Annotated in this window: 51 protein-coding genes (1 of these 51 running past the window's edge); 21 read left to right on the top strand and 30 right to left on the bottom strand. The window is 54.5% G+C overall.

Translation table 11 applies throughout. The annotated features are described in order from the left end of the window. Nucleotides 1-198, top strand: the 3' portion of a protein-coding gene (locus EQG79_RS29885) for a DUF6582 domain-containing protein (protein ID WP_077919835.1). 60 nt of this gene lie to the left of the window's left edge; the window shows 198 of its 258 coding nt (coding positions 61-258); the start codon falls outside the window, past its left edge; the stop codon is at nt 196-198. Nucleotides 199-230: 32 nt separating this feature from the next. Here EQG79_RS29885 and EQG79_RS29880 read toward each other — a convergent pair whose 3' ends face one another. Continuing rightward, nucleotides 231-1,709 (bottom strand): capsule assembly Wzi family protein, encoded by a 1,479-nt coding sequence (locus EQG79_RS29880; RefSeq protein WP_077919836.1) that lies wholly within the window; start codon nt 1,707-1,709, stop codon nt 231-233. Between the two features lie 186 nt (nt 1,710-1,895). On the opposite strand from EQG79_RS29880, the gene EQG79_RS29875 reads away from it, so the two are divergent. After that, on the top strand, nt 1,896-2,552 hold the full coding sequence (locus EQG79_RS29875; RefSeq protein WP_129606796.1) for a hypothetical protein: 657 nt from the start codon (nt 1,896-1,898) through the stop codon (nt 2,550-2,552). A gap of 82 nt (nt 2,553-2,634) precedes the next feature. Here the strand turns inward: EQG79_RS29875 and EQG79_RS29870 are convergent, their stop codons facing one another. The 6 genes from EQG79_RS29870 to EQG79_RS29845 form a co-directional block, all read right to left on the bottom strand. Next, entirely contained in the window at nt 2,635-3,204 is a 570-nt protein-coding gene (locus EQG79_RS29870) for a hypothetical protein (RefSeq protein WP_077919838.1), read from the bottom strand. Between the two features lie 61 nt (nt 3,205-3,265). Continuing rightward, entirely contained in the window at nt 3,266-5,671 is a 2,406-nt protein-coding gene (locus EQG79_RS29865; RefSeq protein ID WP_240699522.1) for a TonB-dependent receptor, read from the bottom strand. Nucleotides 5,672-5,790: 119 nt separating this feature from the next. Continuing rightward, a complete protein-coding gene (gene holA / locus EQG79_RS29860; protein WP_129606792.1) occupies nt 5,791-6,825 on the bottom strand; it encodes a DNA polymerase III subunit delta in 1,035 nt (344 codons plus the stop codon). A gap of 148 nt (nt 6,826-6,973) precedes the next feature. Then, nucleotides 6,974-7,579, bottom strand: coding sequence for an acyl carrier protein phosphodiesterase (locus EQG79_RS29855; RefSeq protein ID WP_129606790.1), 606 nt, complete (start codon nt 7,577-7,579; stop codon nt 6,974-6,976). Further along, nucleotides 7,576-8,097 (bottom strand): deoxycytidylate deaminase, encoded by a 522-nt coding sequence (locus EQG79_RS29850; RefSeq protein ID WP_129606789.1) that lies wholly within the window; start codon nt 8,095-8,097, stop codon nt 7,576-7,578. Before EQG79_RS29850 ends, EQG79_RS29855 begins: the two co-directional genes overlap by 4 nt. A 382-nt stretch (nt 8,098-8,479) precedes the next feature. Then, nucleotides 8,480-10,462, bottom strand: coding sequence for a KUP/HAK/KT family potassium transporter (locus EQG79_RS29845; protein ID WP_129606787.1), 1,983 nt, complete (start codon nt 10,460-10,462; stop codon nt 8,480-8,482). Between the two features lie 447 nt (nt 10,463-10,909). Here EQG79_RS29845 and EQG79_RS29840 point away from each other — a divergent pair, with 447 nt between their 5' ends. Both EQG79_RS29840 and EQG79_RS29835 read left to right on the top strand, forming a co-directional pair. Next, nucleotides 10,910-14,113, top strand: coding sequence for a TonB-dependent receptor (locus tag EQG79_RS29840; protein ID WP_129606784.1), 3,204 nt, complete (start codon nt 10,910-10,912; stop codon nt 14,111-14,113). A gap of 147 nt (nt 14,114-14,260) precedes the next feature. Then, nucleotides 14,261-15,118, top strand: coding sequence for a glycerophosphodiester phosphodiesterase family protein (locus tag EQG79_RS29835; RefSeq protein WP_129606782.1), 858 nt, complete (start codon nt 14,261-14,263; stop codon nt 15,116-15,118). A gap of 289 nt (nt 15,119-15,407) precedes the next feature. Here the strand turns inward: EQG79_RS29835 and EQG79_RS29830 are convergent, their stop codons facing one another. Beyond that, nucleotides 15,408-16,736, bottom strand: a complete 1,329-nt coding sequence (locus tag EQG79_RS29830) for an ABC1 kinase family protein (protein ID WP_129606780.1) — start codon at nt 16,734-16,736, stop codon at nt 15,408-15,410. A gap of 78 nt (nt 16,737-16,814) precedes the next feature. Continuing rightward, nucleotides 16,815-17,495 (bottom strand): TetR/AcrR family transcriptional regulator, encoded by a 681-nt coding sequence (locus tag EQG79_RS29825; protein ID WP_129606778.1) that lies wholly within the window; start codon nt 17,493-17,495, stop codon nt 16,815-16,817. Between the two features lie 148 nt (nt 17,496-17,643). On the opposite strand from EQG79_RS29825, the gene EQG79_RS29820 reads away from it, so the two are divergent. Next, a complete protein-coding gene (locus EQG79_RS29820) occupies nt 17,644-18,180 on the top strand; it encodes a hypothetical protein (RefSeq protein ID WP_077919847.1) in 537 nt (178 codons plus the stop codon). A gap of 2 nt (nt 18,181-18,182) precedes the next feature. Here EQG79_RS29820 and EQG79_RS29815 read toward each other — a convergent pair whose 3' ends face one another. The 4 genes from EQG79_RS29815 to EQG79_RS29800 are packed head-to-tail and all read right to left on the bottom strand — an operon-like array spanning nt 18,183 to nt 23,136. After that, on the bottom strand, nt 18,183-20,327 hold the full coding sequence (locus EQG79_RS29815; RefSeq protein WP_129606776.1) for a ComEC/Rec2 family competence protein: 2,145 nt from the start codon (nt 20,325-20,327) through the stop codon (nt 18,183-18,185). Beyond that, nucleotides 20,324-20,776: a GNAT family N-acetyltransferase gene (locus EQG79_RS29810; protein WP_077919849.1), complete on the bottom strand. Its 453-nt coding sequence runs from the start codon at nt 20,774-20,776 to the stop codon at nt 20,324-20,326. The genes EQG79_RS29815 and EQG79_RS29810 overlap by 4 nt, the downstream gene beginning before the upstream one ends. A gap of 43 nt (nt 20,777-20,819) precedes the next feature. Continuing rightward, nucleotides 20,820-22,163, bottom strand: coding sequence for a M43 family zinc metalloprotease (locus tag EQG79_RS29805; protein ID WP_240699520.1), 1,344 nt, complete (start codon nt 22,161-22,163; stop codon nt 20,820-20,822). Between the two features lie 13 nt (nt 22,164-22,176). Further along, nucleotides 22,177-23,136, bottom strand: a complete 960-nt coding sequence (locus EQG79_RS29800) for a PhoH family protein (protein WP_077919851.1) — start codon at nt 23,134-23,136, stop codon at nt 22,177-22,179. Between the two features lie 360 nt (nt 23,137-23,496). Between EQG79_RS29800 and dnaB the strand changes: the two genes are divergently transcribed. The 4 genes from dnaB (at nt 23,497) to EQG79_RS29780 (ending at nt 27,403) form a co-directional block, all read left to right on the top strand. Next, nucleotides 23,497-25,092, top strand: a complete 1,596-nt coding sequence (dnaB, locus tag EQG79_RS29795; RefSeq protein WP_077919852.1) for a replicative DNA helicase — start codon at nt 23,497-23,499, stop codon at nt 25,090-25,092. 257 nt (nt 25,093-25,349) lie between these two features. Further along, nucleotides 25,350-26,132 carry an SDR family oxidoreductase gene (locus EQG79_RS29790; RefSeq protein ID WP_129606772.1) on the top strand — a complete coding sequence of 261 codons (783 nt, stop codon included), beginning with the start codon at nt 25,350-25,352 and terminating at the stop codon, nt 26,130-26,132. Next, a complete protein-coding gene (locus EQG79_RS29785; protein WP_077919854.1) occupies nt 26,129-26,479 on the top strand; it encodes a hypothetical protein in 351 nt (116 codons plus the stop codon). Before EQG79_RS29790 ends, EQG79_RS29785 begins: the two co-directional genes overlap by 4 nt. A 15-nt stretch (nt 26,480-26,494) precedes the next feature. After that, nucleotides 26,495-27,403, top strand: coding sequence for a helix-turn-helix domain-containing protein (locus EQG79_RS29780; RefSeq protein ID WP_129606770.1), 909 nt, complete (start codon nt 26,495-26,497; stop codon nt 27,401-27,403). A gap of 296 nt (nt 27,404-27,699) precedes the next feature. Here the strand turns inward: EQG79_RS29780 and EQG79_RS29775 are convergent, their stop codons facing one another. The 6 genes from EQG79_RS29775 to EQG79_RS29750 all read right to left on the bottom strand — a co-directional run bounded on the left by EQG79_RS29775 (nt 27,700) and on the right by EQG79_RS29750 (nt 35,150). Further along, nucleotides 27,700-28,500 carry an LOG family protein gene (locus EQG79_RS29775; RefSeq protein ID WP_077920089.1) on the bottom strand — a complete coding sequence of 267 codons (801 nt, stop codon included), beginning with the start codon at nt 28,498-28,500 and terminating at the stop codon, nt 27,700-27,702. A 169-nt stretch (nt 28,501-28,669) separates the two neighbouring features. Then, nucleotides 28,670-29,881, bottom strand: coding sequence for a pyridoxal phosphate-dependent aminotransferase (locus EQG79_RS29770; RefSeq protein WP_129606815.1), 1,212 nt, complete (start codon nt 29,879-29,881; stop codon nt 28,670-28,672). 161 nt (nt 29,882-30,042) lie between these two features. Next, nucleotides 30,043-31,095 (bottom strand): MBL fold metallo-hydrolase, encoded by a 1,053-nt coding sequence (locus tag EQG79_RS29765; RefSeq protein ID WP_129606768.1) that lies wholly within the window; start codon nt 31,093-31,095, stop codon nt 30,043-30,045. A gap of 11 nt (nt 31,096-31,106) precedes the next feature. After that, a complete protein-coding gene (locus tag EQG79_RS29760) occupies nt 31,107-31,610 on the bottom strand; it encodes a methylated-DNA--[protein]-cysteine S-methyltransferase (protein WP_129606766.1) in 504 nt (167 codons plus the stop codon). Further along, complete coding sequence (locus EQG79_RS29755) at nt 31,607-33,805, bottom strand: S9 family peptidase (protein WP_129606764.1); 2,199 nt, start codon at nt 33,803-33,805, stop codon at nt 31,607-31,609. Before EQG79_RS29755 ends, EQG79_RS29760 begins: the two co-directional genes overlap by 4 nt. A gap of 121 nt (nt 33,806-33,926) precedes the next feature. Continuing rightward, nucleotides 33,927-35,150, bottom strand: coding sequence for a PQQ-dependent sugar dehydrogenase (locus tag EQG79_RS29750; RefSeq protein WP_240699519.1), 1,224 nt, complete (start codon nt 35,148-35,150; stop codon nt 33,927-33,929). A gap of 250 nt (nt 35,151-35,400) precedes the next feature. On the opposite strand from EQG79_RS29750, the gene epsC reads away from it, so the two are divergent. Together epsC and cysK are read left to right on the top strand one after the other, a co-directional pair. Further along, the gene (gene epsC / locus EQG79_RS29745; protein ID WP_129606760.1) at nt 35,401-36,246 is read left to right on the top strand and encodes a serine O-acetyltransferase EpsC; all 846 of its coding nucleotides are present in this window, start codon (nt 35,401-35,403) and stop codon (nt 36,244-36,246) included. Then, on the top strand, nt 36,243-37,151 hold the full coding sequence (cysK, locus tag EQG79_RS29740) for a cysteine synthase A (protein WP_077919861.1): 909 nt from the start codon (nt 36,243-36,245) through the stop codon (nt 37,149-37,151). Before epsC ends, cysK begins: the two co-directional genes overlap by 4 nt. Nucleotides 37,152-37,236: 85 nt before the next feature. Here cysK and EQG79_RS29735 read toward each other — a convergent pair whose 3' ends face one another. The 4 genes from EQG79_RS29735 to EQG79_RS29720 form a co-directional block, all read right to left on the bottom strand. Then, a complete protein-coding gene (locus EQG79_RS29735; RefSeq protein ID WP_077919862.1) occupies nt 37,237-38,091 on the bottom strand; it encodes an SDR family oxidoreductase in 855 nt (284 codons plus the stop codon). Nucleotides 38,092-38,093: 2 nt separating this feature from the next. Beyond that, the gene (locus EQG79_RS29730; protein WP_077919863.1) at nt 38,094-38,687 is read right to left on the bottom strand and encodes a TetR/AcrR family transcriptional regulator; all 594 of its coding nucleotides are present in this window, start codon (nt 38,685-38,687) and stop codon (nt 38,094-38,096) included. A 402-nt stretch (nt 38,688-39,089) separates the two neighbouring features. Further along, a complete protein-coding gene (locus EQG79_RS29725; RefSeq protein WP_077919864.1) occupies nt 39,090-39,494 on the bottom strand; it encodes a hypothetical protein in 405 nt (134 codons plus the stop codon). 84 nt (nt 39,495-39,578) lie between these two features. Beyond that, complete coding sequence (locus EQG79_RS29720) at nt 39,579-40,151, bottom strand: NUDIX hydrolase (protein ID WP_077920091.1); 573 nt, start codon at nt 40,149-40,151, stop codon at nt 39,579-39,581. A 70-nt stretch (nt 40,152-40,221) separates the two neighbouring features. On the opposite strand from EQG79_RS29720, the gene EQG79_RS29715 reads away from it, so the two are divergent. Next, complete coding sequence (locus tag EQG79_RS29715) at nt 40,222-41,121, top strand: DUF2911 domain-containing protein (RefSeq protein WP_077919865.1); 900 nt, start codon at nt 40,222-40,224, stop codon at nt 41,119-41,121. Nucleotides 41,122-41,192: 71 nt separating this feature from the next. Here the strand turns inward: EQG79_RS29715 and EQG79_RS29710 are convergent, their stop codons facing one another. The 3 genes from EQG79_RS29710 to EQG79_RS29705 form a co-directional block, all read right to left on the bottom strand. After that, complete coding sequence (locus EQG79_RS29710) at nt 41,193-42,890, bottom strand: sodium:solute symporter (RefSeq protein ID WP_077919866.1); 1,698 nt, start codon at nt 42,888-42,890, stop codon at nt 41,193-41,195. Further along, a complete protein-coding gene (locus EQG79_RS31520; protein WP_255376557.1) occupies nt 42,887-43,012 on the bottom strand; it encodes a hypothetical protein in 126 nt (41 codons plus the stop codon). The genes EQG79_RS29710 and EQG79_RS31520 overlap by 4 nt, the downstream gene beginning before the upstream one ends. Before the next feature lie 133 nt (nt 43,013-43,145). Continuing rightward, nucleotides 43,146-44,039, bottom strand: a complete 894-nt coding sequence (locus tag EQG79_RS29705) for a hypothetical protein (protein WP_165358987.1) — start codon at nt 44,037-44,039, stop codon at nt 43,146-43,148. Nucleotides 44,040-44,211: 172 nt separating this feature from the next. On the opposite strand from EQG79_RS29705, the gene EQG79_RS29700 reads away from it, so the two are divergent. Continuing rightward, on the top strand, nt 44,212-45,444 hold the full coding sequence (locus tag EQG79_RS29700; protein ID WP_129606758.1) for an aspartate aminotransferase family protein: 1,233 nt from the start codon (nt 44,212-44,214) through the stop codon (nt 45,442-45,444). Nucleotides 45,445-45,647: 203 nt separating this feature from the next. Here EQG79_RS29700 and EQG79_RS29695 read toward each other — a convergent pair whose 3' ends face one another. Continuing rightward, nucleotides 45,648-47,237: an acyl-CoA carboxylase subunit beta gene (locus EQG79_RS29695; protein ID WP_129606756.1), complete on the bottom strand. Its 1,590-nt coding sequence runs from the start codon at nt 47,235-47,237 to the stop codon at nt 45,648-45,650. Between the two features lie 135 nt (nt 47,238-47,372). On the opposite strand from EQG79_RS29695, the gene porQ reads away from it, so the two are divergent. Continuing rightward, nucleotides 47,373-48,398 (top strand): type IX secretion system protein PorQ, encoded by a 1,026-nt coding sequence (gene porQ, locus EQG79_RS29690; protein ID WP_129606754.1) that lies wholly within the window; start codon nt 47,373-47,375, stop codon nt 48,396-48,398. Nucleotides 48,399-48,425: 27 nt separating this feature from the next. On the opposite strand, the gene gloA2 is transcribed toward porQ, so the two are convergent. From gloA2 to EQG79_RS29675, 3 genes are all read right to left on the bottom strand, one after another. After that, nucleotides 48,426-48,815 carry an SMU1112c/YaeR family gloxylase I-like metalloprotein gene (gloA2, locus tag EQG79_RS29685; protein ID WP_129606752.1) on the bottom strand — a complete coding sequence of 130 codons (390 nt, stop codon included), beginning with the start codon at nt 48,813-48,815 and terminating at the stop codon, nt 48,426-48,428. A gap of 4 nt (nt 48,816-48,819) precedes the next feature. Beyond that, entirely contained in the window at nt 48,820-49,008 is a 189-nt protein-coding gene (locus EQG79_RS29680; protein WP_077919872.1) for a hypothetical protein, read from the bottom strand. A gap of 63 nt (nt 49,009-49,071) precedes the next feature. Beyond that, complete coding sequence (locus EQG79_RS29675) at nt 49,072-49,575, bottom strand: SixA phosphatase family protein (protein ID WP_077920092.1); 504 nt, start codon at nt 49,573-49,575, stop codon at nt 49,072-49,074. 170 nt (nt 49,576-49,745) lie between these two features. Here EQG79_RS29675 and EQG79_RS29670 point away from each other — a divergent pair, with 170 nt between their 5' ends. From EQG79_RS29670 to EQG79_RS29640, 7 genes are all read left to right on the top strand, one after another. After that, nucleotides 49,746-50,171, top strand: coding sequence for a hypothetical protein (locus EQG79_RS29670; protein WP_077919873.1), 426 nt, complete (start codon nt 49,746-49,748; stop codon nt 50,169-50,171). 217 nt (nt 50,172-50,388) lie between these two features. Next, nucleotides 50,389-51,858, top strand: coding sequence for an asparagine--tRNA ligase (gene asnS / locus EQG79_RS29665; RefSeq protein WP_077919874.1), 1,470 nt, complete (start codon nt 50,389-50,391; stop codon nt 51,856-51,858). Nucleotides 51,859-51,930: 72 nt separating this feature from the next. Further along, nucleotides 51,931-53,013 carry a complex I subunit 1/NuoH family protein gene (locus EQG79_RS29660; protein ID WP_129606750.1) on the top strand — a complete coding sequence of 361 codons (1,083 nt, stop codon included), beginning with the start codon at nt 51,931-51,933 and terminating at the stop codon, nt 53,011-53,013. Between the two features lie 53 nt (nt 53,014-53,066). Further along, complete coding sequence (locus tag EQG79_RS29655; RefSeq protein WP_077919875.1) at nt 53,067-53,750, top strand: phosphatase PAP2-related protein; 684 nt, start codon at nt 53,067-53,069, stop codon at nt 53,748-53,750. A 504-nt stretch (nt 53,751-54,254) separates the two neighbouring features. Continuing rightward, nucleotides 54,255-55,070, top strand: a complete 816-nt coding sequence (locus EQG79_RS29650) for a phytanoyl-CoA dioxygenase family protein (RefSeq protein WP_077919876.1) — start codon at nt 54,255-54,257, stop codon at nt 55,068-55,070. A gap of 73 nt (nt 55,071-55,143) precedes the next feature. After that, entirely contained in the window at nt 55,144-55,917 is a 774-nt protein-coding gene (locus EQG79_RS29645; protein ID WP_077919877.1) for an SDR family NAD(P)-dependent oxidoreductase, read from the top strand. A gap of 139 nt (nt 55,918-56,056) precedes the next feature. Continuing rightward, nucleotides 56,057-57,520 carry a DEAD/DEAH box helicase gene (locus EQG79_RS29640; RefSeq protein ID WP_077919878.1) on the top strand — a complete coding sequence of 488 codons (1,464 nt, stop codon included), beginning with the start codon at nt 56,057-56,059 and terminating at the stop codon, nt 57,518-57,520. Nucleotides 57,521-57,671: the final 151 nt, after the last annotated feature.

Below are 57,671 nucleotides of genomic sequence, written 5' to 3'. Positions count from 1 at the left end.
AAATACGGGGATGTACCGTTTGCCGATCCGGTCAACAAGAAATACCCCATCGACACTCCCGATCACGTTCGGGCTGCCTGGTCTTACATCAACCATAAAGACAATGCGGCCAGGTACGATGCCGACGACCTACAGATTATTAAGGATCGTATTAAACAGGCTGCCCACCAACAGGGGGTTCAGATTCAGTCTGACTGATTCCAGTCAGCAGTTGCTGTCAGACTGCGGTTTTACTTTTGCCAGACCGTTTTTCGAAGGCCAACAGACCCGCCTATCGAATTGGTGTATAGCTCGCCTATGTCGGCAGCCACAGCCGCGGTCAGCGTCATCCCACCCATCCAGGAAACCGGGGTTTGGAGCTGCAGCAGCGACGACCACTGGGAAGGCGTACCAGGAAGAGGCTCACCAGGTACACCGTAGTTCTGGCTATACGACACCTTGGCCAGACAGCTTATGCGCTGCGCCAGGGTAGCGCTCAGGCCAACGTGTGCCATCTGCAGGCGGTTGTTGTTTATGGTCCACTGTGTGTTGTTCTGCAGGTCTGGACTGAGATCCTGTTTGCGGGTAATGAACGGCGTACCAATTACCCGGTCGTTATACGTCCAGCCCTCGGCATACTGTCCATTATTGAAGTAGTTATCCGCTCCCTTCGTATGGGTATTGGCCTGGTAAAAACTGGGACCACTCTGATGCAGGGTAGACAGAAATTCAACCAGCACCGCATCAATATGAAAGTCGGCCGACCCATGCTTCTGCGGGCGGATACGCAATCCGCTCAACCCATCTGGAACGTTCTGGAGAAGCATACCCGATGCGTCGTCGAAACTGTGCTGGTGATAGAGCATCAGGTGAACCGAGGCCAGCCTAAGTTCCATGCCCAGATCGATGCTGCCGACATGGTTACCATACAGATTGACATAGTCGAAGGAAGTAACCCGAGGGTTGTTTAACCCGCCCGTGCGAATGGCAAAAAGTACGTTTGGAAAGTCGCGCAACTGTCCGGGCAACTGCCCATTCACCGCATAATGGTAGTCGAGATAATCAGAATGCCCGCCCCACTGAACGCTGTGATTTATGCCCCCGTACACCCGTATGGCCGATGTCGGTTTACCAACTCGCAAAATGATCGATTTCTGATGGAGAAATGAATGTTGCATGTAGTCGGTATTGGCAAATAGCCCGTGGGCTATGAACGCATTGATGGCCAGCCATTGCCGCCGACCCAGCGGGGCAAACCCCCGGGTTCCGAACTGGATTTTTGGCAGCGGCAAGGCGTTTCCTGACCAGGCGTACGATCCGGAAGACAGCGTTGTATCTACTAACCCGATCACCTCACGCCGACGACCTGCGGTAAGCTGGATCTGACGGTGGGTCAGACTCACGAAGTATTCAGGCGCCAGTAGTTGATTGTCCCGACCGGCATTCCCAACCAGTTCGGCTCCATAACTCACCGTCCAGGGCTTTCGGGCCGTTTGTTTCGTCGTATCCGTCAGCAGTATGCGTCCGCGAATACCTGCCCGCCCGGTTACTGCCGGTGCCGACAGCGGTATAGTGCCAAACTGGTTGGCCCGAAGCCAAAAAGGTGTTCGCGCGCTCGACGCTGCCATACCGCCGACTTCCACATACCCCTCATGCGGGGCTGGAAGCTGGGCGTAAGCCGTCAAGCCTGTCAGAAATAAGATAATATTTACGTAGTACAAGTGTTTCATATCTACAAAATAATCACTTATCCTGTAGACTATACCTAGATATTTATTAAAAGTAGATACTACCGATTCAGGGCCCGATTTTGTCAGTTCATCCTTATTTATCTACTGATTAACATCGCCCTGGTTGAGGGGCCATTTAGTCACGTTTAGCTTTGTTCTACTTCCTATTGGTTGAATTGCTTTCTCATGAAAAAAATAGTCTTCGGGCTCCTCCTGCTAGGGAGCCATATAAGCAATGCCCAGTATGATCCGCTGGGTGCGATAACGAGCTGGGCCGACGGATACGTCGTCAGCCATCAGAGCGATACACTGGCCGGTCAGGTTCGCGTTGGGTCAGTCGTCAACGACTCGCCAACGGGTATAGTCATTCGGCTTGCCGGCGACAAAAGAGTAAAAATGAGCGGGGATGAACTCCGTACACTGGTTCAGCAGATTCCTGACTTCGCCTATGTGACGGGGAGTATTCCGCGAGACCGGAAAACGATTGTGTTTGAGCGTGTGCCGAATCCTCGTCGTGGTGGCAAGTCCATGTTACTGGAAAGACTAACGCCAGCGGGCGGACCACTGGCGCTTTACTTCGACGTATCGGGCTGGAAGCGGACCATCGAGTATTCGTTTGGCAACTTTACCCTCAGCCACCGCCGGGATCTTAGCTATGTTGTCGTGAAAAACGGACAGTCCCCCCTGATTGCCCGGCCAGGCAGTCTGGAAGCGGTACATGACGCTATTTTCGGTGATTGTTCTGAGTTCATCCGAAATTACCCCGTAGCGAACCGCCGGGATTGGGATCGGTTTGGTGAGATGGTGGTCGCGTATAACCAGCTTTGTGCACTCCCTTATTAACAGACCCAAGTCCTGTTAACAGCAGCAGGCCACTACCCTGGGGTAGTGGCCTGCTGCTGTTAACGCGAGTCGTCCATTCGGCTTACTGGATGGTGACCGAGAAGTCGGTATCCAGATCAGACGAACCTGGCTGGGGGGTGCCGTTCTTTACGTTAGGCTGGTGCCGCAACACGACCTTCAGTTTTCCACTGCCGGCAGCCCCGGTTCGTATCTGCGTGGCTAACCCAATAGGATAAGGTCCCGGCGCGGGGTTGGTATCCCGATCGGTAGCCGTTACGGTCACGGATGCGGGCGAGCCCGTAGTTGGTGTGAACGTATACACCACGAGGTGTTCATTGGCCTCTTCGGCCACTTCGGCCGATACGTCGAGCGTGGGCGTTTTTGTTTTATCCAGCAGGGATAAAACCCCCGTATAGGTTGTATTGGGCCGAAGCGTCAGGGTAGCCCGGCTGAAATCAGCGTTCGTGTTCAGGTTCTCGACCGTTGCAGTCACGGTTTGAACGGGAGTAGTCTGGCTGGTAAGCGTCAGCGTAGCCGTGGTGATCGCTTCGTTATCGTCGGTTGGGGTCGGGTTTTCTTCATCGTTGTTACAGGCAGCAACCAGCAGAGCCATGGGTAACAGGAAGAGGAGCGATTGACGGAACATGTTCATTGGTAGTTAACGATTTATGTGAAACATCAGGTTGAAAAAGCAGACCATAAAGCCGAAGCGACTAACTACGACCAAAGGCTAAAGGCAGTCTAAGCTTAAGCCAGATGGCCCGGCCCGGCTCGTCGGTGAAGTAGCGAAACCGGTCCAGGTAGTCGCGGTAAGCCCGGTTCAGCAGATTGGTTCCGGTTAAAATGACACCCAGTGGTTGAGTGCCTATCCGATACGTGAAGCCCATTTCCGCCCCGAACAGGGTATAGGCGGGCGGGGGCGGAGCAAAATCGCCGGTAAAAATGAGCTGCCCTCCCTCCTGCCGCTGCGATACCGCCGGCGCTCGGTTTTGCCGGGCTACATACTGGCTGCTGACACTGACGTACATACTTGAGAACCGGTTGGCATCCTTTAGCTCGTAGCGCAGGCTATTGTCGGTTCGGTTCGGTGGAATGTACACCAGATACTCATGTGCCCCCCGGGTAGCCGGGTCCGTCGAACGGGCGTAGGCCAGCAGCAACGACGTTTTCGACGTAAGCGTCAGACGGTCAACGATTTTGTAGCGAATCGTAGCGTCTACCCCCCGAAAGGTTGCCTGAACGGCTGTGTAGGTATACGCCGGAAAGGCCCCCCGCTGCCGGACAATAGGAACGGAATCCGGCTTCAAATAAATGAAGTTGTCGATCCGGTTGTTGTACAGGCCCAGATCCAGGTAAAGTCGTTTGCCGGTATATTCCAGCGAGAACGTAGCGTTATAGGCCTGCTCGGCCCGAAGGTTGGGGTTACCCCGCTCGTAGGCCACGGCGCTCTGGTGCAAGCCGTTCGAGTACAGATCGTTGACGTTGGGAGCCCGCCAGGCCGTGCTGAGATTACCTGCCAGCGATAGCCGCTGGTTCAGCTGGTAGGTGGCGCCAACCGAGCCGCTACCGTTCTGCCACTGACGGGTTGTGTTGGTAACGGTACTGGTTTGCTCGTTGAGGAAGAAGGCACGCAACCAGCGGTAGTCGTACCTGACGCCGGCCTCCAGGGTCCAGCGGTCGTTTGCGTAGCGCTCAATGGCGAACAGACCGGCACCGTAGTTTCGGTAGTTCGGGATCAGAAACAGAAACTGCCGAACGTTGCCTTGCGTGATCCCGTTAAAACCGGCACTCCCCGACAGGGTACCTCCGTTGGCCAGCTTAACTGGCTTCTGCTCCCAGATCAGATCGGCGGTCTGGCTAACCAGCTTCAGGTATAGTTCGGGGTCGGTAGCCCGGCTGAAGGACAAAAAATCGTATTCGCGTCGTATGTTCTGCTGCCGGGCGTAGGTAAATGTCAGCATGCCCCATCGGTCGGACCGCACAAACGTCCGAAACTTCAGCAGTTCGTGCTGGACCTGCTGGTAGGGTCGGCTCAGGTCGTACGAAAAACCAGGCTGGCGTAAGGGTTCGGGGCGGGCTATAGCCGCGTAAAAATCGGCCAGACTGCCCACCTGTGCGCCCGTAAACAAGCCTACTTTGGTAGTAAAAAGACTGTAATACAGGTCAGTCCCAACGGTACTCCCGCTCGGGAGATTCCGGCTATAGCTTAGCTGCCCGGAGCCGTTGGTCTCGTGGTAACTGCTGTTGTCGAGGTAATAGTTGGGGGTCCGGGCGTAGCCTACCCGTTTTATGGTTCCCTGTAACCGCCAGCTCAACCCATTGAGTTTGCCCCCAAAGGCCTGCTCAACAAACCCCGACAGGGTACCCTGCCGACCATTTGTACCGCCAACGGCATTCAGTTCAGCCCCAAAACCAGGCTTGACGGGCATGGGCCGGGGCTCGACCAAAATGACCCCACCAATGGCGTCGGAGCCATACCGTATACTGGCCGCTCCTTTAATGACCGTTATGCGGGATGCCAGAAACGGGTCGATCTGCGGAGCGTGTTCACTACCCCACTGCTGATCTTCCTGACGAATACCGTTATTCAGGGTTATGATCCGGTTGCTGTATAAACCATGAATAACCGGCTTTGCAATGGAGGGGCCTGTCTGCACCGTATACAAACCCGGCAACGTTTTGAGGCTCTCGCCCAACGACTGACCGCGGGTGGCTTCCAGCGCGTTTCCGCTCAACGAAGTTTGGACCTGAAGCAACTGCTGCGCTTCGGATCGGTACTCGGTCACAACAACTTCCTGTAATGTGCGGCTATCCGGAGCGAGCTGTACCGTAGGGAGCGTTGTAAGCGTATCCGCCCCGATCGTTATCCGCTGCTCCAGCTTCTGGTAGCTGACAAACTGGTAGTCGATCGTATACTGACCAGCACAGACGGCGGCCACCCGAAACATTCCGTTTGTATCGGCTACGGCACCAGTGCCCAGCTCACGAATGTAGACCGTAGCCCCCGGAAGCGGCTGGTGGCTGGCCTGGTCCAGAATCCGCCCACTCAATACAGCCGTGCAGGACGTCTGTGCCTGAGCCAGAGATACTGTACATATCCCCATCAGCACACTTACCATTCGACTTACTGTCCGCCCTGCACTCATCTGTTATTGAAACTGGCAGGCGCAAGGCTGAGTACAACTCACCTCTATTCCTGCAACATAGTTGCAAATATAACAGATAAAGCGAGTGATTGTTAGTGCAGCACCGTAAATACGAGTTCCCGGAGAATATCGCCTTCGGTAAGGGTGGGCGCGTCGATCCCTTTACTCTGCGCATCGGCTCGTCGGATGGCGTGTATAATGTCTGCCACTTTAGTCAGCGGGAACGTACGGGCGGCCGACAGATAATCTTTGACGAAGAACGGGTTAACGCCCAGCACCGAGGCCAGTCCTTTCTCGGACTGGTCGGGTGAGGCCTGCACCAGTACTACCTTGCTGAAATAGCCAAACAGCTGCGCCAGAATAACAACCAGTGGATTATCTTTCGGGTTACGGGCAAAGTAATCGACAATCCGGTTGGCTTTTACGACGTCGCGCTGCACGAGGGCCTTCTGCAGTTCGAAAACATTGTATTCTTTGCTGATTCCGACCAGCCGCTCTACCGTTGCCGCTGAGATCTCCTCGCCAACGTGCAGATTGATGAGTATTTTATCGATTTCGCTGGCGAGTCGCTTGAGGTCGTTACCAATGTGATCGGCCAGTAACTGACAGGCTTTCGGGCTTACTTTCGTACCCTGCTCCCGGCAATACTCCCCAATCCAGTCAGGCACTTTGTTATCATACAGCTTCTTGACACCCAGCAGCTTTCCCTTGGTCCCGAACGCTTTCACCCACGACTTCCGCTCGTCGAGCCCTGGTTTACCGTCCTCTTTGGTATAGCAGAGCATCAGAATCGTACTGGCCAGCGGATTGAGCGCGTAATCTTCGAGCAGGGTCTGCGCCGATTTATCGCCGATACCGGCCATCTGCTGGGCTTCTTTGACAAGTACCAGCTGGCGTTCGGCCATGAAGGGGTAACGCCGGGCGTAGTTGAGCACAGCGCCCACATCGGTATCCTTCCCAAAAAGCACGAACTGATTGAAACCGCGTTCCGCTACCGGTACGGCTACTTTTTCGAGCTCCTCAGCAATTCGGTCGATATAATAGGGCTCGTCGCCATGAACGAGGTAAACAGGAGCAATTCGCTTGTTGCGAATATCTTTCAGGAGGGTATCAACTGCAGCAATCAAGACGTACCAGGAGATTATACAGGCGGGGTCGCGGGCAGAACGAAGGCCAGCCTCCCCTACGGCATATGCCGATGGTGAACAACAAAAGTAACGATTTTCGGCCTTGGCCAGCCCGCGACACCGTTTGGACTACGAACGCCAGGTCGGCTCAGGTCGTTTCGGCCAGCTGCCTTTTAACCCGCCCGACCTCGGCCGTCAGCTGTGGCCAGTAGTGCAGGAACCGGGTTTCGATCTCAACGTAATACGTTTGCAGGTCTTCGACAGCCGTCTCGAGGCCCGACGGAAACGCCGTTCGGCGCGAAATACCCGTTAGCGACCGGTTGATGCCGTCGAGCGTCTGGTAATGCGTCAGCCAGTCGTATCGAATCATGGCGTCGAGCATCCGCAGAGCGGTAGCCGGGAAATTGGTCGTGTGCCGAAGCAGCGTCTGGTAAAAATCGGTCGTGAAGGCGGACAGCGACTGACCCGTAAGTTCCTGGAAGCGCACCGCCAGAAAATGATCAAAAAAAACGTCGACAGCCGCCCCGGCGTATTTGTGACAGCGTGGATGCAGGATATCGCGCACGGCGGCTACGTCGGCATGGGTATCCGTAAACAGGTCGATGGCCCGATGCAGCCGCACCCCCGCTATCTCGCCCGGCAGCAGATGATGGCGGAGCCCGGCCGGATCACCCTTGATAAAATCGCCAATAAAGTTACCAACGATGAGTCCTGTGTCCTGACCCGACAGGTAGGCATGTGCCAGAATATTCATAATACGGGCGCCGAGACCGCTTTTTTAGGAATGGGCGGCTCAGACTGAAGGTCAAACCCCGGACTCGGTACGTAGCGCTCAACCGTGACACCGAATCGGCGCAAAAAGTCGACGCCTTCGTCCGAGCCAATGCCTTTGTATTCGGCATAGGAATGCAGGAAAACAACCCTTGCTATTTTCATACTGTAGATGATACGGGCGCAGGCAATACAGGGCGACAGGGTCACGTAGATAGTGGCACCTTCAACTTCTGAGCCGTTCTTGGCTGCGTACAGAATGGCATTTTCTTCGGCATGCAACGCCAGCGAACACGAGCCTTTCGAGTCGCGGGGGCAACCCGTTTCGGGAAACTCGTCGTCGCAATTATGGGTACCGGCGGGGGGGCCATTGTATCCGATGGATATGATGCGGGTATCGCGGGTCAGAACGGCCCCGACCTGGGCTTTGATGCAATGAGAACGCTTGGCCAGGTTAACGGCCAGTTCCATAAAAATATCGTCGAAACGAGGGCGAGACATGAATAATTTATAATGCGTATGACAACCACATGACAGAGCCGAACCGACTACCAGATCAGGCACTATAGCAATTTAGGCGTTTTTAACAATCGAATACGTAATGGCGAAGGTTTTCTGTCTGTCCAACGATGCGAGCCGTACTTTAGTCTGCGTTGAATCAAAGCCAGTATCCGCGTTCAGAAATAAGTCATCTCCTCATAAGTCGGCAGCCCCTAGCATCTGGCAGAGCAACTCAAACCAGGAGTCAATATCAAACAAATCGCTATGGTCGTCAGGTATAAGCAAGAGGCAAGGTGGGCGGCCAAAACGGTTTTTTGCTCCCTGTAGATGCAAGTTATATTAACACAAAACCTATCCAATATGGGGGTTTTTGGTGCCAAAATCATCCCCGATGGTCAGGAACTTGTTCGGTGCTGGTTGGCGAGTCGCCCCGACGCAACCGGACAAATTCAGCAGGTTTGACGATCAGAGGCACCTGCTCAGTAGCTACGTTCTGGGTGTCTAGTCCATATGCTCGCTCATCGGCTACGCTAATACTTTTCAAGGCGAAGTAGCTGTTCATGATAAACGTATCGAGCGAATTGAGATCGTTATCATAGGACAAAAACCGATTGATAACGATAAAGCGAAAGTCACCGATGGCGTTGGCTTTTGCGTGCAGCGGCTGGTAGTTGGGTCGAAGCGTAATTTCTCGGCAACGCACCAGCTCCTCAACAACTTTGCGGAATAACAAGTTGATGCGGGGCTGTACCCGGAACCCCAGCCGGAAAGTTATACGAACCACTTCTTCTGGCTCTAAAATATCTAAGCTATACTCGGTCGTATACGGTTCGTCCATTAAGTCAACGTGGATTAGCCAGTACACATCAGCGCGTTTAGGTTGACCTTCCAGCACAGAACTAATAATACTCTCTTCCACCTGCGCTGGCTGATCTGATGCAGTCAGGTAAACAAGATTCGTGGCATATTTCGGTACGGCCTCGTCGTTGCTGAGCTGTTTTAGGATGGGCAGATGATCGCGTAGGCTGACGTAGCGGGTTAGTCGGCGTTTGATGCGACTGCCATAGTACCACACCAGCATCACCGCAGTCATGATGAAACCCAGCAGGAGCGACACCCAGCCACCGTGGGTAAACTTTCGCAGGTTGGCTACCAGAAATGCGCTCTCGATAACCAGAAAAACCAGCAACAGCGCCCCTACCCAGAAGAGGCTGACGTGACGGCTGTAAAGGTACATAGCCAGCAATACGGTTGTCATCAGCATTGTTAGATTGACCGACAGTCCAAAAGCCGCTTCCATGTTTTTTGATTCGCGAAAGTACAGTACGACCGCAAAACAGCCTGCCATCAGCAGCCAGTTGAACGCCGGTATGTACACCTGCCCCCGCGCATCGGAAGGAAATACGATCCGTAGCTTAGGCAACAGCGTCAGTCGGAAAGCTTCCGACACCAATGTGAACGTGCCACTAATCAGCGCCTGGGAGGCAATAATTGTTGCCAGTGTGGCAATACCGATACTAGGTAACATAAACCAGTCGGGTACTAATCCGAAAAACGGGCTTTGATTACCCAATGGCTGACCAGTATGGTCGAGCAGCCAGGCTGCCTGCCCTAAATAGCAGAGTATTAGACAAAGTTTGACATAAACCCAGGACACCTGCACATTTCGCCGACCCACATGGCCCATGTCGGAATAAAGCGCTTCAGCACCTGTTGAGCAGAGAAACACCCCACCCAGCAGCCAGAAACCTTCAGGATAGTGGACAATCAATTCGTAGGCATAGTAGGGATTAAGGGCGCGAACAACCGCAGGATTCTGGACAATGTGCACCACTCCTAACAGGCCAATCATTGTAAACCAGACGGTCATGATCGGCCCAAAGGCATTACCCAGCCGGTTTGTGCCAGCCTGCTGCACCAGAAACAACCCCAACAGAACCGCCAGTACGATCGGGACCGTAGGCAGGTCAGGATAAATCGGCAACAACCCTTCAATGGCAGACGATACCGAAATGGGTGGGGTGATGATGCTATCAGCAATGAGAAAGCTCCCCCCCGCAATAGCGGGAAATAGGAGCCATCTGGCGTATCGCCTGATTAGGGCGTAAAGCGAAAAAATCCCACCCTCCCCATTATTGTCGGCTCGTAAGGTAATCAGCACGTATTTTAGAGTGGTCTGAAATGTCAACGTCCAGAAAATGGCTGATGCCCCTCCCAGCGCCAGGGTTTCAGTCACACTTCGGTCTTCAATTATGGCGCGGTACGTGTAAAGTGGCGATGTACCGATATCGCCAAAAACAATACCGACCGCTACAAGTAAACCTGCGGTTGTCAGTTTGTCTAAATGTTGGGTAGACTTTGTCATGACATAAATGAATAGTGACCCTACGAATGATTGGTTGTTGACGGGCTCGATTCAGGGATTCCGCAAGAATAGGACAGGTAATTGAAAATAAAAAGCAACAGTTTCTGTTACGGCACAATCCAATCCAATTTGGCTATTACGCTGCGAAAATCCACCTAAGATAGTCAGCCAAGCTCGTGCCACTGGTAGGTCCATTGCGTTCAAGAGCCTTAAGGTTGCTTATAATATGCCGTTTAGCATTCCACCAAAAACTCTGGTAAACAGGGGTTTTTCTTGGGATCAATGGTAAGGTCAGCATGTACGCTCCGGGCACTTACTACAGAGCAGGTCATACTGTTTTTATTTTATATTAAGTACCAGACACAATTATTATAATTTCTTAATTTATAAGTAACACCCACATAACGCATATCGCGTCTCTTTGCGGCAGGAAATATACCTGTCACTATGAACCGTTCATTATTCACATTCATCCTCCTGCTGTTGCTAACCGCCGTGGGCATTGGCAACATAACCGCGCAAACTACACAAACGTCTATCACTGGAACTGTACTCGAAAATGGCAAAACGCCCCTGCCGGGAGCCACGGTTGTTGTGCGCAACGAAGCAACGGGCTTCTCCGTCGGTACCGTCACCAATGCTAAAGGCGAGTACCTGTTTAAAGAACTACCCCTCGGCGGCCCCTACACCGTCCGGGCTACTTTTGTCGGCTACGGCGAACAGCGACTAACGGGCTACATGCTAAATCAGGGCGATTTGGTTCGTATCAACCTCGACATGAAAGAAAGCGGTCAGGACCTGGCCGTGGTTGATGTAGTCGCTTCGGGGTTGAAAAACAAAATTGAGAACTTTGGCGCGGCCACGGACGTATCGGCCCGGGCCATCGCTACGCTGCCGGTGAATGGCCGGAACTTCACAACGCTAACAGACCTGTCGCCACTGGCGGGCCGGGGCGGCAACCTGTCGGGACAACTGGGTTCTTCGACCAACTTCACCATCGACGGCACGACGGCCAAAAACCCCACCTCGGCGGGTGCCTCGAACAGCCGCAGCGGTGGCCCATACACGATCTCGCTCGAAGCCGTACGGGAGTTCAAGGTGATTACGAACCAGTACGATGTGGTCTACGGCCGCGCCGGGGGCGGTATTGTGAGTGCCGTTACCAAAGCCGGTACCAACCAGCTTACGGGTAGCGTATTCAACTACACGCGCGCCAACCAGCTGGCCAGTCGATTCGATATTCGGGGGAACCGCCGGGATGTTCGGTTTTCAACAAATCAGTTTGGCTTCGCGCTGGGAGGGCCGCTTATTAAAGATAAACTGCATTACTACGCCGTTTATGAACGGCAAATCGACTCGCGGCCGCTGTTTATCGCCGATATTCAGTCTCCCGCCGATGAGTTGCGTTTCAACGTGACTACTGCTACGCTCGACCGGTACGTGAACATTGCCCGCACTCGTTATGGCGTGGCCAATACTCCGCAGTACGGTCAATTTGACCGGGTACGCAATTCCAGCACAGGTTTTCTGCGGCTCGATTGGCAGATCGACAGCAAAAACCTGCTGACCGTTCGCAACAACTTTACCACCGACCGCAATAAGCTGGGTTTAGTCGACAATTCAGCCATCAACATTCTTGAGTCGACCGGCAATGACTATAACTGGGACAATAGCCTGCTGGCCACGCTTCGGTCGTCGGTCAGCCCGCGTATCACCAACGAGTTGAAGGTGCAGCACCTCCATACCTACCAGTTAAGCAGCCCCGGCGATCAGCTGCCTGAGCGTAACATTCCGCGCAACATTGTCGAGAACGTGCAATCGACCATTGGCGGATCCACCCGCGCCACCAATATTCAGATGGGCGGTCACCGCTTTGCGCAGGAAGGCTTCACCAACAACGTGGTGCAACTCATCAACAACCTGTATTACAACACCGACAGAGCGCAGTTTACGTTCGGTGTGGACCTGATGTACACCAACGCCCGCTCGGTATATGGCAGTGAAGTAAACGGACGTTTCCACTATACCAACGACGCAACCGGCTCGGCCCTCGACAACTTCGACCGGCTGCGGCCCTACCGCTACTTCCGCGAAGTGCCGCTCAAAGACGACTGGAGTGTGCGCGGGGGCATCTGGAACGCAGGTGTTTATGGCCAGATGGCGACCAAACTCGCGCCCGGCCTCGACATGACCGCCGGCCTGCGCTTCGATTACGCCCACTTCCCCAAAGCTTCGCTAAATCAGGCAGTGTTAGAGGATCTGGGCCTGCGGACCGACAACCGCCTGCGGACGTTCATGGCTCAGCCACGGTTGCAGTTTACCTGGGACGTGAATGAGCAGCGTCGTGACATTATCCGGCTGGGCGCGGGCGTGTTTGCCTCGGACATCAACAATTACATGCTCATCAATAACCTGACTTTCGATGGCTCGAACCTGGCCACCGTCGATGTGCGCGGGGCTGACGTGCCAGCACCAAATTTTGCGGCATACCGGCAGGATTACAACAGCATTCCGACGCTGGCGCAGTTTCAGTTGCCAACCATCAACCTGACCGGGGCCGATGCCCGCGTACCCGTACTTTACAAAGCCAACGTGTCGTACACGCGCTTCATCAACGACCGCCTGAAGGTGAGCCTGTCGGGCTTTATGTCGCTGGCCCGCAACAACTACACCTACGTGGACCGCAATATGCCCTCCGAGCCTTTCTTCCGACTCTCGAACGAAGGCAACCGGGGCGTGTTTGTGCCGCTGAACCGGATGCCTGCCAATGGCGCGGCCAACTGGCTCGACGGGCGCATCAGCAACCGCCTGGGTCGAGTACTGGAGCTAACGAGCGATGGCCGGGTGAATCAGTTTGCGGCTGTTGTAGACGCTACGTACCGCTACTTCCGTGATGGTGAAATTTCGGCAAGCTATACCTGGAGCGATGTGCGCGACAATACCTCCTATAACGGTAATGTAGCGAACACAGCTACGCTGGTGCAACCCGTGGTCGACGACCCGCGCAACCTGACCCGCATGACCTATTCCGACAACCAGTTCCGGCACAAGGTCGTGTTGTATGGCACGCTGCCCACGTTCTGGGGCATCACGGTGGGCGTTCGCTATTCAGGACTGGGCGGTACGCGCTACACCCTGCTGTCGGGCGTGAACAGCAACGGTGACTTTGTAGCGGGTCAGAACGACCTGGCGTTTATCTTCGACCGCAACAGCGCCGAAGTTCCCGAAAACATCCGTACGGGACTGCAAAACCTGCTTAACAGCCCTGATGCCAGTCAAAGTATAAAAGACTATATAACGACGTATTCGAGTCAGTTTGCTCCCCGGAACGGCGGCATCAATGCCTTTTACGGCATCTTTGACATCCGGGCAGCCAAGCGGTTCCGTATTTACAAAAACCACAACATCGAGTTTTCGGCCGATATTTTCAACTTTGCCAACATGCTCAAACGCGACTGGGGTGTAAACAAGTCACTGGGTTCGCAGGCCCTCTACGCCCCCAATGGCCGGGCGGCCACAGCTACCTCGCCAGCCGTACCAAATTTCGACGTAGCCAACGCGCGCTACAACTACCGCGTCAACGCAACCGGCATTCCCAACCCTACCAACGATCCTTTCCAGGTACAGGTGGGTGCGCGATATAATTTTTAGTGGGTAGCCCTTCGCGCGTCATTAGTCATTGGCTGTTTAAACTTCGTCAGTCATTAATTACCGGCAGGTATAGTAACTGGAAAATGAACAATGTCCAATGATGCACGAAGGGCCAATCACCAATGACGGGCGAAGCCCAACTAACTGATGACAAAATATTTCATTTTTCTCCTTCTCCCAATTCTTACGTTCGCCCAGCCCAGGCTCGACCGCCAAGGTCACCGGGGGTGCCGGGGTCTTATGCCTGAAAACACGGTTGCGGCCATGAAAAAGGCCCTCGACCTCGGCGTAACCACACTCGAACTCGACATCGTCATCTCGAAAGACAAGCAGGTGGTCGTTTCGCATGATACCTACATGGTGTCGGACATTGCCACCAAACCCGACGGTTCGCCTGTAACAAAGTCCGAAGAAAAGTCGCTGAACCTGTACCAGATGACCTACGATGAGATTAAACGCTACGACGTGGGTCGCAAGCCGCACCCGCTCTTTCCGCAACAGCAAAAACAGGCCGCCTACAAACCGCTGCTTGGTGAGTTGATTGATTCGGTGGAGGTGTATGCCCGGGCGAAGAGAATGCCGCAGCCGCGCTACAACATCGAAATCAAATGCAGTCCACAAACCGACGGCACCTATCACCCGGCCCCAGCCGAGTTTGTGAAGCTGGCGATGGACGTGATTAACAGCCGGAAGCTGGGTAACCGGTTCAATATTCAGTCGTTCGATGTGCGGCCGCTGCAGCTGCTGCATGAGCAACACCCCAATGTGGTACTGGCCCACCTGACGGCCAACCCCAAAACGCTGGCTGAGAACCTGCAAACGCTGGGTTTCAAACCGGCCATCTACAGCCCCTACTACAAAACCGTTACCGCCGAGTTAGTGAAAGCCTGCCACGAGCAGGGCCTGAAGATTATTCCGTGGACAGTAAACACCAAGCCTGAAATCGACGCGCTGACGGGGTTAGGCGTAGATGGCATCATTACGGATTACCCGAATTTGTTTTGAGTCGACAGGCAAAACTACCTGCCATTCCAAAAGCCAGCGCCTTGAAAAACGCTGGCTTTTTGTACCTATCGTGTGACCTGCCCTCTGGAAATCAATAGACCCTGTCGAAACCTCGGGGAAAACCAGGATTTGCTTGCTGCTCCGGTAGTTCTTTCGTCTACTGCCGGTGTTAACAAGACCCATCTGTAAGATAACCTTATCTGGATAACCTCTTTTCGTTATTAAGCATCGCCCATAACAACAAAGTCGCCAACAAACTGTCAGCGACCTTTTCCCGGAGCCGTTAGCTTTATACCGATGCAACCTGCTGCGACCGCAGCCATTCCGGTTTTGTGGTCCGGACGCGGGCTTTCAGCTCGTTCAGCATGGCGTACAGACCATAGTAAGTCCGGTTTACATACAGACCGTCCTGCGAGCCACGGACCACTTTCGACGAACGAAGCTCTTCGAGTTTCGACAACTCATCCGCAAAGGCGTATACTTTGTTGAAGTACGCATCATCACCAAAATCGAATTCATCGACGGCGAAAGGCGCGCCCAGCATCTCGATCATCTGCACGAACAGATCCGAGAAAAACCGACGGTCTTTGGGCGAGTCCTGCGCCACCAGAAACTCCAGGTTGGTGAAGATCTGCTCGGTCAGTGCCTGGTCTTTGATGGTATCGGGGTTGATCAGCCGGAAATAATTATCGTAGTAGTAGTCTGGGATGACCTTTACGCAGCCAAAGTCGATCACTCCCAGCGTGCCATCGGCCCGCATCAGGAAGTTGCCGGGATGCGGATCGGCATGCACCTGCCGGAGCGTATGGATCTGGTGATCGTAGAAATCCCACAAGAGCTGCCCGATGCGGTCTCTGGCCTCCTGCGAGGGTTTGGTAGCCAGAAACTCTTTCAGGTGTTGCCCGTCCAACCAGTCCATGGTCAGAATCCGCTTGCTCGATAACTCGGGGTAATAGGTCGGGAATACCAGTCCGTCGATGTGAGCGCAGGCTTCCGAAATTTCGATGCTCCGTCGCAGCTCCAGGTCGTAGTCCGTTTCTTCGAGGAGTTTGCTTTCCACCTCGCCCATGTACCGGTCAATCTGCCGCTCATCGAGGTTCAGCAGCCGAACGGCCAGCGGCTTGGCAATTTTAAGATCCGAACTAACCGAATCGGCCACGCCCGGATACTGAACCTTTACGGCCAGTTTCTTACCCGCTTTCCAGGCCTGGTGGACCTGCCCGATACTGGCGGCATTGACCGAGTTGATATCGAATTTGTCGAACAGTTCGTTGGGCGATTTGCCGAAATAAGTCCGGAAGGTCTTCACCACCAGCGGTCCCGACAAAGGGGGAGCCGAGTACTGGGCCATGGTGAACTTATCGGAATAAGCCACCGGCAGCAGGCCCCGGTCCATACTAAGCATCTGCGCCATTTTCAGGGCCGATCCTTTCAGTTCACTCAGCGCGTCGTAGATATCGGCCGCATTATCCTTGTGCAGCTCTTCTTTCGACAGCTCCGGATCGAGTAGTTTTTTGCTGTAATGCTTAATGTAATTGCCACCGACCTTCACGCCTGCTTTTACAAACTGACTGGCGCGGGCAACTTTGGTCGTCGGAACGGAGTTCTGAGTTTTCATGCGCTCAAAGAGCGAAAACATGGACAAGCAAAAGAGTACCTGCTACACAGGCCCTCCTCACCTCGCCCACCCCTTCACTCATTTATTTTGATAGATAAACTTGGCAAAATCGAATAGAGTATCCAGTGGAGAACGGCCAATCAGGTCGAAAGCGGTGTTGACGGCTTTCTCGATGGCAGTATCGGTTTTTTCGAAATTCCGGCTCACGTCGCGCACCCAGAAGTCGAGCAGAAACAGCGTCTGTGACCAGAGGGCGTTGGGGTAACGGTCCGTCACAAACGGACGAGGCTCCACCTCCTTACTTTCACGCCCCTCGGCCAGCAGGTCGCGGGCGTAGTCAAAGAAGGCTTCGCGAAACGGCTGCAGTACGCGGCTGCTGGTCTTTAGCTGACTGCTCCGCATACGGGCTTTGGCAATCGGCGATGCGGCCGCGCCTTCTTCCCGCAACCGGGCATAGCTGTAGGTGACGAAACTACGCTGTGCTTTCAACAGCTCGATCCAGGTGTAGTAAAAGGCCAGCAGCTTTTCCCGAACCGAGTAACCCTGATAGGTATCATCGGCTTCGACAGTAGCCTTTGCATCCTGAAAAAATGCCAGCCAAACGTCGGCTTCGATGGCGTCGAACGATGCGTAATAGTTGTAAAAATCGGTTTCGGCCAGTTTCAGTTTTTTAGCAAACTGGAAGACGGAGGTGGGTTGTTTTCCGTTTTCAAGAACGTACTCGGTGTACGCCTTACGGATTTTTTCTAGCGTTTCCATATACTTAGCTAACGGTCTGTACGACTGAAAAGTTTTACGATTACGGGGCCGTATTTCAACTCATCTTTAGTCCGTTTCTGATGCGTTCAGCCTAATTTTACCGTACTTCGCACTCTCATTTCGGTAAGAACTAAACAGCAATCGATTTATGAACCCAACGGCACGTTTTTTCACTGCCCTGGTGGCCCTGAACTGCCTCTTCATTAGCGCCGGCTATAGTCAGTATTACCCCGGTTCTGGTTACGGCATGGGTCGGGGTGGTATGGGTCGGGGCATGACGCCCCAGGCCAGCGGCCCCTCGCGGCCCCAGATCCCGAACATTGCGGGCGATATAGCCAATAAGGAAACCAAATGGCTGAAAGAGAATCTGGGCCTCGACAAAGAACAGGCCAAGGCCGTCAAGAAGCTCAACAATGAGTACGCCGATATTCAGCAGGACGCCATCAAGGATATTGTTGGCACGGGAACCCAGCCGACTGCAGACACCCGAAAGCAGATCCAGGACATGATGCTGATGCTGAACGAGGAGAAAGAAGATAAGCTCAAAGGCTTACTGACGCCCGAACAGTGGACAACCTATCAGGCTAAAAAAGAATCGATGCAGAAAGAGGTCGGCGGTTTCCGGCCACCGGCCCCCAAAAGTACAGCCGTCCGACCCGACTCAACCGGGTCGCCCAGGCAGTAACCCTACTTTAACTCGGCCACATAGGCACCCATTTGCCGGACCGAGTAACAGACAAACCCCCGTTGATCCGCTTCGGCCAGCAGCCGATCGGTCAGCGGGGTTTTGTTGGAGTCATCGAAAATAATATGCCGGGCTACTATCCTACCTTTCAGGTCGTCCCAGTGCTGCAGTGCATTCCGGCGGATGATACAATAGTCGACGACGGCTGGTAACCGCCAGTGCGTGTACCTATTGAGTTTGTTGACCAGCATAATGGTTTTTCCCTGCCAGACGCACAGCATATAATCCCGATGTCGGTAAAAGGTCCGAATCGGCGAATCAGCCAGCGCGGAATCACCGGACTGACGCAGGTCGAGCAGGCTAAGCTGACCGATGCCCCACTGCCCAAAGGTATTTTTCAGGTAAAAGTCATACGACCGGGTATCCGAAGTATCCAGATCGGTCAGGAGCAGGCTTTTGTGGCCGGCGGTCAGGCTTACGGCCGTACGGTGCGGCAGAAAATGAACCGCCAGCGTCTGCTGATGCCGTTGTTCATACTCATCCCAGACGATCAGGACGCCCAGCAGAAAAGCAGCCAGGCAGGTGGCCCAGGCATACTCACGCTGCCGGGTCAGCACCAGGGCCACCGCCCCGAGTATGACCGCGTAGGTAAGCAACATCCCGCCTGCTGACAGCCAGAGTCCATCCCAGACAGCGCCGGGCAACGTACCGGTCTGCACCACCACCCAGTTAAGTAGCCAGGCCGTTTTCTGAAGCAGCCAGCCCAGCAGATCGTTCAGATACGGTACCCAGCCCAACGCCAGTGTAGCCATGGCCAGGGGCAGTAGCAAAAACGATAAGCCCATAACGGCCGGGTTAGCCAGCAGAAAGTAGGTCGGAAACTGATGAAAATAGAATACCCCCAGCGGAAAGGTAATCAGCTGGGCTACCAGCGCTACCGCCGTCAGCTCCCACAATTTATTCAGGAACCGATACCGGAACGTAAGCGCCTGCGACAGCGTAGACTGCCAGGAACCGATACCCGCTACGGCCAGGTTAGACAGCTGGAAGCCCGCCGAAAACAGGGCGTACGGGTCAAAACAAAGAATGAAAAACGCCGATGCCCCCATGGTGTTCAGCAACTGCTGCTGACGGCCGAGGGCATTGGCTACGATCAGCATCGAGAACATACCGGCCGAGCGCAGAACCGGGGGCGACAGGCCGGTTACGAGGGCGTAGAACCACAGGATAATCAGCTGCACAACCGCCATGATGAGTTTACCGCGGGGGCGCCTGATGAGAAAGCTGAGCAGGTAGGTCAGCACCGTAAACAGAATCCCGACATGCAGACCCGATACCGACAGAATATGCACTGCCCCGGCGGCCGAATAGGCTCGATATAGCGCCGGGTCCAGATCGTCACGTACCCCCAGGATCATGGCATTTACGATGCTGTACTCAGCCCGGTTCCCGACCTGCCGGGTAATGATTGCATCGGCCAGTCGGTTTATCGACGTGGCCCAGGTTGTGATGCGGGATGGTGGATCGTACCCGATCAACTGCCGCTGGAACGGCCGCAGATACTGCTGATGGTAGATATTTCGGTAGTGCAGATACCTTTTGTAATCGAACTCGCCCGGATTCAGTGGCGGGTCGATGGAGCGGGGCGAGCCATTAACCAGCCATAACTCCCCGTACCGGGGAATCTGACCAATGGCTTTATCGATGTACACGATGACGCGTCCGCTAAGCGGATGCCAGGCAGTAGCCGGATGATCCGAGTTGGAGCCGGTTTGCCAGCGGCCCTGGCGAATGGCCAGTTCAACCCGGTAGGTTTTCGCCCGCTCTTCGGGCTGGGCCGTCACTACCCCCGTATAGGCCTGCAGGGTGTCTGTCAGGTGAAGCAGGTTGTCGGGCCGGTTGCTGGCTGTACGCTCGTAGGTCAGGCACCAGCCGGCCGCCAACAGCAGCAGCAGTCCGCCCAGCCCCTGCACGGCCGCTAGGGGTTTGACTACCTGGTTTCTGTACCGAATAAAATAGCCGATGAAGAAGCCCAGGCCGAGTACTGCAGCGCCTGCGGGTATCCAGATCAGGCTGGGCCATTGTCCGTACAATACGATCCCGGCTGCCAGCGCGGCCGCATACCGAACGAACGGATACCCTTTCATTGCTTCGAGTAAGCAGAACCCGGCAGTACCATCTTATAATGCTGAATACCGGCTTCCTCAAACATGGGGCCCACCGGAACGAAGCCAAAACCCGCGTAGAGCGGCATAGCCGACAACTGAGCGTGCAGATAGATGCTTTCGATAGGTTCGGGCTGCTGGCTGAAGACATCGTCGAGAACGGCCTGCACGAGCGCTTTTCCTACGCCCTGTTGCCGAAACTCTTTCAGCACGGCAAACCGCTCCATCTTAACGCCATACGAGGTGCGACGCCAGCGGGCCGTACCGCCCGGCACCCCATCGATTCGGGCCAGAAAATGGCGGCTTGACTCTTCATATTCATCGTACTCTTCCCGGGCAGAAACGCGCTGTTCTTCGACAAAAACTGTTCGTCGAATGGCAAAGGCAGTATCGAGATCAGCCGGGCTGGAAATAGGCAGAACTTGTATCATAGCAGCAATATATTAGGTCGCGGGCCGATGGGCCAGACCTTCTTTATTGTAACAGCAGGCGTTTGCTCACTATTTCATCGGCGGTTTTGACGCGCACAATGTACATGCCGGACTTCAGACCACTCACCGGCAGCGATACCAGCGTGCTGGGCGAGTCAGTGTAATTTACGTTACGAACGTGCTTGCCAGTGGCGTCGAACAGATCGACCGAAAAAGACTGTATTCCTTTCAGCCGCACTTCAACGGCCGGGTCACTCTGGGTCGGATTCGGATACACCGTAACGGCCAGTGACTCTGATTCGGTAATGGGCGAATTGGCCGCCCGGATCAGGCGGGCCCGCCGGGGACTAAGGGCCAGCACGGTACGCATTCGGGCTACCTGACCAACCGTGAACAGGTTCATACAGGCATCGGGCGAGTAATCCAGGTAGTTCTCGGTCTGGTCGCGGGTGGGTCCCCGGCCCGTGCAGTTCGAAAACGTTTCGCGGCATTGCCGGGTCTGGTTGGGGGCCAGCGTGGGGGGCGTATCACCTACGTAATCTTCGGCGCAGCCATTCCCGTCGCCCCAGGTATGAATCAACCCCAGCCAGTGACCTATCTCGTGCGTGGCAGTCCGACCGAGCGAGTAAGTAGGGTCCCGAACCGAACCGAGCTGGCGCCCGAAGTAGCGGTAGTCGATAATCGACCCATCCGTAAATTCACTCGCATCGAAGGGCAACCCGCTGAGCGTATCCGCCGAGGTCGGAAACTGCGTATACCCCAGGTACGAGTTCACCCGGGTAACCCAGATATTCAGGTACCGATCGCTGGGCCAGTAGGCAATCTGCGAAAGCAGAATATCATCACCCGACCCGTCGGCAACGCTGAACGAGGTCTTTTGTGGGTAGTAATGCCGCGTTATGCCGTTTGTCGGATTGCCGCTGGGGTCGGTCGCAGCCAGGAAAAACTCGATCTTCGCATCGGCGCCTATCGGGTTGGTGTTGAAACCGTTGGTGCCCGATTTGCGCCGGTAATCTTCGTTCAGCACCTGAATCTGCGAGACGATTTGCTCGTCAGAAATATTGACATTCGTTGGTCCGCCAATCTCATTCGAAGCGGTGCTGTGAACGACATGTACCACGACCGGAATCCGAAGAACCTGATCATCGGCCGCAGCCCGCAGCATTCGTCCGTTCGCAGCCGCCAGCTCGAGCTGGCGGTTCAATTCGTTGAGCTGCCGGAGCCGGCCGGGGTGGCGCTGCTGTAGTATTCGTTCATGTTCAACCACCCCGCAGCGATTGGGCGCCGGCTCTTCGGCCAGAAGTGTGGCTGGTACCTGAGCCTGCCCGGATACAGCCAGTAAACACACAAAAGAACCGGTCAGCCAAAGCCGCCCGGTTCTCCACATGCCTGATTGGCAGTTATTGCCCAGCTTTATCATATGCTGTAATAATTTCCCGAACGAGCCGGTGCCGTACCACATCGCGGCCATCCAGTTCAACGAAGGCGATACCCTTGATGTTTTTTAAGATATCGACCGACTCGATTAGTCCTGACTTCTGCTTATTGGGCAAGTCGATCTGCGACCGGTCGCCGGTGATGATGGCTTTTGAGGTTGGGCCCATCCGCGTCAGAAACATCTTCATCTGCATCGACGTTGTGTTTTGCGCTTCGTCAAGCAGAATGAAGGCATTATTCAGCGTTCGCCCCCGCATGTAGGCCAGCGGAGCAATTTCGATGATCCGGTTCTCTTCGTAAAATTTCAGCTTTTCGGCCGGAATCATATCGTCGAGCGCATCATAGATCGGACGCAGGTACGGGTCGATTTTCTCCTTCAGGTCGCCCGGCAGAAAGCCCAGATTTTCACCGGCTTCTACGGCGGGCCGGGTGATGATAATTTTCTTAACTTCCTTGTTCTTGAGCGCCCGCACCGCAATAGCCACCGCCGTATAGGTCTTACCCGTACCGGCTGGCCCAATGGCAAACACCAGATCGTGTTTCTCGGCGGCCTCTACCAGTCGTTTCTGGTTGTCGGTACGCGCCCGAACCACCACGCCTTTGTTCCCATATACGATGACTTCATCATCGTCGGGCACTACTGGTGCGCTGGCTCCACTAACGGGCTGACCGCTATGGCTGATGTAATTCTGAACGTTCTCGTGGGTGATTTTGCCGTATTTCTGGTAATGTTCCATGAGCGAATCCAGAATAGTACTGATACGGCTGATTTCGGGCGTTGTGCCTTTTATGCGAATTTCGTTTCCGCGCGAAATGATTTTGCTCATCGGGAAGGCCGCAGCCACTTCCCGGATGTTGTGGTTCTCTACGCCCAGAAAGTCGATGAGCGAGATGTTGTCGAGGGTGATAACTTTTTCGACCAAACGATGAATAGGATTAGCGTGTGATTCCGAAAAGTAAGCGATTTCTTCCCCTATACAACAACTTTTTGCAAAAAATTATTCGCTTGCCCAGCAATCTTATCTGCCCTGTGTTTTTTGAACAAAAAAGCCTTTTTGTTGAAATAATTTGCTATTTATCTGATCATCAACGACCTTTCCCTGTCAAAGATCCTATACGCCCAGAGGCTCTGCCAGCGTTGCAAAAAAACACCAACTTTTTTTTCGTACAGTAGCGTCAACATTACCAGAATGTTACGCGTTGTTTTTTAGCTGACAGGCCTATACGCGTATACGATTGGATTTGCCTTGTGGGTACATGTTTGCGTAAACTTGCAGTACGTCATGGAGAATAACGCACGCCCAAACCAACATCTTAGAAAGCCGTCAGCCTTTGCCGGTGGCCGTCAGCAGGCCGGAAACGCCTGGCTGGATACCGGTCTCGGCAAACTCCCCCCTCAAGCGCTCGATCTGGAAGAGGCCGTACTCGGGGCGCTCATGATCGAGAAAGACGCGCTCTCCTCCGTTGTTGATATCCTGAAGCCCGAAACGTTTTACAAGGAGGCTCACCAGCGTATATACAATGCCATACTGACGTTGTTTGGCAACTCCGACCCGATCGATCTGCTGACGGTTACGCAGCAGCTGCGGAAGACAGGCGAGATTGAACTGGTAGGCGGGGGCGGCTTCGTATCGGAGCTGACGTTCCGGGTCAACTCGGCCGCCAATATCGAGTACCACGCCCGGATTATTTCGGAGCAGGCCCTGAAACGGGCGCTGATTGCCATGTCGTCGACGATTCTGCGCGACGCGTATGAGGACACGACCGACGTATTCGAACTCCTCGACCGTACGGAACAATCGCTCTTCAAGATTTCGGAATCGAACATCAAGAAGAACTACGCCGACATGAGTACCATCGTTCGGATGGCCCTGAACGAACTGGAAACCAAGAAAAACCAGGAAGGTCTGACCGGCGTTCCGTCGGGCTTTACCAACCTCGACCGCGTTACGTCGGGCTGGCAACCTACCGAACTCATTATTCTGGCGGCCCGGCCTGCCATGGGTAAAACCGCTTTTGTGGTGAGTGCCCTGCGCAATGCCGCCGTCGACCACGGTAAACCGGTAGCCATCTTCTCGCTGGAGATGTCGTCGGTACAGCTGGTTAACCGACTTATCTCGGCCGAAGCCGAGATCGATTCCGAGAAAATCCGGAAAGGGACGCTCGCTCCGCACGAGTGGACCCAGCTGCACCACAAAATTCAGCGGCTGACCGAGGCTCCTATCTTTATTGATGATACGCCGGCTTTGTCGATCCTGGAACTACGGGCCAAGTGCAGACGTCTGAAAGCCCAGCACGACATTCAGATGGTCGTTATCGACTACCTCCAGCTGATGTCGGGCGATACGAGCGGTCGCGGGGGTGGTAACCGCGAACAGGAAATTGCGTCGATTTCGCGGGCGTTGAAGAATCTGGCCAAGGAACTCAACGTTCCGGTTATTGCGCTTTCGCAGCTGAGCCGGGCCGTTGAAACCCGCGGTGGCGATAAAAAACCACAGCTGTCTGACCTTCGTGAATCAGGATCTATTGAGCAGGATGCAGACATGGTATGCTTCCTGTACCGACCCGAGTATTACAACATCACGGCCGACGAAAACGGAAACTCTACCCAGGGCATCGGCGAAGTAATCATTGCCAAAAACCGAAGCGGTTCGCTCGACACGATTCAACTTCGATTCATCAATAAATACACCAAATTCTGCGATCTCGATACGTATTTCGAGCCCGTTCAGGCGCAGGGCTTTGCCCCTGAGGTAAACGGACTGAGCAGTTTCGACGCACCCGGAATGCCCCCTGCCGGCGGCAGCGTCTTCAAGAGCAAGGCGAACAATCTCTCCAACTTCGGCAACGCCGACCCCAGCCAGGAGACCCCATTCTAAGACTGGTATCGCTCCCAACTCTAACTCATTCCGCAGTTTGACGGAGCTGGCTATTCTCAGGCCAGCATCGGGACGTTGCTCTACTCCTGATAAATAGGTACAAGCGTTGATCGAAGTACTTACGCATCCATCCGCCAATCGAGGTCAGACCTGGATTGGCGGATGGCCATATTCCCTTTCTACTACAACACCGCGACTTTTGGCTACATCCGTTTTTTGACTGCTGCAGACTTTTGCAATAACAAAAAACGGAAACAATGAACCTGGCAAACAGCACCATTCTGATTACAGGCGGAACCAGCGGTATCGGTTTAGCGCTTGTCAAACAACTTACTCAACAGGGAGCCACCCTCATCGTTACAGGCCGCAGTCTGGACGCCCTCCAGAAAACCAGGGAGCAATTCCCGGCTGTTCACGTCCTGCAAAGCGATGTGAGTAAACCGACGGATATCGAACAGCTCTACAAAGCCGTCACCCAACAGTTTCCGGCGTTGAACATGATCATCAACAATGCCGGACTGATGCGACAGCTCGATTTGCAGGATACGAGCCATGATCTGGATAGCATAGTCCGCGAAATCAGCACCAACCTGTCCGGTACCATCCAGATGGTGCACCAATTTTTGCCGCACCTGCTCCAGCAAAAAACGGCTGCTATTGTCAACGTCTCATCAGCGATAGCCTTTATGGCTTACTCCTCCGCTCCTATCTACAGTGCCTCCAAAGCAGGGGTTCACGCGTACACAAAGGCCTTGCGGTTACAACTCGAAGACTCTAATGTCAGGGTCTTTGAACTCATACCGCCGGGGGTCAACACCAATCTTCAGAATGATTGGGTGGTACAACCCGACCCAGGCCAGATGATGGACGTCGATAAACTGGTAAGCGTTGTTATGAAAGGGCTACTGAACGACACGCTTGAAATAAGGCCAGGCCTGGTGAATGTGATCAAGTTAGCGAGCCGTATTGCCCCCGGTTTTATTGAGCGCAACATAGGACACCGTGAGTTCAAAAAATTCAAACTGGTCAGCAAGCCATGATGAAGACTATTATTTCCGTAGGTTTATTAACTATTTCGGCATGCCTGAGTCTCAAACACGGTTGGGATACCTTCCAGCCGGCTAATACCGACCAGGTAAACATGATGGCAGACCTGGGCATTAGTAAAGCCATCATGCCATTTTTCGGTGTACTTTCCATCGCTATCGGGCTAATGCTGCTGTTTCCGCCAACGTTTTTCATCAGTAATGTGCTGAACGCGGTAACCATCGTCCTGATCATGGCCTTGTCGCTACGAGCCGGCAACATAAGCATGGCGTTGATTGAAATTCCCTTTCTCGCCATGCCACTGGCCCTGATCTGGCTGAAGTATCCCTTCAAGTTTTAACCCCACGTCTACCTTATGGCAGCATCGAACCTGGTCCGAATCGAATCCATCTCACAAATACACCGGATAATGGGGCTGCCCAAGCCCCACCCCCCTCTCATCGGCATCATCGATCTGAAAGACCTGAAAGCCGACCCGGGTATCCATGCCGTTATTTTTGACTTATATGTGGTTTCGCTGAAACGCGGTTGCGACAAACTTATGTATGGCCAGCAGAAATATGATTTCGATGAGGGATTGATGGCTTTCCTGGCCCCCGGCCAGATTCTACGAGGGGAAGAGAACGGAGTACCCCATCAGCTCGAAGGCTGGATGCTGTTCATTCACCCCGACTTTTTGTGGAATACCTCCCTATCCAGAAAAATAAAACAGTACGACTTTTTCGGCTACTCTACCCATGAAGCGCTGTTTCTGTCCGATAAAGAGGAAACAATTATTGATGGCATAATCGACATTATCAGACAGGAGTACCAGGCCAATCTGGACAAGTTTAGTCAGGACGTCATGATTGCTCACCTGGAGGTACTGTTTACCTACGCCCAACGGTTTTACGAACGCCAGTTTATTACTCGCAAAATTACTAACAGTAAGCTGTTAGAACGGGTAGATGATATGCTAACGGATTACTTCAGGGGTGATGACTTGATGCAAAAAGGCCTGCCTACAGTCCAACAGATTGCCGAAACGCTACATGTATCGACCAAATACCTGAGCAGTCTGTTGAAGCAGCTGACCGGGCAAACTACGCAGCAACTCATCCACGAAAAGCTCATCGAAAGAGCGAAAGAACGGCTCTCGACGACGGAGTTGTCGGTAAGTGAAATTGCGTATGAGTTAGGGTTTGAGCATTCTCAATCGTTTAGTAAGCTGTTCAAAGCTAAGACAAACCAGAGCCCACTGTCGTTCAGGGCGTCGTTCAACTGACCGATAAAAGCGCTGCTGGGCAATAAGACGCTGCTCTCGCGTTCTGCGGGTGTCGCATGTATCGAGCCATCCGGAAAATTGCCAAAGCCCATACTGCACAATTCCTGAACGGAAACTTATACTCCCTTGACCCAGCAAGTCCACCGAGCGAAATGACTAGTGGGCTACCAAACGGGATCATGCCAACGTTGGTGTTTTAAAACAACAAAGCGATGCCAGTGCAGACTGACATCGCTTTCTATACTATAGCCTAATGGTGGCTTGACACCTGGGATGACCCAAGCGTACCCACCGGCCTAGAAGTTCGGCTTCAGCAGGTATTTGCTGTAGAACTCGTCAATAACCCTCACGGCGTCGGTTGGCGTGTCAACAATGCTGATCAGCTTCATATCTTCCGGATTGATATTGTGCTCCTGTTCGAGCATTACCTGGGTGATCCAGTCGATGAGTCCCTGCCAGTAGGCCCGTCCAACCAGTACAATGGGGAACCGGGCAATTTTACGGGTCTGAATCAGCGTCAGCGCTTCAAACAGTTCGTCGAGCGTACCCATACCGCCGGGCATGACCACAAAACCCTGCGCGTATTTGACAAACATCACTTTCCGAACAAAGAAGAAATCGAAATTGATGCTTTTGTCGGGATCGATGTAGATGTTGCTATGCTGCTCGAAGGGAAGTTTGATGTTTAGTCCTACCGACTTACCACCCTGCTCATAGGCGCCTTTATTACCGGCTTCCATGATGCCGGGGCCGCCACCCGTAATCACACCATACCCGTGGCGAACCAGCTTGGCTGCGATCTCCTCGGTCATTTTGTAATAGGGATTGTCGGGCTGGGTCCGAGCCGATCCGAAGATAGACACGCATGGGCCAATTTTTGCCAGCTTATCGAAGCCTTCAACAAACTCGGCCATCACTTTAAATATCACCCACGAATCGGCGGTCTTGATTTCGTTCCAGTTATGATCCTGAAACGCTTCTTTGATTCGCTGTTCGTCGGGGGTCAGGAGTAACTCATCGCGTTTGGGTAAATCCTGGGCAATTCGTTCGGTGCTCTGCGTTTCAGAGCGTTGTACGTTTTCTTTTGTAGCTTCCATTTCATTCATTAAAAAAGGCAGTGGGCGCGAAGGGCGTACGCACTGATCAGTAAACGATCCTCCCTGCCGCGTATAGTCGGGCACGGTTAGCCATACCAGCCGACTTTTTCGCGGGGGGAATACGATAACGTTGAAATGAAGAAAAACGTTTATGAACACCCGGCAAGAGTTAGCGCCGGTGACTTTCCAGGAACGCTTCGATGCGATCGAGGGCGGTGTTGAGTTCATCGACCGTTGGCAGACACACGATCCGGAAGTGGTCTTTGGTCGTGTAGTTGAAGCCGCTACCGGCCACCACCAGTACCTTTTGTTCGATGAGCAGGTTTAGCACGAAGTCATCGTCGTCGGCAAAGGTGAACTGGCTCAGATCCAGTTTGGGGAAGATATAAAGGGCGCCTTTGGGTTTCACGCACGACACCCCCGGAATAGCGATCATTCGTTCGTAGGCCAGCATCATCTGCTTGTGTAGCCGCCCGGCTGGTACGACCAGATCGTTGATACTCTGGTAGCCGCCCAGCGCGGTCTGAATGGCATACTGGGTCGGTACGTTGGCGCAGAGCCGCATACTGGCCAGCAGCGTCAATCCTTCAATGTAGGACTTGGCCCGGTGACGCGCTCCGCTCAGAATCAGCCATCCGCCCCGAAAGCCCGCAGACCGGTAGTTCTTCGACAGGCCACCCATGGTGATACACAACGTGTCGTGTACCATTTTGGCGATGGGAAAATGCTGAGCTCCGTCGTACAGAATACGGTCATAAATCTCGTCCGAAAAGACGATTAGTTTATGCCGTTCGGCAATGCGGGCAATGCCTTCGAGCACCGCCCGGTCGTATACGGCCCCGGTCGGATTGTTGGGATTGATGACAACTACCGCTCGGGTACGAGGGGTTATCTTTTGCTCCAGATCGGCCAGATCCGGATTCCAGCCGGCCGCTTCGTCACAAACGTAATGAACCGGCTTTCCTCCGCAGAACGCGACCGAGGCAGTCCAGAGCGGATAATCGGGCGATGGAATCAGCACTTCGTCACCTTCGTTGAGCAGGGCCTGCATGGCCAGCATAATCAGCTCACTGACGCCGTTTCCGATATAGATGTCGTTGATGGTAATACCGGGCAAGCCGATGTTCTGCGTGTGGTGCATGACGGCTTTACGGGCCGAGAACAACCCCCGCGAGTCGGCGTAGCCCTGCGCGTTCCGAATATTCAGGATGATATCGTGAACAATCTCATCGGGCGCATCGAAGCCAAAAACAGCCGGATTGCCAATATTGAGGCTGATAATTTTGTACCCCTGACTTTCGAGTTCAAGTGCCTTTTCGTATACGGGCCCTCTGATGTCATATTTGAGTTGTTCGAGACGCTGGCTTTTCAGTATATCCATACCGGGTACATCCATACTGGCTTTTTCCGTGCCGGGAGCATCGGTGGTGGGCCTATCAATCTGCACTGATTCCATGCGGCAAAAGTACACAATATCAATGCCGTTTTGCTATTCGTCTTCCAGTAATGTACTTAGCGATCTCTTCTATGAACCTGGCTCGTTCACTTTTTAATTGTAATGGGTCGGCCTTCCTGGGGAGCTATGAATCGGTCCTGCGCGATACCCTGTTCCGCGAGGGCCTTGCGCAGATCCTCGACGGGCTCCGTTAGGCCATCGTCGCCCTGCTGAAAGGTTCCGAAATGAATACCGACTGCCCGGGGCGCCTTTACATCCATGAAAGCGCGCACGGCTCCGGCGGGTGACACATGCACCGGCGCCATGAACCACTCTGGTCGGTAAGAGCCGATGGGTAACAGCGCCAGCCTGATAGGCCCGGTTGGACTGCGGGCCGCCTGTTCGGCAATGCGTTTGAAATGGGGGCCATACCCACTATCTCCACAGAAGTAGGTCGTACCGAAGCTCGTGTGCAGCAGATACCCGGCCCATAAGGTGCGATCCCGGTCACCCAAACCCCGATTGCTGAAGTGCTGAGCGGGTGTACAGGTCAACTCAAGACCAGGCCTGATCCGCAGGGTATCGTTCCAGTCGAGTTCTCGGGCTACCCGCCCCCCGGCCCGGCGCGGCAGATAGCCAACGCCCAGCGGCACCACGAAGAGCGGATTGTGGGCCCGGACCAGCCGGCGCAGCGTGGGTAAATCGAGATGGTCGTAATGCAAATGGCTGAGCAAAACCACATCGATGGGTGGCAAATCCTCAAACCGTATTCCCGGCGGTCGTCGGCGCCTGACACCCAGCCAGTTCGTCGGACCCACGCGTTCTGACCAGACCGGATCGGTCAGGATGTTTAGTCCGCCCGTTTGCAGCAAAAAAGTAGAATGATTCACAAACGTCAGCACCAGACTGTCGCCCTCGATGCGCCGGGCCGGTGGCGCCCCCACGTAGGCGTTTGGCTGCTCAGCCCATGGTCCTTTGTCGCGATGCAGCAGCCATTTCAACAACCCACCTCCCTCGCGGGCAGGCATGTCGGGGTTGACGAACCGCTTACCGGTAAAATGATCCGTCACCGGGCCCCGGTAGCGCGGAGCACAGGAGCCCGTTGCCAGACAACCAATAAACAACAGCAAACGCCATAACGGCAGGTGGGTATATGTCATGATGAGTTTAGTCAGAACAGCGATAACTGGCCCGGTGGGTTAGTTGGTTTAACCGGCCAGGTGCCCTCATGTTCAAGGAGCCACTGTTTGCGCCACAAACCACCCGCATAACCGGTCAATGACCCATTTGAGCCGATCACCCGATGACACGGAATTACGATAGCTATTGGATTTCGGCCGTTGGCAGCCGCCACCGCCCGAATGGCCTTTTCGTCGCCGATTCGTCGGGTCAGGGTCAGGTACGAGCAGGTCGTTCCAAACGGGATGTCGAGCAGCGCCCGCCAGACGGTTTGCTGAAAAGCAGTCCCTACCGGATTGAGCCGAAAACTGAATGTCTGCCCACTACCGGCAAAATAAGCCTGTAACTGCTCGACAGCCTGCCGAACTGGTTCGGGAGTATCGGGCGTCAGTTCTGGCCCAGGCAACACATCAATACAGGTAATGGCCGAAACGCCCTCGGCCGTACCCATCACCTGAACCAGTCCGATGGGCGATTCAAATACGGTAGAGATCATTTTTCAGTGGCGACACCTTTGTCGGGTTGACGAAGCAGGTATTTGTTGAAGAAAGCATCCAGCGCGTTATACGTCCGAAGCCAGTTTTTGTGAAGGAGTAAGCTATGAACATCGTCGGGGAAGACGAGCACCTCCGTTGGCACCTGACGCTCCCGTAGCTTCTGCACCAGATCGACCGTTTCATTAAAGCTCACGTTTCGATCATCATCGCCATGCACGAACAGGCAGGGCGATCGCCACTGACTCAAATCCGCGTTGGGCGACGAAGCCAGGGCTTGTTTCATCTGGTCGGGCCCGATGCCCCACTCGCCCCCGGGCGTGAAATAGTTTCCCCGCCAAGACCAGTCATGAACGCCGTGCAGATCGACCCCGGCCGCAAACCGATCCGAGTTACGGGCTAGCCCGAGTGCGGTAAGATAACCACCGTAGGAGCCGCCCCACAAGCCTATTCGGGCCGCGTCGACATCGGAACGGCTTTTCAGGTAGTCGGCCGCAGCCAGCACATCCTGGTATTCGGAGGCTCCCCGGGGGCCCTGTCGCGCGGCCCGGCGAAACGCCCGCCCGTACCCGATACCCGCCCGGTAGTTTACCGACAGCACCACGTACCCCTGCGAGGCCAGATACTGATTGATGGCGTAGGCATTGGCGTAGTAGGTACCCCGGTAATGCCAGCCAAGCAACATTTGCCGCATCGGTCCGCCATGCATGAAAATAAGCGCCGGTTTACGACTCCCAGCCGACGTTACCCCAGTCGGCAGGAACAGCTGACCGTGTACAACCACCCCGTCGGCCGCTGTCATCACCACCTGTTGGGGTTCAACCAGGGCGCCCTGCGGAAAGCGAGCGGGTAATGAGCTTGGATACCGAATCGGCTCCAGCGACTGGCTCAGGCTGCGCATCTCGATGCCCGTTGGTCGGTTATAAGCAGCCGATCGGCAGACCAGCCAGTTGCCAACGAGCGTCGGGTCGGTTTCGATGCCTTTCCCCTTCGTAACAGATACCGGCTTTGGGTTCTTTTCGGTCAGAGACACCCGCCATACATGCCGCCGGTCGCGGTCGAGCGGATCGTTCTCGGGGTTGTTGCTGCTGAAGTACAGCGTCTGACCGTCGGGCGAAACAACCGTTTCTTCGGCTTCGTAAGATCCGGGGGTGCGATCCACGGGCTTATCGCCCCCTTCCGGCGAGAGCGAATATAGGTGCATCCAGTCCTCATGTTCGGAGAAAAAAAGCAGCTGATTCGCTACCGTCCACCGAAGGGGCTCGGCGGGATAATACTGCGCAAAACCTCCATCGTCGGCCGGGGAGTGCCAGAGTTGACGACCCTCGCCGGTTTTCACGTCAGCCGTCCAGATCGCAAACCGGTTTCCGCCCTGTACGTTCTCCAGCTCGCCATGACGCAGCCCGGGCACGCGAATAAATGCCACCCGTTTTCCGTCGGGCGACCAGACGGGTGCAGCATCCCGGTCAACGCCCGGCGCCAGCCACGATATCGTTTTCTGCGCAAGGTCGTATACACCAATGAACGAATGGTAGCCTCGATCACTCACGAACAACACCCGGGTTCCGTCGGGCGACCAGCTGAAACTCCCCAAGCTGCCACGGGATGTAAATAGTTTACTGACGGCCGGAGCCGCTGTTACAGACCCGCCGGCCGATTGGGCGGTCAGGCTGGCTACCACAGGCTGGCCTGCCTGGCTAAACAACAGCCGACCCCCATCGGGCGAAAACGACGGATGGTTACCCAATCCGATTTTGCGGGCGGTACTGCTGCCGTCGGTCGGCACGAGGTAGACAGCCTGCTCGGTGCTGGCCGGATCACTGACAGGGTTGGGGTTCTCGCCCTTTGCGTTTTTGCTCCCCCCTCGTACATAGGCCAGGTAACGGCCGTCGGGCGAGAAGCGCAGTTCGCCCAGTTCCTGTCCATCGTCAACGGTCTGGCGAGTAAGCTGGATCAGTTTACCCGGTTGGGTCGGCTGCGAACGCGGAACGTTGCCGGATGCCTCGAGAAACTCATATACGCAGATATTCCGGACACCCTCGGTTGTGACGACCCAGGCCACCCGGTTTCGGCCGGCGGTTAGGTTGGCGCAATAGGGAGCAGATACTACCTGTTCAATTGAATATGGGGTGGCTGGCTGGGCCCAGGTGGTTACAGCGCAGCCGATCAGCAGCAAAAGCAGAAGAAATCGCATCATCGATATCCGGGTATACAGTCCCAAGATAACGATTTTAGGCCGACTGACCCGCACAAAAAACGGGTTCGGGAGCTATACTGGACCGTATAACTCCCGAACCCGCTCGATCACTGGTTGTTGCTTATTTACCAGCCGATAATTTCAGGATACGCCCGTCGTAGTCGCACAGGTACATCTCTTTGTTCTTGTCTTCGCCAAAAGCCGAAATCAGCCCCGCCCGCGCTACAATTTCCTGATTGCTGACAGCTTTTGTTCCATTGGATGTCAGCGCCCAGACCCGGCCGCTGGCGTAATCAGCGTACACATATTTGTTACGAAGCGCCGGCGCAGCCTGGCCACGGTAGACAAGCCCACCGGTTACTGAGATATCGCCGTTTTTGTGATCGTACTGCCAGATAGGGCCAACAAAGTCAGCCGCCTGATTATCCCTGGCGTTGTAATCGGAGTTTCCTTCTTTCACGCGCCAGCCGTAGTTGCCTCCTTTGGTCACGATGTCAATTTCTTCGATGGCATTTTGGCCGACATCACCCGCCCACAGCTGACCTTTGTCGTCAAAGCTAATCCGCCAGGGGTTACGCAGGCCGTAGGCAAAAATTTCCTCCCGATAGTTGTTGCTGTTTCCCTTGTATGGATTGTCGGCCGGAATGCCATACTGACCTTTCTCCGTGCTGTTCACATCGATCCTGAGAATTTTACCCAGCAGGGTGCTGCGGCTCTGCCCGTTGTTCTGGGGATCGCCCCCGCTGCCGCCATCGCCCGTAGAAATGTACAAGTACCCGTCGGGGCCGAATACCAGTTTGCCACCGTTGTGGTTCGAGTAAGGCTGGCTGAATTTTAACAGGACGACTTCCGAACCTGGCTCCGCGGTTGAAGCGGTTGGTGAAGCTGCTTTGAACCGGCTGATAACCGTTTCACGCGGGTTGTTTTTGGTGTAGTTGACGTAGAAATAGCCGTTCTCTTTGAATTTGGGATGGAAAGCCAGGCCCAGCAGTCCCATTTCCCCTCCGTAGGCAACCCGGCTCCGAATATCGAGGTATGTACTAGCCGACGATGCATCAGCGTTGTTGTCGAAAACCCGAATCTGCCCGGCCTGCTCGACCACAAACACCCGGTTCGTTCCGTCATCGGCATAGGTGTATTCGACTGGCGCTTCGAATTTGAGTTTCGGGTACGCGTTGACCAGCGTCAGGCCTGCCAGCTCGGATGAACCGGGGGCCGTAACGGCTGAGTCGGGACTCATCGTTTCGGCACCTCCCGTACGCTGGCAGGCCATTGACAGCAGCCAGGAAAACCCCGACGTGGCCACCAGCGATACAAGAAATGTAGTTATAGCTTTACTTATCATGGCGATTTGTTCCATCTGTTCAGTTGTTTTTAATACAAATCAGGTTCCAGAAGCCGCGGCAGAACTTTGCGGCCCGCATTTTGTTTGAAAATCAACGAATGTCCCTGTAAAGCAGGCCGTCCTATGCACATAAACGAATCGACAGCTTGTGTAGTGTCTCCACAATACGGGGCAAAATCACCACTCTATTCCCGCTGACAATCAAGCATTCTCTTCTTTCTACTCGTACATTCGCGTTAACTATTCTGTTATGACCACTGCCACGAACGCCTTTCTTGACCATCTGCTGGTTCAGCGGGCGCAGTACCGGTACAAGCTTCCCTCCCGCCCCGATGCCGGCCGCTTTATCGACCAGCTGATGCGACTCCTTTTTCCTGTTACGCAGGACTGCCAGTCGGTGTCGCAGCATGTGGAGGAAACCTATCAGAAACTAAACCAGCAGCTGGTCTGTCTACTTAGTCCTTTACAGAATACCCTGCCCGAAGGCGCTGACACCATTGCCGAGAAATTCTTTGATCAGTTACCGGCTATTTACGACCGGCTGCTGCTCGACGCCCATGCCATCACGGATAACGATCCGGCCGCTATTGGACTCGAAGAGGTAATTGCGGTGTATCCAGGCTTCTACGCCATTGCCGTTTACCGGATTGCGCACGAACTGCTTCGGCTCAACGTACCGCTGCTGCCCCGTATGCTCACGGAATACGCCCACGGACAAACCGGTATCGACATTCACCCCGGCGCTCAGATTGGTCGCGCCTTTTTCATCGATCATGGTACCGGCGTTGTGATCGGCGAAACGACGATTATTGGCGACAACGTCAAGATCTACCAGGGCGTCACGCTCGGAGCCACCCACGTCGCTAAATCGATGGCGCAGAAAAAGCGGCACCCGACAATCGAGAACAACGTAGTCATTTACGCCAACGCGACCATCCTGGGTGGGCATACCGTCGTTGGTCACGATTCAGTCATTGGCGGCAACGTCTGGCTGACCGACAGCGTAGAAGCGCATTCGCTGGTTTATCACCAGCACCAGACCGAAGTACGATTGAAGTCGCTCGAATCGGCTGAACCCATAAACTTTGTCATATGAAGGCTACCTCCATTCTCGACACGATTGGTAATACTCCCCACGTACGACTGAACCGGCTCTACCCCGGCTACGACGTCTGGATGAAACTGGAACGGGCCAATCCCGGCGCCAGCATCAAGGACCGCATTGCGCTGGCCATGATTGACGATGCCGAGTCTAAAGGCATTCTGACCTCCGACAGTACAATTATTGAACCCACCTCGGGCAATACCGGTATTGGCCTGGCCATGGTGGCTGCGGTAAAAGGATACAAGCTGATCCTGGTCATGCCTGAGTCGATGAGTATCGAGCGTCGGCGTATCATGGCAGCCTATGGGGCCACTTTTGATCTGACTCCGCGTGAGAAGGGTATGAAAGGGGCCATTGAACGGGCGCATGAGCTGGTAAGTCAGACGCCGGGCGCGTGGATGCCTCAGCAATTCGAGAATCCGGCCAATATTGAGATACATCGGCAAACCACGGCGCAGGAAATCCTGGCCGATTTTCCGGAAGGCTTCGATGCGCTGATTACCGGCGTGGGTACGGGCGGACACATTACCGGCGTTGCCGAGGTGCTGAAAGAATCGTTTCCTGCCCTTAAAGTGTTTGCGGTCGAACCCGCCCTCTCGCCGGTCATCAGCGGAGGAGCGCCGGGTCCGCACCCCATTCAGGGTATTGGCGCCGGCTTCGTACCGCAGAACCTGCACACCAACCTGCTCGACGGGTCCATTGCAGTCAGTAAAGAAGATGCTTTTGCCTGGGCGCAGCGAGCGGCCCGCGAAGAAGGTATCTTTATCGGGATATCGTCGGGCGCTTCGCTGGCGGCCATCGCCCAAAAGCTGCCGGAACTACCCGCTGGCAGCCGCATCCTCACGTTCTGCTACGATACCGGCGAACGGTATCTGTCGATCGAAGGGTTATACTGATCTGGTTAAGAAGAACGGGGCGGTTAAAACCGACTACCAGGCCTGGTGTTAACCGCCCTTCTATTGGCCAGCTGCTGGATTCGTTTTACTGGTCGGCCGCAAACTGGTCGATGGTCGTTTGGGGTTTCCCCAGATCAGCCCAGGTTTTTTCTGCCTCGAACTGTTCGGGGTAGCTGTTCAGTGCTTCGCCAATGTGCCAGCCGTAGTTGGCCTGGGTCGAGAAAGCGCTTCCCATTTTCAGGAAAAACAACGGGCTCGTCAGCACCCTTACTGGGCTGGCCGTATACGCCCGTGTAAACCGTTCAGCAGCCTCATGCTGCGTAAGGGCCTCGGGTCCCTGGATAACGTATTCCTGGTTATCTGAGGCCTGTTTCAACGCCCGCGCTACCTGTTTGCCATAGTCATGGGCAGAAATATACCACGGCCGAACCGGCGAGCGGCCCAGGACAAGAATAAACCGACCCATACGCTGTACCGTATTGATCGATTCCATAAAACAGGATGGGTAGAATATACTATACCGAAGCCCCGAGTCTTTGATGAGCCGAACGGCTTCGTGCTTCACCTCGAATACCCACCAGCGGAATCCGTTCATACCCTGGTAGCGCATCACCAGCGATGACAGGTACGCAATACGCGTCACCCCGGCCTGCCTGGCCGCGGTCAGCAGGTTTCGCAGGCCATCGGTCTCGGTATGGAAGTCGGTTCGTTTCTCGGTTTGCCTGACGGATAAACTGAGGTAAACCGTATCCACACCCTGTAAAGCCTGCAACAGGCTGTCTGGATTGCGCAGATCGCCGGGCACCACCTCTACATGCGGAAACAAGCCCTTGGCCTCCGCAACATTACGGGCAATGATACGAACCGCGTTGCCGGCCCAGATCAGTTGATGCGCAACGGGCTGGCCAAGCATGCCGGTAGCGCCGATAATCGCCAGCATGACTACTTAAGCCCACGAACAAACCGACGCATCGTTTCCCGGTACACCTGCGCCGACATTTCGATCGACTGTTCGTCTTTAAGCATCATAGCCATCGAGATCAATCCGTGCGAAATGGACCACCATTCAAAGAAAAGTCGACGGATGCTTTCTTTGGACTTGGGAATAAAGGAGCAAATAATTTCCGACACCTTGTCTGAAACAGCCTGCACGATGTCGGACTGGTAAACGGGCATCGAGCAATAGGCTCCCTCCAGGCTGTACATGACCTGATAGATCTCAGGCTGCTGCTGGGCAAAATCCCACTGAATGAGTGATATTTCGTATAAGCGTTTCTCGGGGTCGCGGTATAATTTCAGAATGCGGTCGTACTCCTGGTAGAGATAGCTGAACCCTTCATTTCGAATCTCATTCAGCAGTACGTCTTTGCTGTCGAAATACTCGTAAACAATGGGTGCGCTGTATTCAATAGCATCGGCAATTTTTCGGATCGAAACCGCCTGCCATCCTTCCCGGCGGGCAATGGTTTTGGCCGTTACCATGATACCCGAACGCGTTTGCTCGCGAGAGCGCGGCTTTCTCTCAATGGTTTCCATATAGGTAGTTATAGGTAGTTAGTTAACGGTGTTAAATCACCTGAAAACTACGCATTAGTCCTGGTTTACTCTAACGTACACGTTGCTTAGTCATAAAAATGTTTTACATATGATAACCCAATTCCGAATAACTCACTAACTATCAGACCTTTACTTCATTTTTAATGTAAATTAAAAGTCAGCTAATAATACCATCATTAGCACTTAATAAGCTCACTATCACGACACAAGGCCTGATCTGGAGCAATCTTTACCTGCCCATTGACCACAATCTGTTGTTTACCAACCTCAACCGGAACACAACTTATTCATTCCGATCGGCCAGGCAGACAATCTGGCTGTAAACGGGCATAAAAAAAGGCCAGTCCCTGTGGAACTGGCCTGTCTGAGAGCGTACACGTATTAGTTACCCGTACCCGACGCGCTCGTTGTATCAGCGTTTTTACGCGACTTGCGCGCAATGCCCGTACCCGATGAGTTGGTCACCGTAGAAGGACGCTGCATCTTATAATTCCGATCAGCCACATCGGTCGAGGGGGTGTGTTCAACCGTCACGCCACCTACTGGCTGCTGGGCAGGCACCTGCCGCTTGTAGTTGGCCAGATTAGCGTCGGTCGGTGCAGGTTGCTCAACCGCTACACCTGTGTTTTTTTCCCAGCTCCGGGCGGTAGCCGCTTTGTTGGCATGCTTGTAATTACCCGTCGAATAGGTTGGATCTTTACGCAGCTTGCGGTCGTCCTGCGCTGACGATTGGACAGCAGTAGCCAGTAAAGCTACGCCAACCAAGGCTATGTGTGCGAATTTCATTGACGTTCTGTGGTTTTGTTGTAAGGCAAATGTATAAATACCTACCTAACAAAAAAACCAGCAAAACACCAACTATGTTCTTCGTTAAAGCCAATTTTTTCGAAGCATTCTGAAAATTGAGGCATCTTTAGTCAATGATTCTGCTTTTTCCAGGCTAAACCATTGAATATCCTTCGTTTCGTGATTTGCCCGGAATGCTTCTTCCGGGTCTGCTTCAACCAAAAAACGAATGTCATAATGAAGATGTTCGGGAACGTCGCCCCGGGCCGGGATCGTATGAATATCGACGTCGAAAATAGCCGGCGATCCGTCTGCGTGCCCGACCAGTTTCAGGTTATTGAGCCCCGTTTCTTCCTGAGCCTCCCGCAGCGCTACAGCGGCTACATCCGGATCACCATCGGCATGTCCACCCGGCTGTAGCCAGCGGTCGAGTTTTCGGTGGTGAATCAACACCACACGGCTAATGGCTGGCTGGCCCTGGCCTGCTTTTTGCTCGACCACCCAGGCAGAGCCTGTTATATGGCCATCAGGCAGTGAACGCTCGAAACAGGCTGGATTCTTTTCTACAAAATCGATTGTTCTGGCAGTCATTGTCTGTTCTTCCGGATCGGCCGGCCGGTATTGCCGGAGCAGGTTCAGGAGCGGCTCTCTGTGCATGATGGTATTGGCTTTTGTGCCCAAAAAGCCGCAATTTCGCCCCTAGTTTTCTAAAACATACTACATAACCATGCGTAAACTCGTACTAAGTGGCATCACACTGGGCCTGGCTGCTCAGCTGGCTACAGCCCAGATCAAACTCCCCTCCCCCAGCCCTGGTGCTACAGTCATACAAACGATTGGCGTTACTGACCTGACCGTTAAATACTCCCGCCCCAGCCTGAAAGGACGTACCCCCTTCACGGAGGCTTTCGTGCCCAGCGGCAAGGTTTGGCGTACTGGTGCCAACCAGGCAACAGCCTTCACGACCTCGACTGACCTGATGGTGAATGGCCAGACGTTGCCCGCCGGTACCTATGCTATCCTGTCGATCCCGGCTTCTGACGACTGGACCCTGATTTTCAGCAAAGACCTAAGCGTTACCGAGCAGTCGTATAAGCAGGACCAGGATGCGCTGCGTGTGTCCATTAAGTCGTCAGCCACTGCGGAGCCTACCGAGACCTTCACGATTAATTTCAGCGACCTGACCGACAGCACGGCGTCCATGAATTTCATGTGGGCCAACAGAAAGGCGAAGGCCGATCTGGCCGTTAACACCAGTGCCAATGCCGCAGCCAGCGTTGATAAAGCCGTTGCAGAGAAACCAGATGATGCGGCCGTTCTTCAGGCTGCTGCCAACTACAACCTGAGCAAAGGCCGTAACCTGGACCAGGCAATGACCTGGATCGATAAATCGATTGCGGCCAAGGAAACGTTTCGCAACCTTTATGTGAAATCGCAGCTGCTGGGGAAGATGGGGAAATTTGCCGAAGCCGTCCCGATGGCACAAAAAGCCCTGTCGCTCGGTCAATCGTCCAACGACCCTTCTTTCCCATTCTTTAAGGATGCGATCGAGAAAAGCGTAAGCGAATACACCGCAAAACTGCCGGCCATGCCTGCTCTGAAGGGCAAGGGCAAGAAAAAAGCCTGATTATACAAATAACAGCAAAGGCCCCGGGCTACAGATTTGTAGTTCGGGGCCTTTGCTGTTATTTGGTTTGCCTAGGTGTTCAGCGTTTCCCGGCCGATCAGCTGCTGAATCAGCCAGGCGATTCCAACGACCAGCAGACACCCGATTGCGTTAAGCCATAGAAAGGCGGTAAGGTCATAATACCAGCTCAGCACTACGAACAGCTCGCCGATGATCGCGGCCCAGAACGTAGCCCGTCCCCCGATCGATTTAACGTAAAAGGCGACGATAAATACCCCCAGAATAACCCCGTAAAATAACGACCCCAGGATATTGACGGCTTCGATCATACTGCCCAGTCGGTTGGCAAACTGAGCCACAATGATGCAGAAGATGCCCCAGCCTATGGTGGCCCAGCGCGACGCATTCAGGTAGTGCGCATCGTCGGCCCGGCCGTTCACGAGCCGCTTGTACACATCGACAACCGTCGTTGACGCCAGCGAATTGTAAGCCGCGGCAATAGACCCCATCGACGCGCTGAAAATGACCGCTATCAGCAGGCCAATCAGTCCGTGGGGCAGGTAATCGAGTACGAACCGAAGAAAAACGTAATTCACATCGTTCGTGTCAGCCGCGGGGTTGTTCTTTTCAATCAGTTTGGTTACGTCTGCCTTTACGGTTTTGAGCGCGTCATCGGTCTCTTTTAGTACAGCAACAGCAGCCGTTTCAGCCGGTTCATTGTCGGTACGGATCGCGGCCTGCATGTCCAGCACCGCCTGCTGCCGCTGGGCCGTAAGTTGCTGATGCCGGGTCTCGGCCCGCTGATAGTCACTGGCGTAGGGGCTATCCCGGAGCCGGTCGGTTTCCTGTTTGTTGTGAAAGACCGGCGCCGGATTAAACTGATAAAAAACGAACACCAGCACCCCAACCAGCAGAATCAGGAACTGCATCGGCACTTTCAGCAAGCCGTTCATCAGCAGCCCCAACCGGCTTTGCCCGATCGATTCGCCCGTCAGGTAACGCCCCACCTGCGACTGGTCTGTTCCGAAATACGAAAGCTGGAGAAAGAACCCTCCGATCAGGCCTGACCAGAGGTTATAGCGGCTGTCCGGATCAAATTTAAGATCAATCAGGTTCATCCGGCCCGCTTTTCCGGCTACCTGCAGCGCATCGATGAACCCAATATCGTCGGGGAGGAGCCGCACCGTCAGGAATCCGGCCAGCGCCATGGCGAACGTAACAACAGCCATCTGCTGCAGGTGGGTGTGGGAAATAGCCCGGGTTCCTCCCGTTACCGTGTAGACCAGCACAATGCCCCCCATGATGAGGTTGGTCCAGTAGATATTCCAGCCCAGGATAGTAGACAGGATGATGGCCGGCGCGTAAATGGATAAACCCGTCGACAGACCGCGCTGGAGCAAAAACAGGCCTGCCGTCAGTGTACGGACGCGGGTATCGAACCGCTTCTCCAGGAACTCATAGGCCGTGAATACTTTCAGTTTATGGAAGATGGGGACAAACGTTACCGACAGGACCACCATGGCCAGCGGCAGGCCAAAATAGAACTGAACGAACCGCATCCCGTCCGAGAAGCCCTGTCCCGGCGCAGACAGAAACGTAACGGCGCTGGCCTGAGTCGCCATGACCGACAGCCCCACGTGGTACCACGGCAGCGACTGACCAGCCAGCAGGTAGTCGTCCATACTGCGGCTCCCGCGGCTTTTGACAATACCATAAACGATAATGCCTGCCAGCGTAGCGACGAGCACGCCCCAGTCAACCACGCTCATGACAGCCAGCGCATTAAGACGTAGAACAGGATAATTTCAACCAGCAGACTGCCGATGACAATGGCATACAGCTGGGGCCACGACCGGGCGAAAGGAGGTAAATCGGTAGGATCTTCGGACATGAAACGGCAAGGTTGTCTGACTATAACGGCGAAATTAGCGGAAATAATCGACCACTAAACAGTCTGCTGATCCGTTCAACAGACGCATTCGTTTGTCTGCCAGCCATTCCGCAATTATTGTACCGACTGTCTTCTACTTCCCGATGCGCAGATGATAACTGCCGTAGGGCAGAAACGTAATGGGGTTGCCGGCAGTCGAACCGACAATGATCGGCACGTAAGCCGCCAGATCGAAAGCATGCCGCCGACGGTCGAACCGGATTCCCGCCGAAAGCACCCCGGCAAAATCGAGACTCCGGTTGATACCACTGCCGAACAGGGCAAAGTTTTCGCTGATGAATGACAGCTTCGGGCTTACTTTCCGGACTAGCCCGAAGGTAGCCACGACATTGCGTGACACCGTCCCGTTCGACAGGCTCCACCCTAGCCCAAAGGTGGTATTGTTCTGTCGGTCGCCGGTAGTGACGATACCCTGAATGTACCCGATGCCTTCCAGAAATGAATCGAACCGGACAGCCGCGTACTGCGCATTTACCCCCAGCCGCAGCCGGCTACTGACCGGCACCGACACTTTCGTGTTCAGGCTGAACAGGTTGGTAGGCAGGATCGAGTAGAAGGTAGCACCCACACTCCAGTTATCGGTCACACCGTATTCAAACTGGCTTATATACACGTAATAGTTCCGGTAATACAGTCGCCCTTTTTCGGCCGAGAACGCCGTTGGCGCGATACGCATCGTTTGCGGAAAGAGGTTTGGATAGGCTACCCCTTCGCCCCGAACGCCGGTCTGCTCGATTCGAAGGATCTGGTCGGTCCGAAGTCGGATTTCACCCAGGTTTTTGGTCCGGATCAGGGCTTCTGTGCTGTCCTGCCGCAGCAGTTCGCCCCGTAGCTCCGTACCGTCCTTCAGCGTGATGCTGTACTGGCGGGGGGCCGGGGCAGCCTCCTGTCTGGGTGGATAGTAGTCATGCTGCGCGGCTACCAGCCCAGGCAGCAGCAACAGCAGCAACAGATAAACATGTTTCATGGTCATAGACTTCGGCAAAAAGAGGATGTGGTGGTGAAAAGCGGGATGAACTAATCAGGGACGCTGGCCCTGGCTTAGCCCGGGCGGACCAGAGATCGGGGAGTTGAATGAGCAGAACTGTTTTCCCGGTTGGGTGTGTTAGGATAGCATCGACAATATTGACAAATTCATCATGTATTCGGTAACCCACCGGCAGTTATTTTTCCAGCACGTAGCCCAGACCTCCGACTTTCCCCTAGCGTTGGAAATAGACCGGGCCGAAGGCGTATATATTTATTCGACGGCAGACTCGGACGGTACGTCGACACCGTATATGGATCTGATCTCCGGCATCGGCGTCAGCAACGTCGGACACCGGCACCCGCGCGTACTGGAAGCCATTCAGCACCAGCTGGATAAATACCTGCATCTGATGGTCTATGGCGAGTACGTGCAGACCCCGCAGACGCAGCTGGCTCAGGCCCTGGCCAGTACCCTGCCGCCCGGCCTCGATACGGTTTATTTCACCAACTCCGGTACCGAAGCGGTGGAAGGCGCCATGAAGCTGGCTAAACGATATACCGGCCGTACCGAAGTGATCAGCTGCGTTAATGCCTATCACGGTGCCACCCAGGGAGCGCTGTCCTTATCGGGCGATGAGAACTTCAAACGAAATTACCGGCCCTTGCTACCCGACGTGCGGCACATCCGCTACTCGAACTGGGACGATATCGATCAGATTGGTCCCCGAACGGCAGCCGTTGTGATGGAGGTCGTAGGCGCGGAAGCGGGGGTCAGGGTACCCGACGAAGGGTATCTGCAAGCCGTTCGCCAGCGCTGCACCGACGTGGGAGCGTTGCTGATCTTTGACGAAATACAAACCGGGTTTGGTCGTACGGGTACGTTCTGGGCCTTTGAAGGTGCCGGTCCAGCGGGGGTGGTTGTACCCGATATTGTTCTGTGTGCCAAAGGAATGGGCGGAGGCATGCCGATCGGCGCGTTTATCAGCTCGGCCCAGATCATGCATGTGTTCAGGAACAACCCAGTGCTGGGCCATATTACAACCTTTGGCGGTCATCCGGTTTCGTGCGCTGCTTCGCTGGCTACGTTACAGGTGATCCGGGACGAAAAGCTGTACGAGCAGGCCGAAGCCAAGGGGCAGCTGTTCCGTCAGTTGCTGAAGCACCCGGCCATTCGTGACATTCGGGGAAAAGGTCTGTTACTCGCCGTTGAGTTCGATTCGTTCGATGTGCTCAAACCCATCATCGACCGCGCTATTGCGGGTGGCGCGTCGGGAAACGGCCCGGGCGTCATCACCGACTGGTTTTTATTCTGCAATAATTCCATGCGGATAGCCCCCCCGCTCATCATCACCGACGAGCAGATTCGAGAGGCCTGCGCTATTATTCTGAAAGCTATCGGCTAGTTACGTAGCCGGGTCGGGTTCGTCTACGGAAACAGCACCGAAGCCGTACCGACCAGCAGAGCCAGGCCGAAAATGATCAATAAACCGATCAGCACCGTTCGGAGCAGGCTACCGTTTTTTTTGGGCGTTGGAGCAGGCATTATAAACTGGCTTGTAACGGAACCCGGTCACGAGCTACCGCTTCATGACCGGGTTCCGTGTTTTTACAGGGGAATATTTCCGTGTTTTTTCTTCGGCATGGTGGCCACTTTATTCTCCAGCATCCCAAACGCCCGGATCAGCTTATGCCGGGTCTGGTCGGGCATGATGACCTCATCGATGTAGCCTCGGTTGGCAGCCCGGTAGGGATTGGCAAACTTCTCGGTATACTCCTGCACTTTTTCCTGCAACTTGGCCTGCGGGTCTTCGGCTTCGGCAATCTCCCGCTTGAAAATAATTTCGGCAGCCCCGCTCGCGCCCATTACCGCGATTTCGGCCGAGGGCCAGGCGTAGTTCAGGTCAGCGCCTATGTGCTTGGAGTTCATTACGTCATAGGCCCCGCCGTATGCTTTGCGGGTAATTACTGTTACGCGAGGCACGGTGGCTTCACAGAAGGCAAACAGCAGCTTGGCGCCGTTGGTAATAATCCCGTTCCATTCCTGATCGGTGCCGGGCAGAAAACCGGGTACGTCTTCGAGCACCAGCAACGGCACATTGAAGCAATCGCAAAACCGAACAAACCGGGCCGCCTTCACGCTGGCGTTAATGTCGAGCACACCGGCCAGTACGGCAGGCTGGTTCCCCACAACGCCGATACTACGCCCACCAATCCGGGCAAAGCCAACGACAATGTTCTCCGCATAATTCTTATGCACTTCGAAGAACGTGCCTTCATCGACGAGTTCGTCAATGACTTCGCGCATATCGTAGGGCTGGTTCGGATTCTCGGGTATGATCTGGTTCAGCGCCGGGCGGCTTTCCTCGCGGGTGGTGTCGTACGGCAGCCGGAATGGCTCGTCTTCGCAGTTCTGGGGGATGTAGCTGAGCAGCTGTTTGATGTCCTGAATACAGGCCAGTTCGTTGGCACTGGCAAAATGGGTAACCCCCGATTTGGTACTGTGGGTACTGGCCCCGCCCAGTTCTTCGGCCGTTACGTTCTCATGGGTTACGGTTTTGACCACATTGGGGCCCGTCACGAACATATAGCTCGTGTTTTCTACCATGAAGATGAAGTCGGTAATGGCGGGGCTATACACGGCTCCGCCAGCGCAGGGACCCATGATTGCCGAGAGCTGCGGAATAACGCCCGAGGCCAGGGTGTTGCGATAAAAAATATCGGCATAACCCGCCAGCGACAGAACCCCTTCCTGAATACGGGCGCCCCCCGAATCGTTCAGCCCGATGAGCGGTGCACCGTTCTGCAACGCCAGGTCCATCAGCTTGCATATTTTTTCGGCATGGGTCTCGGAGAGTGCCCCGCCAAAGACCGTAAAGTCCTGTGCAAACACGTAGACCAGTCGTCCGTCAACCGTGCCGTAGCCCGTCACGACACCATCGCCCAGGTAATGTTCTTTGTCGAGGCCAAAGTCGCGGGTTCGGTGCATCACGAACTTACCGATCTCCTCAAACGACCCTTCATCGACCAGGAGTGCGATTCGCTCACGAGCCGTTAGTTTGCCTTTGGCGTGTTGGGCATCGATCCGTTTCTGTCCCCCGCCAAGTTCAGCTTCGGCGTTTTTCTGGGCAAGCAGATCAGTTTTTGATGGTTTGCTGAGCGCATGTAGGGGTACTTCCGGACGGGTTTCGGTTTGCATAAGTCGGTTTGTCGAATCGATGTTGGCAAAGTTACGTATTCGTTAAGTACGCGATAATATTTAACCCGAATCTTCGCCAGTCGATTTTTACCGCCCTGAAATTTGGCGTTTCTTTGTCACATCTTGCTCTCTGGTTTGAAACGCGCGCTCTTTTTTTCGTGGGTGGTCTTTCTGGGACCGCTGCTGAGTCAAGGCCAGCCTCTGGGTGGCCAGCGGGTGTTTTCGTTCCTCGATCTGCCCACCCACGCCCGCGTAGCGGCTCTGGGTAGTACCGTTGCCAGTGGTCTCCGTCCCGACGCGCCCTATTTCCTGAACAACCCGGCGCTGGCCGACTCACTCCCCGACAACCAGCTGTCCATTAGTCTGATGCCGTATCGGGCTGCGGCCCGGTATTATACCCTGCACTATGGCCTACCCGTCAGATCGGCCGGCACCTGGGCGGTTGGCCTGCAGTATCTGACCTACGGCCAGTTCGATCTGACCGACCCCGGCGGTAATACGCTCGGCACGTTTTCGGCTAACGACTATGCCCTCAGCCTCACTCATGCCCGCACCGAAGGCAATTTCACCCTCGGCGCTACCATAAAGGCTGTGGGGTCGACCATTGAAACCTATTCAGCCTTCGGAATTCTGGCCGACCTGGGCGGTATCTGGCGCCACCCGAACGGAAATCTGACGGTAGGTCTCGTCGCCAAAAATGCGGGCTATCTGCTCAAAAACTACGGTCCGGCCGAGGCCGACCTTCCCTTCGACCTCCAGGCTGGCATCACCCTGAAGCCGCAGTACGCCCCCATTCGGGTGACGCTGACGGCCCATCATCTGCACCGGTTCGATATTACCTATAACGACCCCAACCTGGCCGTTCGGTTCGACCTGAACGGGAATCCGATTCCGCAGCCGGTAAGCCTGGCCGAGAAACTGGCCCGTCACCTGAGCGTGGGCACCGAGTTTCTCATCAGCCGGCATGTGCATCTGATGCTCGGCTATAATCATCAGAAACGGCAGGAAGGCAAGCTGATCACGGGCGGAGCGGGCGTCAGCTTCGGCGCATCCGTACAGGCGCGGGGCTTTCAGCTCACCTACGGACGCTTTACCTCAGTACCAACCGCCGGTACCAGCCAGCTATCGATGCGAATTGATCTGGGTCAACTCCTCAACTGATGGCCTGCTGCCAGCCTGGTTGGCTCGCTACTCTTCGTACAACTCCAGGGGAAGCTCGTCGGGATCAGCAAAAAACGTGAACCGCCTGCCCGTCTGCGCGTCGACGCGGATGGGTTCCGTGATTACATTATGTTCTGTCAGGTGCAAGACGGCCGCGTCGAGATCAGCTACGGCAAAGGCGAGGTGCCGAAGACCGAGGGCTTCCGGGCGCGACGGGCGCCGGGGCGGATCGGGGAACGAAAACAGCTCGATCTGGTAGTGTCCATTGACGGCCAGGTCGAGTTTATACGATTGTCGTTCCGCTCTGAACACTTCTCCCACTACGGTTAATCCCAGAATCTGGGTGTAGAAATGCTTCGACCGCTCATAGTCCGAGCAGATGACGGCGACATGGTGAAGACCTGCGAGTTGCAGCATGGTTTCAGGGAGTAAGCAGCGTATCGGAGAGTAGCGTATCGGCGGTGGTGCCATCCCGTTTAAAGGCTCGTTCTACTTCCCTGCGTTTGTTCCAGGGCGCGGTAGTACGGCGCCCCATATCGATAGCCAGCAGAGCCACGATGGCTGTGAAGACAATAAAGACAACGATAAAAATACGACGGTTGCGATTCATGACGATTACAGCTTGCTAAAAGCAGCACCTTGTTTCCGGGTCAATAATGCAGGGGCGCTTTTCTTATGAATTAGGCAGCTTTTTAGGCGCTATCTCAAAGGCCACCGACCCCGTTCGGCCCGACACCTCGGACCAGTTCAGCCCTTCGAACGAAACAGCCACGACGGCACCTTTGCTCATTGACCCGATTGACTGATGGGTCAAGAACTCGGCAAAATACGAAACGTCCGGATTGTGGCCCACAATCATAGCCGAATCAATAGTATCGGGCAAATCGTTTATAGCTTCCAGATACGCTTTAGGTCCACCATCGAACAGATTTGGGTTGAGCTGAATCTGACTCGTCTCAAAGCCAAGCTGTTCAGCCACTACCCGAGCGGTGTCTTTGGCACGCGGAGCCGTGCTGCTGATAATATGACCCGGCATAACCTGCCGACTGTGCAGGTACCGACCTACGCGGGCGGCCGCCATAATACCTTCCGAAGTAAGTTGCCGGTCGTGGTCTGCGGCAAACATGTTCCGCTCTTCAGCTTTGGCATGACGAACGATATATAAGGTACGCATCATCATAGATTGGGTTGTATCGGCAGCCGGCTTGGCAGGGTTAGGCGCTTACCGAGCCGGTTTGTTTAGGTTCATTTAAACAAAAAATAAAGCAACTTTATGGATTTAGTCCAAAAAGCGACTAATTTTAGAGGTTGCAAAGCTATCAAAGTCATTAGAACGATACTACTATCATGCGTTTTCAAGGCGAAAATTGTACGCTATCGTTCGGCCTTTCCCTCGACAAAGGCCTGGTCCGCTTATCGGGTACGGTATGGCCACTACGGCAGTCTACCCGCTCCCAGCCCCAGCAACCCGTAGTGCGGTTTCATTCGCTGTTGCCGCCGGATCAGTTGACCGCCCTGCAGACCTGGCTGGCTTCCGAATCGAGTACGCCACTCCCCTTCACGGACCCCATACGCTATGTCCGGCGACTTTCTTCACCGGCTGGCAACATAACCCAGCTGGAGCTGGAGCTGTCTATGGAGCAGGTCCCTGTCTGGTGGAACTGGGAAATCCGGTTTCCGCTGATCGTTCGGCTCGACATCCGCCAGCCCGAGTTCGTTTACCTCACCCGGGCCCTTCAGCGCGACTCCTGGTCCGTTGACCTGAGCTGGTAACTACCCGTTTCAACAACCGCCCTCCGTTCTGTCTTGTTTACTCTTCGGGTGCTTTAGCCCCCACAAAACAGGCGTTTGAAACGTATATACTGTTGTTTACCTCTATACGCAGTAACATGCCCTTTTGTGGAATCGAGCTTCACCTAAAACAGAAGTGGGCGATTCAGTCGACAATCTGTATTTTTGCGGGCCGATCCCCTACTGATCGCTTTTTTTTATGAGTTATCTACCCATTCAGCAGCTGCTCAAATCTGCAACCGTTGGCACCAGTGTTACCGTAAAAGGTTGGGTCCGCACCAAGCGTGAAAGTAAAAACGCGGTTTTCATTGCCCTTAACGACGGTTCTACCATCAATACCATTCAGGCCGTAGCCGAAGCGGGTCAACTTCCTGACGAAACCCTGAAACTCATCACGACCGGAGCCTGCCTGGCCATAACGGGCCAGCTGGTAGAGTCGCAGGGTGCCGGACAGTCGGTAGAGGTAAAAATTGCCAGCGTCCATATCTACGGACCGGCCGACCCCGACAAGTACCCGCTCCAGCCCAAAAGACACTCGCTCGAGTTTCTGCGTGAGATTGCCCACCTGCGTCCCCGAACCAATACCTTCAGCGCCATTCTCCGCGTTCGTCACGCCCTGGCTTTTGCGGTGCATCAATATTTTAACGACAACGGATTCTTCTACCTCAACACGCCCATCATAACGGCCTCCGACGCCGAGGGCGCTGGTGAGATGTTCCGGGTAACGACACTCGACCCGATCAATCCGCCCCGCACCGACGATGGCAAAGTAGACTACAGCCAGGATTTCTTCGGCCGCGAAACGAACCTGACCGTGTCGGGTCAGCTCGAAGGCGAACTGGGTGCACTGGCGCTGGGCAAAATCTATACATTTGGACCCACCTTCCGGGCCGAGAACTCCAACACGACCCGTCACCTGGCCGAGTTCTGGATGATTGAGCCCGAGATGGCCTTCCACGAGCTGGAAGATAACATGAACCTGGCCGAGGATTTCGTCAAAACCGTTATCCGCTACGCCCTTCAGCATTGTGCCGACGATCTGGCGTTTCTGGACAACCGGCTCAAGGAGGAAGAGAAAACAAAGAAGAAAGAAGAACAGAGCGAGTTGAGTCTGCTCGAAAAACTTCAATTCGTGATTAGTAACGAGTTTGTCCGGTTAACCTACACCGATGCGATCGACATTCTCGTCAATTCAAAACCAGCCAAAAAAGGACAGTTTCAGTACGAAGTTAGCTGGGGCGTTGACCTACAGTCTGAACACGAGCGGTATCTGGTCGAGAAGCATTTTAAGAAACCGGTTATCCTGACCAACTACCCCCGCGACATCAAGGCGTTCTACATGAAGCAGGACGAGGCCCAGGCCACCAACAGCCGGGGCGAGGTACTTGGCCAGACGGTTCGGGCTATGGATGTGCTCTTTCCCGGTATCGGCGAGATCATCGGTGGATCGCAGCGGGAAGACGACCTCGACAAGCTCGTTACCCGCATGCAGGAAGTCGGGATCGATCCGGAAACCATCTGGTGGTACCTCGATACACGCCGGTTCGGCTCGGCCCCCCACGCCGGATTTGGGCTGGGTTTCGAGCGACTGGTGCAGTTCGTGACGGGTATGGGCAATATCCGCGACGTTATTCCTTTCCCGCGCGCGCCCAAACAGGCTGAGTTTTAACCCCTGACGCTGCCAGCGACCTGAACCGGCGGGTCGGGCCGCTGGCAGCGTCAGGCATTTCCCTTGTATGCTGTGCTGGCTCTTCCTCTTTTCCTGCTGATTGCTTCTGGCTTCGTAGTCGTTGGTGTTTATACCGAACGGAAGGTGTCGGCGTTTATGCAGGACCGGCTCGGCCCCATGGAAACAGGTAAGTGGGGATTGCTGCAACTGTTTGCTGATCTGCTGAAACTCCTGCAGAAAGAAGATATTGTACCGACAGCCGCCGATCGTCGATTGTTCCTGCTGGCGCCGGCCGTCATTTTTGCCTCTGTCTTCGCCGGCTTTGCGGTACTACCCCTTACGCCGGATGTACAGGGGTCGGGAGCCGCGGTGGGCGTCTTTTACCTGATGGCCATCGTTTCTTTCGATGTCGTGGGCATCCTGATGGCAGGCTGGGGGTCAAACAACAAATATTCGCTGTTCGGAGCCATGCGATCGGTGGCCCAGATCATATCCTACGAAATTCCGCTGGGTCTGATGATCCTGTGCGTAGCCATGATTGCGCAGACGCTCAACCTGCAGGAAATCAGCTTTCAACAGGGTATTTATACGACAGATACCAATTACCTGTTCGGCCTCAAATTTCTCGGCATCGACGTAACGGGCTGGGGGGGCATTTTTGCCTGGAACGTTCTCCGGAATCCGTTTTTACTGATCGCCTACGTAATTTTCTTTATATGCACGCTGGCCGAGAGTAACCGCGCCCCGTTTGACCTCCCGGAGGGCGAGTCGGAGATTGTGGGCGGGTTCCATACCGAGTATTCGGGCATGCGGTTTGCGCTGCTCTATCTGTCGGAGTATGCCATGATGCTCCTAGTGTCGTTTCTGGGTGCCGTCCTGTTTCTGGGTAGCTGGAATACGCCCCTTCCCAACATCGGACCTGTCCGGCTTGCTGACTGGACGAGTGGCGCGCCCGGCACCGTATGGGGTAACGTAACGGGGGCCTTCTGGCTATTAAGTAAAGTATTCCTGGCGGTGCTGCTCCAGATGTGGGTCCGGTGGACATTCCCCCGCATTCGGGTTGACCAGATGATGTTTCTGTGCTGGAAAGTGCTGACACCGGCCGGTCTGCTGCTGCTGCTGGCATCGGGTATCTGGCGATTGCTGATGGTGTAACTGGTACAAACGAGCTGGCTTTCGTACCTTTGCGGCCTTTTTAGCGTGTACAAATGCGTATTCTTTCTCCTGATCCCACTGGCGATCTGGCCTGGCAGGCAGCCTGGCAACAACCTATTTTCCGCATCAAGTTTTTTGTGGGTCTGGCCTGTACGCTGGCGTTGCTAGTTACCTTTCCGGTTTTCTTTCAAACCATAGAACAGCACCAGGGTCCCGTTCTGAACGACTGGGTGCTGAACCAGCTACCCCCTCAGGATGTATCGCTGGGTATTTTCCTGATCATTTGGGCCACGGCCCTGTTGCTCATCGTTCGGGCCCGACGCAGCCCGGCCATATTTATGATGTTCACGTATGGCTATATCATCGTTAGCCTGTCCCGCATGCTGAGTATCAATCTGGTACCCCTGAATCCGCCAGCTGGTCTCATTCCACTGATAGACCCGATCAGTAATGCATTCTACGGCAAAACGTATATTACCAAGGATCTTTTTTACTCCGGTCATACGTCCAGTATCTTCCTGATGTTCCTGTGTCTGCGCCGGTGGTGGGACAGGCTGCTGGCCTTGATTGGGTCACTGCTTGTCGGGAGTCTATTGCTGGTACAGCACGTACATTATACCGTGGATGTAGTGGGGGCTTTTGCATTTACCTACCCGCTTTACTGGCTGGGTAAACGGCTGGCCCTCAGCGGCTGGAACAGGGTCGAAAAAAACGAAGAAGAACGGTCTGTATCATGAAAAGCCGGCTGCCGACCAGCACCAACATAAACTCCGCCCCAATTCAGGATAGCTCGGTAAGGGATTCCGTTTAAGGGACAACGTTCGCGATTGCCGGACCTGCCTCGACCAATTAGGCTACAAAAAAACTACCAGCCACATAGGCGGATATATTTATCCGGTTCGGTGCATGGCTGTAAACCTGATTATCAACCAGTAGAATAAGAATATTACGCGTTCAGGCTGATTTGTTATTTACTAACCGGCTATCGGTTTATATCGAATGAGCCGGACCAAAAATCAACTGACAGTCAACATATTACCTTATATCTGCAGGAGAATGACACCTATTTACGGAAGAAGAGCCAATTAAAGTCGAATTAATTATATGGCGGTAAAGTAATCCCAAAATTGTAAATTTATTAGATTTGGCACGTTAAGATAATGTTACCTCGTTGATTCTGTCAGCTCTACACCCATACAGCTAGTACGATACCGAAATACCCGCATTGCAAAACCACCGATATGAGCAAAATATTCTTGCCCCCGTTTACCCTGGGCGAAACCATTACCACAGAACAGCGCCAGTTTTTTAATAAACACGGTGTGATTGTTTTCAAAAATTTTATTAATCCCGAAACCGTAAAATTATTTATCAGCGAAACCATTCGCATTGAACAGCAATGGCTGGATGAAGGTCGCGATAAAGTGAATGGAGTTCCGCTGAAATTCGGGAAGGATGAAGCCGGAAACCCCATGATTCAGCGGATGTGTTTCCTGTCGCAGCACAGCACAGCCCTTCATGAGTTTCTACAGGACCCGCGCCTGCAGGCCGTTGTTGATCTGCTGCAACCGTACGAAGGTCGCATCGCCGAAATCGAAAAAGACGGACTTATTCTCAACCACTATGTACGCACCCCCAACAGCAAATTTTCGCAGATGGGCTGGCATACCGACAGCCCCCGCGACATTTTTCTCGGGCAGCGCATCATGCCGATGCTGAACGTAGGCATTCACCTGAACGATACGCCCTACGAAAATGGTGGCCTGCGCGTTATTCCGGGTACCCATAAACAGGGGATCATCAAGATGCTGTTTCGGAAGAAATACTTCGTGGACAACGACCCCGACAAGCACGAGATCGGCTTCGACATTCAGGCAGGGGATCTATCGGTACATGACGGACGGCTCTGGCACCGGGCTCAGCAGTCGCCCCACTTTGGCGAAGCCAGCCGTCGTCGGGTCATGTACGTGCCGGTTGTAACGGGTAAGTACATGCCCAAGCACGAAAACAGTAAGACGCCGTTCTATCACCGGTTTATCTCGAAAGTAAATATTTAAGTATACTGTTTACGGTATTTGGCCTCCGGGACTCGATCCGCATGGGCTAAATACCGTAAATCGTTTTTTGTGTATGCCTTACGCTCTGATTACCGGTGCCAGCCGTGGCATTGGCTTGGCCATTGCCGATGAACTGGCCCGCCGACAGTTTGACCTCCTGCTGGTAGCCCGTTCAGAGTCGGTGCTGCAACAGCAGGCCCGTCGGTTAGCCGACACCTACGGGGTTCGCGCCGAGGTGCTGGTTGCCGACCTGGCCGCAGCCGATGCCGCCGGGCAGGTATTCGGCTGGTGTGAGCAGAACGGGTATACGGTACAACTGCTGGTCAATAACGCCGGCTACGGCTTGAGCGGACTCTTCGAAAGCCACGCCCTGGCCGAGCACCTCGACATGCTGGCGGTGAACAATACCACCCTGGTAAAACTCTGTTACCTTTTTTTACCCCAGCTCAAGCAACAGCCCCGCGCCTACATTTTAAACATTGGCAGCTCGGCCGCCTACCAGGCCGTACCGCGTCTGAGTCTGTACGCAGCTTCCAAGGCTCTGGTTCTGCAGTTTAGCCGGGGCCTGGCCCAGGAATTGAAACGCAGTTCGGTCTCGGTAACCTGCGTTTGTCCCGGAGCTACTGATACCGACTTCGTTACGCGGGCTCAGATTGGCGAAAAAGGTCGCAAAGCAGCCGAAAAAGTGAACATGACCCCCGCCGATGTAGCCCGTCAGGCAGTCGATGCTACGCTGGCGGGGCAAACCGAAGTCGTTACGGGTGTACTCAATAAACTCGGCAAACTGATGGCCTGGCTCATGCCGAAAGCCGTGGTTGAACAGGCTGCGGGCAGTATCTACGAGTAGGAAGAATTTAACATACCGGCAAGTATGGCACTTTCTTTGCCATAGTGGGGTTGTAGACGTATAACTTCATTTTTTCGACGTTGGATGCTGGACTTCATGAACACCGTTTTTCCACTGCCTATCGACGTCCAGCCTACCCATGCAATTTTCCGATTTATCACTGATTGAACCAATCCAGAAGGCGCTTGCCGAAGAAGGATACACTACCCCTACTCCCATTCAGCAACAGGCAATTCCTATTTTACTCGGTCGGCGCGACCTCCTCGGCTGCGCACAAACAGGTACGGGTAAAACAGCCGCCTTCGCTATCCCGATCTTACAACTGCTTAACGAAGAACGGAGCAAAAGTGCGGGTGGTCCCCGGCGCATCAAGACGCTGGTTCTTACCCCAACGCGTGAGCTGGCTATTCAGATCGACGAAAGTTTCGCAGCCTACGGGCGGCACCTGAACCTGCGTCATGCCGTTATTTTTGGGGGTGTATCCCAGCATAGCCAGGTCAACGCCATCAAAGCCGGTCTGGATATTCTGATTGCTACGCCGGGCCGTTTGCTCGACCTCATGAATCAGGGCTTTATCAATCTGCGCGATGTACAGTTCTTCGTGCTGGACGAGGCCGACCGGATGCTCGACATGGGCTTTATTCATGACGTCAAGAAAGTCATCGCTAAACTACCCGAACGTCGTCAGTCGCTGTTTTTCTCGGCTACCATGCCGACCGATGTAGCCAAACTGGCCGATACCATTCTGCATAACCCCGCCAAAGTTGAGGTAACCCCCGTATCATCGACGGCCGATACCATTCAGCAAGCGATGTATTTCGTCAGCAAGGAAGATAAGCGCAAACTGCTGGTTCATATCCTGGATGATCAGCGCATCAAGTCGGCGCTGGTTTTTGCCCGCACCAAACACGGGGCTGATAAAGTAGTGAAAGACCTGGTTCGGGTGGGTATCAAAGCCGAAGCCATTCACGGTAACAAGTCGCAGAATGCCCGTCAGCGGGCGCTCTCGAACTTCAAAACCCGCGAAACGCGGGTGCTGGTGGCAACCGATATTGCGGCCCGCGGTATCGACGTCGACGAACTATCGCACGTGATCAACTACGAACTGCCGAACATTCCCGAAACGTACGTACACCGCATTGGCCGGACCGGCCGGGCAGGAAACGACGGCATAGCCCTGTCGTTTTGCGACGCGGAAGAAACGGAGTTTCTGCGCGACATTCACAAACTGATCGGCAAGCAGGTTCCGGTTATCGACGAACATCCGTATGTACTGGATATTGACACCACTAAAGTGAATCCGGCCCCACCGCAACGCCAGGGTCGCAACGGTGGCGGCAACCGGCAGGGCAACGCCCGCCCCCAAAACGGAAACGGTCGGATGTCGAGTGCCTCATCGGGGAACGGTCAAAACCGCAGCAACAGCGGTCGACCCAATTCGTCGGGCAATGGCAACTCGTTCCGGAGCGAAGGCACCAAAGGCGGACAAGCCCGCAACGGCAGCAGCCAGGGCCGGCAACGGAATGGTTCCGAGCAGCGCCCCAGCCGCGGCACCGGCAACAGCCGGTTCACCAATTTTGGCTCGTCAGACAAAAACTACTAACCCGCTGGCTCCACTGAACTGGCTAAACATGAGTCATCCCGAATTTTGAGTGATGGCAAAGACTACCATCAAGGCATTCGAGATAGCTACCCGTAACCGATAAATCGGCACTGAAGCAGTTCGGTGCCGATTGCCGGTTCTGGGTACCCAG

Source organism: Spirosoma sordidisoli, from assembly GCF_004138325.1.
GTDB lineage: Bacteria > Bacteroidota > Bacteroidia > Cytophagales > Spirosomataceae > Spirosoma > Spirosoma sordidisoli.
Note: the sequence above shows the minus strand (reverse complement) of the source record. Positions and strands in the feature narration are given on the sequence as shown.

Excerpts from the sequence above, each read along its gene's own strand:
- EQG79_RS29880 (WP_077919836.1), bottom strand. The coding sequence starts at position 1,709 with ATGAAACACTTGTACTACGTAAATATTATCTTATTTCTGACAGGCTTG.
- EQG79_RS29875 (WP_129606796.1), top strand. The coding sequence starts at position 1,896 with ATGAAAAAAATAGTCTTCGGGCTCCTCCTGCTAGGGAGCCATATAAGC.
- EQG79_RS29870 (WP_077919838.1), bottom strand. The coding sequence starts at position 3,204 with ATGAACATGTTCCGTCAATCGCTCCTCTTCCTGTTACCCATGGCTCTG.
- EQG79_RS29865 (WP_240699522.1), bottom strand. The coding sequence starts at position 5,671 with ATGGTAAGTGTGCTGATGGGGATATGTACAGTATCTCTGGCTCAGGCA.
- EQG79_RS29855 (WP_129606790.1), bottom strand. The coding sequence starts at position 7,579 with ATGAATATTCTGGCACATGCCTACCTGTCGGGTCAGGACACAGGACTC.
- EQG79_RS29850 (WP_129606789.1), bottom strand. The coding sequence starts at position 8,097 with ATGTCTCGCCCTCGTTTCGACGATATTTTTATGGAACTGGCCGTTAAC.
- EQG79_RS29845 (WP_129606787.1), bottom strand. The coding sequence starts at position 10,462 with ATGACAAAGTCTACCCAACATTTAGACAAACTGACAACCGCAGGTTTA.
- EQG79_RS29840 (WP_129606784.1), top strand. The coding sequence starts at position 10,910 with ATGAACCGTTCATTATTCACATTCATCCTCCTGCTGTTGCTAACCGCC.
- EQG79_RS29835 (WP_129606782.1), top strand. The coding sequence starts at position 14,261 with ATGACAAAATATTTCATTTTTCTCCTTCTCCCAATTCTTACGTTCGCC.
- EQG79_RS29830 (WP_129606780.1), bottom strand. The coding sequence starts at position 16,736 with ATGAAAACTCAGAACTCCGTTCCGACGACCAAAGTTGCCCGCGCCAGT.
- EQG79_RS29825 (WP_129606778.1), bottom strand. The coding sequence starts at position 17,495 with ATGGAAACGCTAGAAAAAATCCGTAAGGCGTACACCGAGTACGTTCTT.
- EQG79_RS29820 (WP_077919847.1), top strand. The coding sequence starts at position 17,644 with ATGAACCCAACGGCACGTTTTTTCACTGCCCTGGTGGCCCTGAACTGC.
- EQG79_RS29815 (WP_129606776.1), bottom strand. The coding sequence starts at position 20,327 with ATGAAAGGGTATCCGTTCGTTCGGTATGCGGCCGCGCTGGCAGCCGGG.
- EQG79_RS29810 (WP_077919849.1), bottom strand. The coding sequence starts at position 20,776 with ATGATACAAGTTCTGCCTATTTCCAGCCCGGCTGATCTCGATACTGCC.
- EQG79_RS29805 (WP_240699520.1), bottom strand. The coding sequence starts at position 22,163 with ATGTGGAGAACCGGGCGGCTTTGGCTGACCGGTTCTTTTGTGTGTTTA.
- dnaB (WP_077919852.1), top strand. The coding sequence starts at position 23,497 with ATGGAGAATAACGCACGCCCAAACCAACATCTTAGAAAGCCGTCAGCC.
- EQG79_RS29790 (WP_129606772.1), top strand. The coding sequence starts at position 25,350 with ATGAACCTGGCAAACAGCACCATTCTGATTACAGGCGGAACCAGCGGT.
- EQG79_RS29785 (WP_077919854.1), top strand. The coding sequence starts at position 26,129 with ATGATGAAGACTATTATTTCCGTAGGTTTATTAACTATTTCGGCATGC.
- EQG79_RS29780 (WP_129606770.1), top strand. The coding sequence starts at position 26,495 with ATGGCAGCATCGAACCTGGTCCGAATCGAATCCATCTCACAAATACAC.
- EQG79_RS29775 (WP_077920089.1), bottom strand. The coding sequence starts at position 28,500 with ATGGAAGCTACAAAAGAAAACGTACAACGCTCTGAAACGCAGAGCACC.
- EQG79_RS29770 (WP_129606815.1), bottom strand. The coding sequence starts at position 29,881 with ATGGATATACTGAAAAGCCAGCGTCTCGAACAACTCAAATATGACATC.
- EQG79_RS29765 (WP_129606768.1), bottom strand. The coding sequence starts at position 31,095 with ATGACATATACCCACCTGCCGTTATGGCGTTTGCTGTTGTTTATTGGT.
- EQG79_RS29760 (WP_129606766.1), bottom strand. The coding sequence starts at position 31,610 with ATGATCTCTACCGTATTTGAATCGCCCATCGGACTGGTTCAGGTGATG.
- EQG79_RS29755 (WP_129606764.1), bottom strand. The coding sequence starts at position 33,805 with ATGATGCGATTTCTTCTGCTTTTGCTGCTGATCGGCTGCGCTGTAACC.
- EQG79_RS29750 (WP_240699519.1), bottom strand. The coding sequence starts at position 35,150 with ATGATAAGTAAAGCTATAACTACATTTCTTGTATCGCTGGTGGCCACG.
- epsC (WP_129606760.1), top strand. The coding sequence starts at position 35,401 with ATGACCACTGCCACGAACGCCTTTCTTGACCATCTGCTGGTTCAGCGG.
- cysK (WP_077919861.1), top strand. The coding sequence starts at position 36,243 with ATGAAGGCTACCTCCATTCTCGACACGATTGGTAATACTCCCCACGTA.
- EQG79_RS29735 (WP_077919862.1), bottom strand. The coding sequence starts at position 38,091 with ATGCTGGCGATTATCGGCGCTACCGGCATGCTTGGCCAGCCCGTTGCG.
- EQG79_RS29730 (WP_077919863.1), bottom strand. The coding sequence starts at position 38,687 with ATGGAAACCATTGAGAGAAAGCCGCGCTCTCGCGAGCAAACGCGTTCG.
- EQG79_RS29725 (WP_077919864.1), bottom strand. The coding sequence starts at position 39,494 with ATGAAATTCGCACACATAGCCTTGGTTGGCGTAGCTTTACTGGCTACT.
- EQG79_RS29720 (WP_077920091.1), bottom strand. The coding sequence starts at position 40,151 with ATGCACAGAGAGCCGCTCCTGAACCTGCTCCGGCAATACCGGCCGGCC.
- EQG79_RS29715 (WP_077919865.1), top strand. The coding sequence starts at position 40,222 with ATGCGTAAACTCGTACTAAGTGGCATCACACTGGGCCTGGCTGCTCAG.
- EQG79_RS29710 (WP_077919866.1), bottom strand. The coding sequence starts at position 42,890 with ATGAGCGTGGTTGACTGGGGCGTGCTCGTCGCTACGCTGGCAGGCATT.
- EQG79_RS31520 (WP_255376557.1), bottom strand. The coding sequence starts at position 43,012 with ATGTCCGAAGATCCTACCGATTTACCTCCTTTCGCCCGGTCGTGGCCC.
- EQG79_RS29705 (WP_165358987.1), bottom strand. The coding sequence starts at position 44,039 with ATGAAACATGTTTATCTGTTGCTGCTGTTGCTGCTGCCTGGGCTGGTA.
- EQG79_RS29700 (WP_129606758.1), top strand. The coding sequence starts at position 44,212 with ATGTATTCGGTAACCCACCGGCAGTTATTTTTCCAGCACGTAGCCCAG.
- EQG79_RS29695 (WP_129606756.1), bottom strand. The coding sequence starts at position 47,237 with ATGCAAACCGAAACCCGTCCGGAAGTACCCCTACATGCGCTCAGCAAA.
- gloA2 (WP_129606752.1), bottom strand. The coding sequence starts at position 48,815 with ATGCTGCAACTCGCAGGTCTTCACCATGTCGCCGTCATCTGCTCGGAC.
- EQG79_RS29680 (WP_077919872.1), bottom strand. The coding sequence starts at position 49,008 with ATGAATCGCAACCGTCGTATTTTTATCGTTGTCTTTATTGTCTTCACA.
- EQG79_RS29675 (WP_077920092.1), bottom strand. The coding sequence starts at position 49,575 with ATGATGCGTACCTTATATATCGTTCGTCATGCCAAAGCTGAAGAGCGG.
- EQG79_RS29670 (WP_077919873.1), top strand. The coding sequence starts at position 49,746 with ATGCGTTTTCAAGGCGAAAATTGTACGCTATCGTTCGGCCTTTCCCTC.
- asnS (WP_077919874.1), top strand. The coding sequence starts at position 50,389 with ATGAGTTATCTACCCATTCAGCAGCTGCTCAAATCTGCAACCGTTGGC.
- EQG79_RS29655 (WP_077919875.1), top strand. The coding sequence starts at position 53,067 with ATGCGTATTCTTTCTCCTGATCCCACTGGCGATCTGGCCTGGCAGGCA.
- EQG79_RS29650 (WP_077919876.1), top strand. The coding sequence starts at position 54,255 with ATGAGCAAAATATTCTTGCCCCCGTTTACCCTGGGCGAAACCATTACC.
- EQG79_RS29645 (WP_077919877.1), top strand. The coding sequence starts at position 55,144 with ATGCCTTACGCTCTGATTACCGGTGCCAGCCGTGGCATTGGCTTGGCC.
- EQG79_RS29640 (WP_077919878.1), top strand. The coding sequence starts at position 56,057 with ATGCAATTTTCCGATTTATCACTGATTGAACCAATCCAGAAGGCGCTT.